53 protein-coding genes (2 of these 53 cut by a window edge) are annotated in these 57,671 nt (G+C 36.0%); 31 read left to right on the top strand and 22 right to left on the bottom strand.

The features are described from left to right. Both B0A80_RS12120 and B0A80_RS12125 read left to right on the top strand, forming a co-directional pair. Window positions 1-200: the 3' portion of a roadblock/LC7 domain-containing protein gene (locus B0A80_RS12120; RefSeq protein ID WP_017497679.1), read on the top strand. Its footprint begins 157 nt before the window's first position; the window shows 200 of its 357 coding nt (coding positions 158-357); its start codon lies beyond the left edge, outside the window; the stop codon is at window positions 198-200. A gap of 32 nt (window positions 201-232) precedes the next feature. Next, on the top strand, window positions 233-613 hold the full coding sequence (locus B0A80_RS12125; RefSeq protein WP_017497678.1) for a hypothetical protein: 381 nt from the start codon (window positions 233-235) through the stop codon (window positions 611-613). Window positions 614-870: 257 nt separating this feature from the next. Here the strand turns inward: B0A80_RS12125 and B0A80_RS12130 are convergent, their stop codons facing one another. From B0A80_RS12130 to gdhA, 5 genes are all read right to left on the bottom strand, one after another. After that, window positions 871-1,251 carry a TraR/DksA family transcriptional regulator gene (locus B0A80_RS12130; RefSeq protein ID WP_017497677.1) on the bottom strand — a complete coding sequence of 127 codons (381 nt, stop codon included), beginning with the start codon at window positions 1,249-1,251 and terminating at the stop codon, window positions 871-873. Window positions 1,252-1,257: 6 nt separating this feature from the next. Further along, on the bottom strand, window positions 1,258-4,659 hold the full coding sequence (gene ileS, locus B0A80_RS12135) for an isoleucine--tRNA ligase (RefSeq protein WP_089077438.1): 3,402 nt from the start codon (window positions 4,657-4,659) through the stop codon (window positions 1,258-1,260). 130 nt (window positions 4,660-4,789) lie between these two features. Beyond that, on the bottom strand, window positions 4,790-5,503 hold the full coding sequence (gene recO, locus B0A80_RS12140) for a DNA repair protein RecO (protein ID WP_089077439.1): 714 nt from the start codon (window positions 5,501-5,503) through the stop codon (window positions 4,790-4,792). A gap of 138 nt (window positions 5,504-5,641) precedes the next feature. Continuing rightward, entirely contained in the window at window positions 5,642-7,924 is a 2,283-nt protein-coding gene (gene porZ / locus B0A80_RS12145; RefSeq protein WP_089077440.1) for a type IX secretion system anionic LPS delivery protein PorZ, read from the bottom strand. 134 nt (window positions 7,925-8,058) lie between these two features. Further along, the gene (gdhA, locus tag B0A80_RS12150) at window positions 8,059-9,402 is read right to left on the bottom strand and encodes an NADP-specific glutamate dehydrogenase (protein ID WP_070906416.1); all 1,344 of its coding nucleotides are present in this window, start codon (window positions 9,400-9,402) and stop codon (window positions 8,059-8,061) included. Window positions 9,403-9,683: 281 nt separating this feature from the next. On the opposite strand from gdhA, the gene B0A80_RS12155 reads away from it, so the two are divergent. Beyond that, window positions 9,684-10,469 (top strand): THC0290_0291 family protein, encoded by a 786-nt coding sequence (locus B0A80_RS12155; protein ID WP_017497672.1) that lies wholly within the window; start codon window positions 9,684-9,686, stop codon window positions 10,467-10,469. Between the two features lie 76 nt (window positions 10,470-10,545). Here the strand turns inward: B0A80_RS12155 and B0A80_RS12160 are convergent, their stop codons facing one another. Continuing rightward, window positions 10,546-11,688 (bottom strand): cystathionine gamma-synthase, encoded by a 1,143-nt coding sequence (locus B0A80_RS12160; RefSeq protein WP_017497463.1) that lies wholly within the window; start codon window positions 11,686-11,688, stop codon window positions 10,546-10,548. A 105-nt stretch (window positions 11,689-11,793) separates the two neighbouring features. On the opposite strand from B0A80_RS12160, the gene B0A80_RS12165 reads away from it, so the two are divergent. Beyond that, a complete protein-coding gene (locus B0A80_RS12165; RefSeq protein WP_017497462.1) occupies window positions 11,794-12,537 on the top strand; it encodes a DUF3298 and DUF4163 domain-containing protein in 744 nt (247 codons plus the stop codon). A 65-nt stretch (window positions 12,538-12,602) separates the two neighbouring features. Here the strand turns inward: B0A80_RS12165 and B0A80_RS12170 are convergent, their stop codons facing one another. The 4 genes from B0A80_RS12170 to B0A80_RS12185 all read right to left on the bottom strand — a co-directional run bounded on the left by B0A80_RS12170 (window position 12,603) and on the right by B0A80_RS12185 (window position 15,998). Continuing rightward, window positions 12,603-13,754, bottom strand: coding sequence for an ATP-binding protein (locus B0A80_RS12170; RefSeq protein WP_017497461.1), 1,152 nt, complete (start codon window positions 13,752-13,754; stop codon window positions 12,603-12,605). 74 nt (window positions 13,755-13,828) lie between these two features. Further along, window positions 13,829-14,218, bottom strand: a complete 390-nt coding sequence (locus B0A80_RS12175; protein ID WP_089077441.1) for a four helix bundle protein — start codon at window positions 14,216-14,218, stop codon at window positions 13,829-13,831. Between the two features lie 35 nt (window positions 14,219-14,253). Beyond that, window positions 14,254-15,006, bottom strand: a complete 753-nt coding sequence (locus B0A80_RS12180; RefSeq protein ID WP_089077442.1) for an SDR family NAD(P)-dependent oxidoreductase — start codon at window positions 15,004-15,006, stop codon at window positions 14,254-14,256. 119 nt (window positions 15,007-15,125) lie between these two features. Next, window positions 15,126-15,998, bottom strand: coding sequence for an aldo/keto reductase (locus B0A80_RS12185; RefSeq protein WP_089077443.1), 873 nt, complete (start codon window positions 15,996-15,998; stop codon window positions 15,126-15,128). A gap of 212 nt (window positions 15,999-16,210) precedes the next feature. Between B0A80_RS12185 and B0A80_RS12190 the strand changes: the two genes are divergently transcribed. From B0A80_RS12190 to B0A80_RS12225, 8 genes are all read left to right on the top strand, one after another. After that, window positions 16,211-17,215 carry an AAA family ATPase gene (locus B0A80_RS12190; RefSeq protein WP_070906412.1) on the top strand — a complete coding sequence of 335 codons (1,005 nt, stop codon included), beginning with the start codon at window positions 16,211-16,213 and terminating at the stop codon, window positions 17,213-17,215. Between the two features lie 80 nt (window positions 17,216-17,295). After that, a complete protein-coding gene (locus tag B0A80_RS12195; protein ID WP_017497456.1) occupies window positions 17,296-18,159 on the top strand; it encodes a DUF58 domain-containing protein in 864 nt (287 codons plus the stop codon). A gap of 130 nt (window positions 18,160-18,289) precedes the next feature. Continuing rightward, on the top strand, window positions 18,290-19,924 hold the full coding sequence (locus B0A80_RS12200; RefSeq protein ID WP_070906411.1) for a hypothetical protein: 1,635 nt from the start codon (window positions 18,290-18,292) through the stop codon (window positions 19,922-19,924). Further along, complete coding sequence (locus B0A80_RS12205; protein WP_017497454.1) at window positions 19,924-20,925, top strand: vWA domain-containing protein; 1,002 nt, start codon at window positions 19,924-19,926, stop codon at window positions 20,923-20,925. Before B0A80_RS12200 ends, B0A80_RS12205 begins: the two co-directional genes overlap by 1 nt. A 138-nt stretch (window positions 20,926-21,063) precedes the next feature. Continuing rightward, window positions 21,064-22,098, top strand: a complete 1,035-nt coding sequence (locus tag B0A80_RS12210) for a VWA domain-containing protein (protein WP_017497453.1) — start codon at window positions 21,064-21,066, stop codon at window positions 22,096-22,098. Window positions 22,099-22,140: 42 nt separating this feature from the next. Then, complete coding sequence (locus tag B0A80_RS12215; RefSeq protein ID WP_089077473.1) at window positions 22,141-22,914, top strand: tetratricopeptide repeat protein; 774 nt, start codon at window positions 22,141-22,143, stop codon at window positions 22,912-22,914. Window positions 22,915-23,035: 121 nt separating this feature from the next. Further along, window positions 23,036-24,790: a BatD family protein gene (locus B0A80_RS12220; protein WP_089077444.1), complete on the top strand. Its 1,755-nt coding sequence runs from the start codon at window positions 23,036-23,038 to the stop codon at window positions 24,788-24,790. 57 nt (window positions 24,791-24,847) lie between these two features. Further along, a complete protein-coding gene (locus B0A80_RS12225; protein ID WP_089077445.1) occupies window positions 24,848-25,594 on the top strand; it encodes a tetratricopeptide repeat protein in 747 nt (248 codons plus the stop codon). 168 nt (window positions 25,595-25,762) lie between these two features. Here B0A80_RS12225 and B0A80_RS12230 read toward each other — a convergent pair whose 3' ends face one another. Continuing rightward, entirely contained in the window at window positions 25,763-26,332 is a 570-nt protein-coding gene (locus tag B0A80_RS12230; RefSeq protein ID WP_070906408.1) for a 5-formyltetrahydrofolate cyclo-ligase, read from the bottom strand. Further along, window positions 26,319-27,299: a succinylglutamate desuccinylase/aspartoacylase family protein gene (locus B0A80_RS12235; protein WP_089077446.1), complete on the bottom strand. Its 981-nt coding sequence runs from the start codon at window positions 27,297-27,299 to the stop codon at window positions 26,319-26,321. The genes B0A80_RS12230 and B0A80_RS12235 overlap by 14 nt, the downstream gene beginning before the upstream one ends. Window positions 27,300-27,432: 133 nt before the next feature. On the opposite strand from B0A80_RS12235, the gene uvrC reads away from it, so the two are divergent. The 13 genes from uvrC to B0A80_RS12305 all read left to right on the top strand — a co-directional run bounded on the left by uvrC (window position 27,433) and on the right by B0A80_RS12305 (window position 44,710). Further along, complete coding sequence (gene uvrC, locus B0A80_RS12240; RefSeq protein WP_089077447.1) at window positions 27,433-29,229, top strand: excinuclease ABC subunit UvrC; 1,797 nt, start codon at window positions 27,433-27,435, stop codon at window positions 29,227-29,229. A gap of 8 nt (window positions 29,230-29,237) precedes the next feature. Then, window positions 29,238-31,595: a patatin-like phospholipase family protein gene (locus B0A80_RS12245; protein WP_089077448.1), complete on the top strand. Its 2,358-nt coding sequence runs from the start codon at window positions 29,238-29,240 to the stop codon at window positions 31,593-31,595. 318 nt (window positions 31,596-31,913) lie between these two features. Then, a complete protein-coding gene (locus tag B0A80_RS12250) occupies window positions 31,914-33,071 on the top strand; it encodes a homogentisate 1,2-dioxygenase (protein ID WP_089077449.1) in 1,158 nt (385 codons plus the stop codon). Between the two features lie 172 nt (window positions 33,072-33,243). After that, window positions 33,244-34,404 (top strand): 4-hydroxyphenylpyruvate dioxygenase, encoded by a 1,161-nt coding sequence (gene hppD / locus B0A80_RS12255; protein WP_017497444.1) that lies wholly within the window; start codon window positions 33,244-33,246, stop codon window positions 34,402-34,404. A 300-nt stretch (window positions 34,405-34,704) separates the two neighbouring features. Beyond that, the gene (locus B0A80_RS12265; RefSeq protein ID WP_017497442.1) at window positions 34,705-35,475 is read left to right on the top strand and encodes a DUF3108 domain-containing protein; all 771 of its coding nucleotides are present in this window, start codon (window positions 34,705-34,707) and stop codon (window positions 35,473-35,475) included. After that, window positions 35,475-36,416, top strand: a complete 942-nt coding sequence (locus B0A80_RS12270; protein WP_089077450.1) for a tryptophan 2,3-dioxygenase family protein — start codon at window positions 35,475-35,477, stop codon at window positions 36,414-36,416. The genes B0A80_RS12265 and B0A80_RS12270 overlap by 1 nt, the downstream gene beginning before the upstream one ends. A 22-nt stretch (window positions 36,417-36,438) precedes the next feature. Then, window positions 36,439-37,659 carry a M23 family metallopeptidase gene (locus B0A80_RS12275; protein WP_089077474.1) on the top strand — a complete coding sequence of 407 codons (1,221 nt, stop codon included), beginning with the start codon at window positions 36,439-36,441 and terminating at the stop codon, window positions 37,657-37,659. 33 nt (window positions 37,660-37,692) lie between these two features. Next, complete coding sequence (locus tag B0A80_RS12280; protein ID WP_089077451.1) at window positions 37,693-38,313, top strand: hypothetical protein; 621 nt, start codon at window positions 37,693-37,695, stop codon at window positions 38,311-38,313. Between the two features lie 45 nt (window positions 38,314-38,358). Beyond that, on the top strand, window positions 38,359-38,694 hold the full coding sequence (locus B0A80_RS12285) for a hypothetical protein (RefSeq protein WP_089077452.1): 336 nt from the start codon (window positions 38,359-38,361) through the stop codon (window positions 38,692-38,694). Between the two features lie 112 nt (window positions 38,695-38,806). Next, window positions 38,807-40,450, top strand: a complete 1,644-nt coding sequence (gene pgi / locus B0A80_RS12290; RefSeq protein ID WP_089077453.1) for a glucose-6-phosphate isomerase — start codon at window positions 38,807-38,809, stop codon at window positions 40,448-40,450. Window positions 40,451-40,771: 321 nt separating this feature from the next. Then, window positions 40,772-43,600 carry a TonB-dependent receptor gene (locus B0A80_RS12295; protein WP_165769251.1) on the top strand — a complete coding sequence of 943 codons (2,829 nt, stop codon included), beginning with the start codon at window positions 40,772-40,774 and terminating at the stop codon, window positions 43,598-43,600. Window positions 43,601-43,705: 105 nt separating this feature from the next. Beyond that, the gene (locus B0A80_RS12300; protein ID WP_070906400.1) at window positions 43,706-44,128 is read left to right on the top strand and encodes a hypothetical protein; all 423 of its coding nucleotides are present in this window, start codon (window positions 43,706-43,708) and stop codon (window positions 44,126-44,128) included. A 90-nt stretch (window positions 44,129-44,218) separates the two neighbouring features. Then, window positions 44,219-44,710 (top strand): septal ring lytic transglycosylase RlpA family protein, encoded by a 492-nt coding sequence (locus tag B0A80_RS12305; RefSeq protein WP_017497434.1) that lies wholly within the window; start codon window positions 44,219-44,221, stop codon window positions 44,708-44,710. A 79-nt stretch (window positions 44,711-44,789) separates the two neighbouring features. Here B0A80_RS12305 and B0A80_RS12310 read toward each other — a convergent pair whose 3' ends face one another. Further along, the gene (locus B0A80_RS12310; RefSeq protein ID WP_089077455.1) at window positions 44,790-45,245 is read right to left on the bottom strand and encodes a DinB family protein; all 456 of its coding nucleotides are present in this window, start codon (window positions 45,243-45,245) and stop codon (window positions 44,790-44,792) included. A 77-nt stretch (window positions 45,246-45,322) separates the two neighbouring features. Here B0A80_RS12310 and B0A80_RS12315 point away from each other — a divergent pair, with 77 nt between their 5' ends. The 4 genes from B0A80_RS12315 to nadD all read left to right on the top strand — a co-directional run bounded on the left by B0A80_RS12315 (window position 45,323) and on the right by nadD (window position 48,097). After that, complete coding sequence (locus B0A80_RS12315) at window positions 45,323-45,676, top strand: arsenate reductase family protein (protein ID WP_089077456.1); 354 nt, start codon at window positions 45,323-45,325, stop codon at window positions 45,674-45,676. A gap of 205 nt (window positions 45,677-45,881) precedes the next feature. Further along, on the top strand, window positions 45,882-46,742 hold the full coding sequence (locus B0A80_RS12320) for a YicC/YloC family endoribonuclease (protein ID WP_035746767.1): 861 nt from the start codon (window positions 45,882-45,884) through the stop codon (window positions 46,740-46,742). Between the two features lie 91 nt (window positions 46,743-46,833). Beyond that, on the top strand, window positions 46,834-47,406 hold the full coding sequence (gene gmk, locus B0A80_RS12325; RefSeq protein WP_017497430.1) for a guanylate kinase: 573 nt from the start codon (window positions 46,834-46,836) through the stop codon (window positions 47,404-47,406). 109 nt (window positions 47,407-47,515) lie between these two features. Further along, a complete protein-coding gene (gene nadD, locus B0A80_RS12330; RefSeq protein ID WP_070906398.1) occupies window positions 47,516-48,097 on the top strand; it encodes a nicotinate (nicotinamide) nucleotide adenylyltransferase in 582 nt (193 codons plus the stop codon). Window positions 48,098-48,254: 157 nt separating this feature from the next. On the opposite strand, the gene B0A80_RS12335 is transcribed toward nadD, so the two are convergent. The 9 genes from B0A80_RS12335 to B0A80_RS12375 form a co-directional block, all read right to left on the bottom strand. Beyond that, window positions 48,255-49,724, bottom strand: a complete 1,470-nt coding sequence (locus B0A80_RS12335) for a nicotinate phosphoribosyltransferase (RefSeq protein ID WP_089077457.1) — start codon at window positions 49,722-49,724, stop codon at window positions 48,255-48,257. A 24-nt stretch (window positions 49,725-49,748) separates the two neighbouring features. Beyond that, window positions 49,749-50,480: a metallophosphoesterase family protein gene (locus tag B0A80_RS12340; protein ID WP_089077458.1), complete on the bottom strand. Its 732-nt coding sequence runs from the start codon at window positions 50,478-50,480 to the stop codon at window positions 49,749-49,751. A 3-nt stretch (window positions 50,481-50,483) separates the two neighbouring features. Beyond that, window positions 50,484-51,323: an ADP-ribosylglycohydrolase family protein gene (locus tag B0A80_RS12345; protein WP_089077459.1), complete on the bottom strand. Its 840-nt coding sequence runs from the start codon at window positions 51,321-51,323 to the stop codon at window positions 50,484-50,486. Window positions 51,324-51,369: 46 nt separating this feature from the next. After that, window positions 51,370-51,924, bottom strand: a complete 555-nt coding sequence (locus B0A80_RS12350; RefSeq protein ID WP_089077460.1) for an RNA 2'-phosphotransferase — start codon at window positions 51,922-51,924, stop codon at window positions 51,370-51,372. Window positions 51,925-51,931: 7 nt separating this feature from the next. Continuing rightward, entirely contained in the window at window positions 51,932-52,459 is a 528-nt protein-coding gene (locus B0A80_RS12355; protein ID WP_089077461.1) for an NADAR family protein, read from the bottom strand. A gap of 95 nt (window positions 52,460-52,554) precedes the next feature. After that, the gene (gene prs / locus B0A80_RS12360) at window positions 52,555-53,388 is read right to left on the bottom strand and encodes a ribose-phosphate diphosphokinase (RefSeq protein WP_089077462.1); all 834 of its coding nucleotides are present in this window, start codon (window positions 53,386-53,388) and stop codon (window positions 52,555-52,557) included. Window positions 53,389-53,462: 74 nt separating this feature from the next. Continuing rightward, window positions 53,463-54,155 carry an NUDIX hydrolase gene (locus B0A80_RS12365; RefSeq protein WP_089077463.1) on the bottom strand — a complete coding sequence of 231 codons (693 nt, stop codon included), beginning with the start codon at window positions 54,153-54,155 and terminating at the stop codon, window positions 53,463-53,465. Window positions 54,156-54,269: 114 nt separating this feature from the next. Then, window positions 54,270-54,626: a PKD domain-containing protein gene (locus B0A80_RS12370; RefSeq protein ID WP_089077464.1), complete on the bottom strand. Its 357-nt coding sequence runs from the start codon at window positions 54,624-54,626 to the stop codon at window positions 54,270-54,272. Between the two features lie 67 nt (window positions 54,627-54,693). Beyond that, a complete protein-coding gene (locus tag B0A80_RS12375; RefSeq protein WP_089077465.1) occupies window positions 54,694-55,599 on the bottom strand; it encodes a LysR family transcriptional regulator in 906 nt (301 codons plus the stop codon). A gap of 85 nt (window positions 55,600-55,684) precedes the next feature. On the opposite strand from B0A80_RS12375, the gene B0A80_RS12380 reads away from it, so the two are divergent. After that, a complete protein-coding gene (locus B0A80_RS12380; RefSeq protein WP_208861486.1) occupies window positions 55,685-56,446 on the top strand; it encodes a type 1 glutamine amidotransferase domain-containing protein in 762 nt (253 codons plus the stop codon). Between the two features lie 394 nt (window positions 56,447-56,840). Beyond that, window positions 56,841-57,671, top strand: the 5' portion of a protein-coding gene (locus B0A80_RS12385; protein WP_089077466.1) for an iron-containing alcohol dehydrogenase. Its footprint extends 327 nt past the window's final position; the window shows 831 of its 1,158 coding nt (coding positions 1-831); it begins with the start codon at window positions 56,841-56,843; the stop codon falls past the right edge of the window.

Genomic DNA, 57,671 nt, shown 5'->3' on the forward strand with positions numbered 1-57,671 from the left:
ACAAATTATTATTAGATCTTGAAAAAGGTTCCTTAAAACAACTCTTTTTAAAAACCGCCGAAGGAGTTATTATCGGAAACAAAATAAGCGGCACAAATTTCATTATTACATTTTCAAAAGACGGAAGCAATCTGGGTTTATTATTACGATCGACCGAGGAAACTGCTGCTGAGTTAAGCAAAAATTCACTGTTAAAATAACATATTTCTATTAACACCAAACCCCGAAAACTATGAGTAATGACTTTTTAAACGTTTTTTTGAATGAAATGAAAACTAACGTAAACGGCTTTATTGCAGTAGCTGTAACAGAAATCGAATCAGGATTAAGCTTTGGAAACCTGACAACAGACCCGGCATTTGATCCTGAACTTGCAGCAGCGTACAACCTGGAAGTGGTTAAAGCAAAATTAAGCGCAGTAAAAGCTTTAAATTTAAACCAGGAGATCGAAGACATTTTGATTACACTTTCGAATCAAATTCACATCATCGATATTTCTCCCAACAAAAAATTCATGATCTATCTTGCCGCTGACTCTACTAAAGCAAATTTAGGAATGACAAGAGCTGTTTTAAGAAAACACAAATTAGAACTGGAAAAAAATCTGGCTTAATTACAGGCCTTCTTTTTTAATTAGAACTGCCTTCCAAACTGGCAGTTCTAATTATTTTTACTTGTTTTAATCCCAAAAACTATCGCCTAAAAAATTCCTACAAAAAGCAAGCACTATTTTTTCACTACATTTAGTCCTTTTGTAATTGAATTCTTTATTTAGTATTCCGTTACTCCTTAAACAAAACCATTTAAACATTAAACAAAAAAACGCCCCTGGTAAGGAGCGTCTATTTTATGGAGTATTAAAATTGAAAATTATCTCTGCAAGTTTTTAGCTTCGATACTCATTGTAGCATGAGGAACGATTTTAAGCCTTTCTTTGCTGATTAATTTACCTGTTACTTTACAAATACCATAGGTTTTATTTTCAACACGGAACAATGCGTTTTTTAGATCGCGTATAAACTTTTCCTGTCTGATCGCCAACTGTGAGTTTGCTTCTTTAGACATTGTTTCGCTTCCTTCTTCAAATGCTTTAAAAGTTGGAGAAGTATCATCTGTTCCGTTATTCAAATCGTTCATATAAGCACTCTTTATTAAATCCAGATCAGCTTGTGCTTTTTGTATTTTGCTTTGAATTATTTCTTTGAACTCTGCTAAATCAGCATCAGAGTATCTTGTAATTTCATCTATCATCTTATATTATTTTGAAATTAATATCATTGTTTTAATGTCATCAAATTCAATTTCTGTGCCGTTTTCCAAAGCGTCAACAAAAACCAAATCATCAGTCAATGTCTCAGACTTAATATAGTCTTCATTTTTTAGAATTGCCTCTTCTAAAAGGCCACTTCTTTTTATTTGAACTTTAATTTTATCGGTAACCTCAAATCCTGAATCTTTACGAATATTTTGAACTCTGTTTACCAATTCTCTCGCGATTCCTTCGTTTTTCAATTCTTCTGAAATTGTGATATCAAGTGCAACCGTAATTCCATTTGAATTTGCAACCAGCCAGCCTTCAATATCCTGAGATGTTATTTCGACATCTTCTAAGGATAAAGTTACGGTATTTCCTGCAATTACAATATCCAATGCTCCCTGCTTGTCCAATTGATTGATTTGATCTGCCGAAAAAGACTGTATCTCTTTGGAAATCAACCCCATATCCTTGCCGAAACGTGGCCCAAGAGCTTTAAAATTAGGTTTAATCTGTTTCACCAAAATACCTGAATCGTCGTCTAAAAGCACAATTTCTTTAACGTTAACTTCTGCTTTTACAAGTTCAGAAATCGCTTCAATTTCGGCCCTCTGATTCTCGTCAAGTACCGGAATCATTACCTTTTGCAAAGGTTGACGTACTTTAATCATTTCCTTTTTACGGAGTGACAAAACCAAAGATGATATAGTTTGCGCCTTCTGCATTTTGCTTTCTAACGTTTTATTAACAAAGTTTTCGACAAATTTCGGGAACTCTGCCAAGTGAACACTGGCAAATTGCTCTGTTTGCGTCGAACCTGTTAAATCGCGGTATAATTTATCCATGAAAAAAGGAGCGATCGGAGCACTTAACTTACTTATCGTTAATAAACAAGTGTAAAGCGTTTGATAGGCTGCAATTTTATCATGAGCGTATTCTCCTTTCCAGAAACGACGACGACACAAACGAACGTACCAGTTACTTAAGTTTTCCTGAACGAAGTCAGAAATAGCCCTTGCTGCTTTCGTAGGCTCATAATCTTCATAACATTCGTCAACAAATTTTATCAAAGTATGTAATTCCGACATGATCCACTGATCGATTTCCGGTCTTTCGTTTAACGGAATTTCAGCTTCTGCATATTTAAACCCATCAATATTGGCATATAACGAGAAGAATGAATATGTATTATACAGGGTTCCGAAGAACTTTCGGCGAACCTCAGCAATTCCTTCAATATCAAACTTTAAGTTATCCCATGGATTTGCGTTAGAGATCATGTACCAACGTGTGGCATCAGGACCGTACTCCTTAATTGTTTCAAAAGGATCTGTTGCATTTCCTAAACGTTTCGACATTTTTTGTCCGTTTTTATCCAAAACTAAACCATTCGAAACGACATTTTTGTACGCAATTTTATCGAAAACCAAAGTCCCGATTGCATGCAGTGTATAAAACCATCCACGAGTCTGATCAACACCCTCTGCGATGAAATTCGCAGGAAAATCTTTATTCTCATCGATTTTATCTTTATTCTCAAAAGGGTAATGCCATTGTGCATAAGGCATCGCTCCCGAATCAAACCAAACATCAATCAAATCGCTTTCACGTTTCATTGGCTGGCCTGAAGCTGAAACCAAAGTGATTCCGTCAACTACATTTTTATGCAGGTCAACTAAATCATAATTTGATTCAGACATATTTCCGATTTCGAAACCTTTGAATGGGTTTTCTTTTTGAAAACCTGCTTCGATAGATTTTTCGATCGCATTATACAATTCTTCAACAGAACCAATAAGAACTTCTTCTTTCTTGTCTTCTGTTCTCCAAATTGGCAACGGAATCCCCCAATATCTAGAACGAGATAAGTTCCAGTCGTTAGCATTTTTCAGCCAGTTTCCAAAACGTCCTTCACCAGTAGACTTAGGCTTCCAATTGATAGTTTCGTTCAGGTCGAACATTCTATCTTTGACATCGGTTACTTTAATAAACCATGAGTCTAGCGGATAATATAATAGCGGCTCATCAGTTCTCCAACTGTGTGGATAACTATGTACGTATTTTTCAACCTTAAAGGCTTTATTTTCTTCTTTTAATCGAATAGCAATTTCAACATCTACAGAACGCTCTGGCGCCTGACCTGCATCATAATATTCATTTTTCACATATTTTCCTGCCAAATCACCTACATGAGCAGTAAATTTCCCTTGTAAATCTACTAAAGGAACTGCTGTTCCATTTTCGTCTAAAACCAACATTGGCGGCACTTCCGGTTTTGCTTCTTTTGCTACTTTAGCATCATCAGCTCCAAAAGTAGGTGCCGTATGCACTACTCCTGTTCCATCTTCTGTGGTAACAAAATCTCCTGTGATTACTCTGAACGCATTTTCAGGATTCTGATAAGGCAACACGTATGGCAATAATTGCTCATAACGAATTTCTGCTAAATCAGCTCCTTTTGCTTCCGCTACAATTTTATACGGAAGCTGTTTGTCGCCGTTTTTCACTTTATCAAAATCAGCATCGTCTTCACTGGCAAAAAATCCTTTTCCGAATTGTTTTCCTACCAGGTTTTTTGCTAAAATCACATTGATTGGCTCAAAAGTATACTGATTGAACGTTTTTACTAAAACATAATCGATTTTTGGTCCAACTGTCAAAGCGGTATTCGATGGTAATGTCCATGGAGTAGTCGTCCAGGCCAGAATGTGAATATCTCCAAAACCTTTCAAAAATGCAGGTAATGTTTCCGGTAACGTTTTAAATTGTGCTACGATTGTAGTATCCGTAACATCACGATACGCTCCGGGCTGATTTACTTCGTGAGAAGACAATCCTGTTCCTGCTTTAGGTGAGTAAGGCTGAATTGTGTATCCTTTATACAACAAACCTTTGTCGTAGATTTGCTTCAAAAGCCACCAAACCGATTCCATATATTTTGGCTTATAGGTCACATACGGATCTTCCATATCTACCCAATATCCCATTTTTTCGGTCAAATCATTCCATACATCGGTATAACGCATTACGGTTTTTTTACACGCTTCGTTATATTCTTCAATAGAAATAGTTTTACCAATATCTTCTTTTGTAATTCCAAGTTCTTTTTCGGTACCTAATTCTACAGGCAATCCGTGAGTATCCCAACCGGCTTTTCTTTTTACCTGAAAACCTTTTTGAGTTTTGTAACGACAGAAAATATCTTTAATTGCGCGAGCCATCACGTGGTGAATTCCCGGCAATCCGTTTGCTGAAGGCGGACCTTCAAAAAACACATAAGGCTCAGCACCTTCACGGGTACTTACACTCTTTTCAAATATATTTTCTTTCTTCCAAAAATCAAGTACTTCTGACGCTACTGTTGGCAAGTCAAGTCCTTTGTATTCAGTAAATTTTGTGCTCATTTTATACTTTTCTTAAACGAGGTGCGAAAGTAAGGAATTTTGAGGAATATAGATAAAAGATGTTTAAAAAAAGCGTCCGGATAGAAAATTTCTAATAGATCTCGTAAAAAAGATTGCCGATTTTAAAAAATTAAGAAAAAATCTCCTTTAAAACCTCTAAAGATTTTGGTTTTTTAAATCCTTCCAAATGAAAACTGTAGTAATCAATAAGGATTTTCAGTAAAATTTGCCTTTCCGCTACATGAAAAACCTTCTGATCGTTTTCGAATTTAAGATCTATCAGTTTCTTAAAAAGATTTGTTTCATGTTCCGTCAAAGTATTCGCCCCATGAAACAAAGTAAAAACGCCGTCAATCATTTCAAAATAAGAAAATTCGACTTCTGAAACATCAGGATAAAAACCAAAATACTTTGTAGCTTCCAAAAGCAGAATCAAATGAAAATTCGAAATTTCATCATGGTGGTCGAGCCAACTCAGTGCTGTCTCTAAAAACACAAAAAAGGCTTCATTTTTTTCTTCTTCCTGAATGGAATAATGAAGCATTTCAGACAAAAACATAACCATCGTACTTTTTACAAGATCGGTATGAATACTTTGAAAAGGCACTGCTGTTTTAATCTCTTTAAAAGTTTCTAAAGTCCCTTTATTCTTATGCATCGCCTCAATTTCCAGAACGGACAATGGCTGAAAATAAGCAATTTTCTGACTTGCTTTCCGACTCAAAAAGGCATCACGTACAAAATAAGATTTCAATCCGTGTGAAAGTGTAAAGCACTTTACGATCAGACTTTTCTCCTGAAATTTTAACGATGAGATTACTATTGCTTTGGTTTTGACTAGCAAGATTAGATTTTTAGATTATTAGACTTCTTAGATGTTAGATTTCTTAGATTATTGGATTTTTAGACTATTGGACTGCTTAGATGTTAATTCTTTCTAATGATCCAACAATCTAAAAATCCAATTATCTCAATTAGCAAATTACCTAATTATCATTATCTTTTTTACTTTAGTTTCACTTCCGTCTTCGGCTGAAATAAAAACCATATAAACGCCGGAAGCAACTTTATACTTTCCGAAAGCAGTCGTGTCCCATTCGATTGTTCCGCCTGATGAAGTAGTTTCGTAAACTAAATTACCTTCGATGTCTGTAATTTTTATATTGGCTTTATCAATAAGTCCGGCAACTTTTACTGTTCCGGCATAGTTAGGGCGCACGGGATTTGGATAAACGTAAACATTATTCAAATCTTCGTTTGCTCCTGTTGCAATTCCTTTAAACGAAATCATTCCTTTGTTGGTCGCAATAAAGACTTCACCGGTAGCACTATTAATTTTGACATCGTTTATTACATTACTTGGCAAAGGCGAATTGTTTATTGTAAAATGATATTTTGTTTCCTGACCGTTTGACGATACCATGAAAATCCCGGAATCAATTGTACCAATCCATTTATTATTTGCTCCGTCTACTGCAATCGATGTGATAAACTGTTCATAAAGCAGCTCCTGAGCCAAATTGTCTTCCATAATTATAATTGGATTCGCTTTTAGCTGGCTTTCGGTCTGGAAACCTCCAACATTGGATAAAACTCTCAGTCCTTTTGTGGTACCAATCCAAAGTTGATTTTTTGTATCAAGCGCCACAGCTCTCACATCTTCGATTGGTAAATTCCCTAAATCAGCACCGGAAGTAATCTTTTTAAAAGTATTGTTACTTTCGTTAAAAGCAATTACTCCGTCATTACTCGTTGCGATCCATTTGGTATTGTTTCTATCGACCACTATCCCGGCATAATTGGTTGTTTCAGCATCTTTAAGAATTGCACTTGTCGCATAACTTTGCCATTTTCCATCGGTTTTCAAAACTTTTAATCCGTTCTTAATCCTACTGTTAGTGACCCACAAATTTCCCGTTTTATCAAACACAGTTCCGTTAATACGAACATCAATATAGTTGGGACCTGCGAACGAAATCGATTCTAATCCGCTATTTTTTTCATTGTACAATAAGACCGGGATATCGTTTTCTATTTTCAATAACCCGGAGAAGAAGGAACTTACAAAAACCTGTTTTTCATTACTGGGGTTCGTAATTACCCTTGTCATTGACTTCGCTCCAAAAACCCCTGAGTAAGGAATGTTTAGCCAGCCCGAAGTACTATACTTACTCACTCCATAACTGTCTAGCTCATACGGATTGTAAAAAGTATCATAATCCCCATACACTGCCCAAAGCGCATTAGGACTTACATCTAAAGAAAAAATATTATTTCGAACCGGTCCTGATGGTGTATTCTCCTGAAAAGCGGAAGTTCCTGAAAGTGTCGATGAAAACAATCCCTTTTCTTTTGTCCCTATATATATTTGATCTCCAACAACACTAGAACAGGTAAAATTCAGCGTATTATCCAAGACCTGTGTATTGGTAATCTGACGCATCAATACCATTTGATTGTTATACACATAAACAACATCCGGCGTCGTGATTATTAGATTATGATTTACAGTACGCATATCGACTGAAGGTTTTGGAAGCTGTAAAAACCCAACAAATGAATTGGAGTTGTATCGGTGTATGAATCCTGCCGAACTTATCGCAATCAGCTCTGAATCCAACGATTCAATACTGCTCCAGTCACCGCCGTTTACCAGACTCCATTGGTTAAAATCAATAAGATTAGCATTTGTACTGTTGGCTTTTTTAATTCCGTTTGAAGTCGCAGCATAAAAGAATCCATTAAAATAAGCCGTTTGTCTTACTCTAACTTCGGCACCATTATCTCCAATAAAATAAGTATCTCCAAATTTCAGACTAGTTAAATTGAACTGTACAATTCCGAAATCGCACGAAACATAAACCACTCCCTTATATTCCATAAAATGGTTAATTCTTTTCAGGTTGGACGGTAATTGTTTATTTATGATATCAATGACCTTTAATATACTGCCATCGGTTTCATTTACCACAATCATTAGTCCGTTTTCGTATCCAATTATGGTTTTCTTAAATTCTTCACTATGGTATGAAGCAGAAATGGTCTGCCCGGAAAGTCCATCGACCGTTGTAGTCATTTTAACTGTGTTCAGAGCTGTATTTTTAGAGAAAAGAGCATTCTCTGAAGCTACAAAAACAGTTGTTGAAGATTGCGAAATATCTTTTATCTCGTTAAACGAAAAATACCCCTGCCAGGACAATTTATTCTGAGAGAAACAAAATTGTACTACCAACAAAAGTAAAACATACAAAAACTTTCTTTTCATTATTTGATAAATTCAGATAGACAAATATACTACAAACGAAAGTATTTGATTTTTGTTCTCCTGCAAATAAAAAATGCCTCCGATTTGTCTTTAAAAAAGACAAATGGAGGCACTAAAAAACTATAACTAAAAAATTATACTACACCCTGAGCAAGCATAGCATCGGCAACTTTAACAAATCCTGCAATGTTAGCTCCTTTTACGTAGTCAACATAACCTGATTTATCCGAACCGTATTTTACACATGAAGCATGAATTGCTAACATGATTCCTTTTAATCTTTCGTCAACTTCTTCAGAAGACCAGCTTAAACGCAATGAGTTTTGCGACATTTCAAGACCTGAAGTTGCAACACCACCAGCATTAGAAGCTTTTCCCGGAGCGAATAAAATTTTAGCATCAAGGAAAACAGTAACTGCCTCTGGTGTAGATGGCATATTTGCTCCTTCTGCAACAGCAATACAACCGTTAGCCACTAAAACCTTAGCTTCATCACCATTCAATTCGTTTTGAGTTGCACATGGTAATGCTACATCACATTTAACTTCCCATGGACGTTTTCCTTCTACATATTTTGCATTTGGATATTTCGCCACATACTCACTAATTCTTCCTCTAAGCTCATTTTTCAGCTCCATTACGAAAGCTAATTTTTCAGCATCGATTCCGTCTGCATCATAAATATATCCTGCAGAATCTGACAATGTAACTACTTTTGCTCCTAATTGAGTTGCTTTTTCAGTTGCGTACTGTGCTACGTTTCCAGAACCTGAAACAGCAACAATTTTCCCTTCAAAGTCATCTCCTTTAGTTGCCAACATACTTTGAGCAAAATAAACTGCTCCGTAACCTGTAGCCTCAGGACGAATTAATGATCCTCCGAAAGAAATTCCTTTCCCGGTTAAAACTCCGGTGAATTCATTTCTTAATCTTTTGTATTGACCAAACATATATCCTACTTCTCTACCACCTACTCCGATATCTCCGGCAGGAACGTCAGTATCAGCTCCGATATGTTTTGAAAGTTCCGTCATAAAACTTTGACAGAATTTCATGATTTCATTATCTGATTTTCCTTTTGGATCAAAATCAGATCCTCCTTTACCACCACCCATTGGCAATGTTGTTAAACTATTTTTGAAAGTCTGCTCGAAAGCCAAAAACTTCAAAATACTTAAGTTAACAGAAGGATGAAAACGCAAACCACCTTTGTAAGGTCCGATTGCTGAGTTCATCTGGATACGATATCCTTTATTAACCTGGATTTCTCCTTTGTCATTTAACCAGTTCACTCTAAACAAGATAACACGTTCAGGCTCTACCATACGCTCTAAAAGCATTTTGTTCTGGTATTTTTTATTTTCTTCAATAAAAGGAATTACCGTTTCGGCAACTTCTAAAACTGCTTGTAAAAACTCTGATTCATTCGGGTTTTTTTGACTAACCGAATCCATAAAAGCGGTAATACTTTGTGACATGATTATTAGATTATTAACATTTAAGAAAACGTTTTCGTTATTTACGACAAAGGTAATCGAAAATGACATTTATTGAATATTTTTTTACGATTCTCTTAAACTTTTATTCATTATCCACTAAATCAAGAAAAAAGATATTTTAGGTTTTGCTTTTTAAAGTAAATTACTACCGATATATCTAATATTTTAATATTTTTAATAAATATTCATCAATACAGCTCTTTATACTTCTTAGTTCCTCCTCTTTTTATATATTTGCCGGGATTTGAAAGCCCAAACCTATGCTCAAACCTATAATACTCACGTTATTTGCCTTTCTGGGCATCTCAACAGTATCAACCGCACAATCAAGACTGGCTCACGAAGTTGGTTTAATATTCGGCCCTGTAACTTTTCAGTCTGATTTTGGAGAAAGAAACGACCTGGACACTAATCTTGGAAATACAGGATTTGGAGTTGGATTGGTTCACTTTATCAATTTTTCCACCAACAGTAACAGAGAACGATTCTTTTCGGAACATTTCAAAGTGAGAACAGAACTTTCATTCAATAGTACCAAACTGAATCATTTTGGAAAATGGATCGAGAAAAAACCTGAAACACTAGGTGTTAGACAACTCAAAGCCATGCAAGGAAAATCGACTGTAATAAGTCTTGGATCCCAACTGGAGTTTTCTCCCCTGAAAATACATTATTATGAAAATTCTGTAGGTGCTTTCAGTCCTTATGTCAGTTTAGGTTTCTTGGTAAGTTATTATACTACAGAAGTTAGTTCGAGTCTTGGCAAGTTGGGAAGTCCCGAAGCTACATTTCCTAAGTACCAGACTCCTTCAGATGGTCGACAATATGGCTTTTCGAGTGAAAATGGTATTGTTTTATCGGGTACTGCCGGAATAGGTGTTCATTATAAATTAAATGAAATGAGCGATTTAATGCTTGAAGGTCGTTTTCAGGCTTTTAGCTCCGACTGGGTAGACGGTCTAAATCCGAATAAGAAAATTTACAAAGAAAACAAATCAAACGACGCTCAGATTTGGTTTAATATAGGATATATTCAATACTTATAATTTTATAAATCCCAAATAAAAAATCCCAAATTCCAAAATAATACAAATTGGAATTTGGGATTTTTTTATGCTTTTTTTATGCTAAAGCCTGCTCTAAGTCGGCAATTAAGTCTTCGGCATCTTCAATACCAACGCTCAATCGAACTAAGTCATCGGTAATACCCACTTCAGCTCTTTTATCTGCCGGGATCGATGCGTGTGTCATCAAAGCCGGATGATTGGCCAAAGATTCCACTCCACCTAAAGACTCCGCCAAAGTAAAAACTTTCAGCTTCTCTAAAAAAGCAATTGAGTCTTCTTTTTTCCCTGATTTAAAAGTAAAAGATACCATTCCTCCAAAAGCTTTCATTTGCTTTTTGGCAATTTCATGAAAAGGATGGCTTTCTAAGCCCGGATAATAAACCGTATCGATCTTAGGGTGCTTACTTAAATATTGAACCACTTTTTCTCCGTTTTCACAATGTCTCTGTACTCTTAACGAAAGTGTTTTGATGCCTCTTAAAACCAGGAAGCTGTCCATTGGCCCTAATGTCGCTCCGGTCGCAAATTGCTGAAAATGCAGCTGATCTCCTAAAGCTTCATCTTTGACAATTAAAGCACCCGCAATTACATCTGAGTGTCCTCCTAAATATTTTGTTGCAGAGTGCATTACGATATCAGCACCCAAATCAAGAGGTTTTTGCAAGTAAGGAGTAGCAAATGTATTATCGACAGCAAATAAAATATTGTTGGCTTTCGTAATTTTGGCTACTTCCTGAATGTCTGCTAATTTCATTAACGGATTAGTTGGCGTCTCCACCCAGATCAATTTCGTATTTTCATTGATTAATGATTTCAGTTTTTCGATATCTGTCATATCCACAAAGTGAAACTTAATTCCTGAATCTTTATATATTCTGGAGAACATTCTGTAAGTTCCTCCATACAAATCATCCATTGCGATAATCTCATCACCGGCTTTAAACGATCTCAAAATACAATCTGTTGCTGCTAAGCCTGATGAAAAAGCCAATCCACGAGTACCATTTTCAATACTAGCCAAAGCATTTTCTAAAGCTGTACGTGTTGGATTTGAAGCACGACTATACTCATAATCCGCCAAAGGCTTACCCGGACTGGTTTGTATAAAAGTTGAAGTTTGATACACCGGAGGCATAACCGCTCCTGTAGCCGGATCATGATGCTGACCCCCATGTATTACTTTAGTATTGAATTTCATATGTTTATAAATTTTAAATCCTTAATTCTGCTACAAATTTACCGTTTAATTTATTTTAATCCTGACACAACTTCTTACCTTTGTATATAATTAACATTTTTTGACATGAAACATTATCCTTTTATACTCTTTTTGCTTTTAACGTTTGTAAGCTGCAGCAAAGAACTTTCATTTGAAAATGAGTCATTTGAAAAAGAATCTACAATCCCCTGCGAAAAGGACTGCCCGAAAATAACGATCGACGTTCCTATTGCAAAAAATATTCCTGTTGTTGCCGACAGTATTAATAAAAAAGTTTTCTCCGTGATAAAAGAGATCGTCTATTTTGAAGAAGATCCCAAAAAAGCTAACGACTACAAATCTTTGGCAGCCTCTTTTATAGCTTCTTATGAAGAAATGCACAAAAAATTCCCAACAGAAACTTTCGGATGGGAAGCAACCGTAAAAGGGAATGTCGAATTTGAATCTGATGAGATTATCAATATCAAAATTGATCACTATACTTTTACCGGAGGTGCACACGGTTATCAAGGATATCGCTCCTTACTGTTTCATTCCAAAACCGGAAAAACAATTTTCATCGATCAGATCTTTAAAAACGAAAAAGAATTTATGGCTTATGCCGAAAAGGAATTCCGCAAAAAATATAAAATCCCTGAAAAATCAAATATCAATGCAACTGGTCTAATGTTTGAAAATGATAAATTCCACCTGCCACAGAACATTTTTTATACGAAAGAAGGATTGCTCTTATATTACAACTCTTACGAAGCCGCTTCTTATGCCGACGGGCCTAAAGAGCTATTGTTTCCGTACGATGAAGTCAGCAAGTATTTAAAGTACCAATAATTTTAATCCAAAGCCGCATAACCTAAAAAACCTTAGAATCTCAGAATATTAGCAACTTAGAACCTCTATTTAGCCCCTTCCTGAACATCGTATTTCATCTTACGCAAAACTCGAAGCGCCTCTTTAAAGGACAGGTAAATATTACCAAAAGGTTTTAAAAGCAGTTTGGCATCAATCAATTTTTGTTTGGCATCCTCAAAACCATTCAGATGACAGATCATAAAAGTAGAAGGCAGATTTTCCAGATCTTTTAATTCACGCTCTGACAAAGCGATCCCTTTCTGAAGTTTTTGGAGTAGCGCGATATTTGAATTGTAAATATGATACAACATTTTCCGATTGAATTCCGGGGGCTGAAAAAGCATTTCATTTTCAATTTTATAATAACCGTTGTCAAAAAAATGAATGGTTTGCTTCTCCAACGGATAATAACTGGTCTTGTCATTTAACCCCAACGGAACATATTCTGTTATGGTAAAACTATCTTCATCATAAACAATCGTAACCACATCCTGAGCAGAATAAAAAAGCTTAATCTGTTCGTTTATCAACTCAATATCAACGCGGGATAAGAATGTTTTATCTCTGGATTTTTTAGGAACTCCTGCCCAGCAGATCACAAATAATTCTTTAAAAACATGGTACTTAGGCGACATGTCTTTGTGTCTGAAATTCATAAAATCAATTACCCCGTCAAGTGTGTACTGAATACTGTTTCTTGAGCTGTTTTCGATCCCGATGACCGTTTCTGTATTTTGATAGTTCTTTTCGACCTCGCCTTCAACAGGAACAGAATTACTTCCGCGCCGCATAAAAACACTATTGGCAAGAATGGTATGAATTCCTTTTTTAAAATAAGAGATTTTACTTTTGGGTTTAATCGTCACCAATCCGATTACTTTATCTTTTGGAAGATTGGGAAACGGTACATTCTCGTATTGAATTTTAGGCGGATTTTCTAAAAAGGCATTCACGAGATTCTGAATTCGGCTATCATCAAAAAAATCATCCCCAACGATTTCGTTGTCGTGATCTTCCACCCCCACCACGATATAAGAATTATTGGTCGGGTTTGAATTGGATAAGGCACAGATATGTTTCAGGAATTTCCCTTTTCCTTCCCGCGAATGCAGATTCAGTTGCCTTTTCTTATCATAAAAACTACTCTCGTCGTTATGAGCGAGCAGGTTTTTTATCAAAAGGCGTTTGTTGATCATGTGAATATTGATTATTTTCTATTTCTATTATTTATTATTCAGATTGCTCACTATTCATTATTTCAATCTATTAATCAATCGTATTTTGAACCTTTCTTTTCTGAAACCTTTAAGTAATTAATGAATTTAGAAATTTGATCAATTATAATTTGTGCATTAGCATTTAACTCTAAAAATGTAATCTCATTAATATACTTTCTATCAAAACATCTTTGCAATTGAGCTTTTGTTTCACAACATGATCCTCTGGAGTAGCTTAAAAAAGTAATAAACTCTTTATTACCCCCTCGACCAAAACCTTCCGCAATATTATCCATCACTGAACCTGAAGACCCATTAATCTGTTCTCTCAACTTAAAATCCTGACCTAAAGCTGTTGTCAAAATTAAATTCCAAACTTGATTACTTTGTTCCCTTGCCAATTTATAAATCACCATTTCTTCAAAAGAACTGTAATTTGCCATATTTTAAATAATAAAAAATAGAAATAAATAATAATTTAATCTCTCTTAACAATTGTCGACGAGGCTTGTGCCGTACTCATGACCACTAAATCAGCAATATTAACGTGATACGGTCTTGAAACTACAAAATGAATAATATCTGCAATATCTTCTGCTTGCAGCGGATCGAAACCTTTGTATACATTTAAAGCTCTCTCAGTATCTCCTTTAAAACGTACTTCACTAAATTCGGTTGCCACCATACCGGGATGAATTCCTCCAACTCTAATTCCGAAAGGATTTAAGTCGATTCGCATTCCGGCTGTAATCGCATCAACGGCATGTTTACTTCCGCAATACACATTTCCGTTCGGATATACTTCTTTTGCGGCTGTTGAACCAATGTTTATAATATGACCTGATTTTTTGGCTGTCATTTTCGGAATCACCGCTTTTGAAACGTATAAAAGTCCTTTTACATTGATGTCAATCATAGCATCCCAATCGTCTAAATCACCGGTCTGAATCGGGTCTAAACCATGAGCATTTCCGGCATTATTAATCAAAATATCAATATCTGAAAAGGATGCAGGAAGAGAAGCAATTTTTTCAAGAACATCTTTTTTGTCCCGAACATCAAATGCTAAAGAATGTACTGCTGTAAACTCAGAAAGTTCTTTTTCAAGTTCGTTTAAGCGATCCATACGTCTTCCGCAAAGGATCACTTTAAAATTGTTTTTGGCCAGTATTTGTGCGGTTGCTTTTCCAATTCCGCTTGTGGCTCCAGTAATTAAAACTGTTTTTTTCATTGTATATTTTTATTTTTTTGCCACAGATTAATCAATCATCTCTAATCCGTTAATCTGTGGCAAAATATTTTTAGCATTTTCCCTGAATACTCAAATCTGAATACGGAACACTTAAAAACTTAAGCAACATCGTCGCCCATGCTTTCTGTCCAGATCGCAAACCAGTCTTCTTTATCCATTTCCAATTCTACTGCTTTCATCAACGACTGAATTCTGGCAATATTAACAGTTCCCGCAATCGGAATTACCTTAGCAGGATGTTTTAAAATCCAAGCCAGTAAAAGGGTATCCGAACCAAATCCGTATTTCTTCACTAAATCCGAAAAAAGCTTTTTCAAACGACGTGTTTTTTTAGTGTCTTCTCTAAAAACCGTTCCAAGCGGATTCCATGACAAAGGACGAATCCCGTGAGTTTGCATATAATCGAAACTTCCGTCAACCATCGGTTCGAAATTCGTTGCCGAAAATTGCACCTGATTATAGCTCACTTCGGTTTTCTGACGAATCAATTCGGTTTGAGAACTTGTAAAATTCGAAAGTCCGAAATCAATAATTTTCCCTTCTGATTTTAACTTTTCAACGGCTTCCGCAATTTCATCAGTCTGCATCAACGGACTAGGTCTGTGCAGTAAAAAAACGTCCACATAATCTGTCTTTAGTTTCTTTAGTGATTCTTCAACAGACCACACAATATATTCTTTAGAGTAGTCGTAATGTTTGATTGTATTTTTACGGCTTTCGGCAATCATCTGAATACCGCATTTGGTGATTAATTGTAATTTTTCACGTGAAATTTTACTGGCCTGAAATGCTTTTCCAAAATCCGCTTCAGTAGTATAAGCTCCGTAAATATCTGCGTGATCAAAAGTAGTAATTTTGTTTTCGATACAGATCTGTATCATGTTTTCCATTTCTTTAAGCGTTAGGTTTTTATCCCATACACCCCAATTCATAGTGCCCGAAATAATAGGCGATAATGCTGTTTTACTCATGATTTTATTGCGTTATTTTTGGTAATAAATATGCTTTTCTGAAGCATAATCACCAAAGTTCTTAAAAATATAAAAATAGATTCCCAATTCGTCCTTAAAATTAGGTCTTTGGTCGAAGTTTTAACCATTTTTTAACATCTTACTTCTCAAAAAATATTCAATTTGCACTCTCAAAAGTTAGGCATAAAAATCAAGGTTTTAAAAATATTTATATGGAAGAAAATACAACGACTTTAGACATTAGAGCGATAAATGACAAAATTGAAAGAGAAAGTGCTTTTATAGACCTTCTTACAATGGAAATGAACAAAGTTATTGTGGGCCAAAAACATATGGTCGAGCGTTTACTAATCGGACTTTTAGGACAAGGGCACATTTTGCTTGAAGGTGTTCCGGGATTAGCCAAAACTTTAGCGATAAATACATTGTCGCAAGCGGTTCAGGGATCGTTCAGCCGTATTCAGTTTACTCCTGACTTATTGCCTGCCGATGTTATTGGAACAATGATTTACAACATCAAAGCCAACGAATTTTCCATTAAAAAAGGGCCAATTTTCGCTAATTTCGTTCTTGCCGATGAGATCAACCGTGCTCCCGCAAAAGTACAATCGGCACTTTTAGAGGCGATGCAGGAAAAGCAGGTTACCATTGGCGATACCACTTTCAAATTAGATCGTCCGTTTTTAGTTCTTGCTACCCAAAACCCTGTCGAGCAGGAAGGAACTTACCAGCTTCCTGAAGCGCAGGTCGATCGTTTTATGCTTAAAACTGTAATTGATTATCCAAAAATTGACGAAGAGCGTTTCGTAATTCGTCAAAACTTAAAAGGAAGTTACGAAAAAGTAAATCCTGTAGTTTCTGTAGAGCAAATCTTGCGTGCACAAGAAGCTGTTCGTGAAGTTTACATGGACGAAAAAATAGAAAAATACATCTTAGATATCATCTTTGCTACCCGTTATCCGGAAAAATACAAGCTTGCCGACTTAAAACCTCTTATCAGCTTTGGAGCATCACCACGTGGAAGTATCAATTTAGCTAACGCAGCAAAATGTTATGCTTTCATCAAACGTCGTGGTTATGTAATTCCTGAAGATGTTCGTGCAGTAGTACACGATGTTCTGCGTCACAGAGTTGGTATCACTTATGAGGCTGAAGCCGAAAACATTACTTCTGTAGACATTATCAACAAAATCGTAAACGAGATTGAGGTACCTTAAAAATTTGTTTCAAGTTTCAGGTTTCAGGTTGTTGCAAGACTAACTTGAAACTTTAAAACTTTAAACTTTAAACAAATAAAATGGATACAAAAGAGCTTTTAAAAAAAGTACGGAAAATAGAAATCAAAACCAAAAGACTGAGTAATCATATCTTTTCGGGAGAATATCACTCTTCCTTTAAAGGGCGAGGAATGACTTTTAGTGAAGTACGTCAATACCAATATGGCGATGATATTCGTAACATCGATTGGAATGTAACGGCGCGCTACAACGAAGCTCACGTAAAAGTTTTTGAAGAAGAGCGTGAGCTAACCATGGTTTTAATGGTAGACATCTCGGGCTCTGAAGGTTTTGGCTCAAAAAGTCAGTTTAAAAAAGACATCGTCACCGAAATTGCGGCAACGATGGCTTTTTCGGCTACACAAAATAATGATAAAATTGGTTTAATATTATTCTCTGACAATGTAGAGTTGTATATTCCCCCAAAAAAAGGACGTTCTCATGTACTCCGAATCATTCGTGAGTTAATTGAATTTGAACCAAAGAGTCACAAAACCGATATTTCGCAAGCTTTGAAATTCCTGTCCGGAACACAAAAAAAGAAAGCGATCGTCTTTATGATTTCCGATTTCATGGCCGAAAATTATGAGCAGACTTTAAAAATTGCTTCTAAAAAACATGATATCACCGGTGTTCGTGTGTATGATATCCGTGAGGAAAAAATTCCGAATTTAGGAATGGTAAGTATGCTGGATGCCGAAACAGGGAAAATTCAATTGGTAAATACCGGCTCAAAAACAGTACGACTGAATTACGAAAAACACTATCAGGACAGAGTGAATTATTTCAAGGATATTTTTAGTAAATCCGGAGCTGGTGTCGTAAATACAAGAGTCGACGAAAATTACGTGACCAAATTATTAGGTTATTTCAAATCAAGATAATTTAGATTGTCAGACTGTTAGATTACACGAATTATAGAATCTTTAGATAAAAAAATCCGTTTAAATCTGTGTCATCCGTGTTCCATTTTTAAGCATTCATTTTAGACCAAAATCTGAAATCAAAAACCAAATGAAATTAAAATTTTACATATTTTTATTTTTACTTTCCTCAGCTGTTTTTGCGCAACAAAAACAAGTTGAGACAAGCATTGATACAACAAAAAATAAAATTGGTGCCGAGTTTAAACTAACTCTTAAAACAGTTGTAAGTTCAAAATCTAAGGTTGTTTTTCCCAAACTAAAAAACATTGGTCCTTTAGAGGTTATTCAATCCTATCCTATCGACACTGTTAAGAAAAATGACACTTACGAACTGATTAAAAAATACGGATTAACCCAATTTGATTCCGGAAAATATACTATTCCGTCTATTAAAATTTTAATTGACAAGAAGCCATACGCAACAGATTCTATTCGCGTTGAAGTGGCCAATGTAAAAGTCGATACGTTACAGCAAAAAATGTACGACATCAAGGACATTACAGCTGCTGACAATTCGATTGGTGACTGGTGGATTTATGTTTTGATTCTGATTCTAATTCTTGCCATCGGAGCGTTTGTTTATTGGTATGTTAAGAAACATCAAAAGAAAAAGATAGAAGAGGAAGTTTACAAAACTCCTATCGAAAAAGCGACTAGTTTATTGAACAATCTGGAGCAGAAAGAACTGGTACAAAAAGGAGAAATTAAAGAATACTATAGTGAATTGACGGATATTGCCCGAAACTACATCGAGGAGGCAATTCATATTCCGGCAATGGAAAGCACCACTTCTGAATTGATTCAGGCCATCAGAACTGCTTCTACCAAAAAGAAGATGACTTTAACACCGGAAACCGTTGAAAACCTAGAACGTGTTTTACGTCAGGCAGATTTAGTGAAATTTGCAAAATCCAAACCCTTAGAGTTTGAAATCACAGAAGACCGAAATAAAATTCAGAAAGTAATCCTGACACTTGATAATGCTATTCCAACCGAAGTACCGGCAGAAGAAGAGGATCAATTATTGAACGAAGCACAAAAACAAAAACAGATAAAACTTCAGTTGTTAAAGAAACGCAACAAACGTATTGCGATCTCAGTAGGATCTGTTTTATTTTTACTGATTGCCACCACTGCCTTCTTTATCGTTACAAAAGGTTTTAATTATGTAAAAGATAATGTAATCGGACATCCTTCAAAAGAATTATTAGAAGGGGAATGGGTAAAAAGTGAGTACGGAAACCCAGGCATCCTGATTGAAACTCCTAAGGTTTTAAAACGTATGGATACTCAAAAAGTCCTTCCGAAAGAAACTATGGCCCTAATCAAAGAAATGCAGCTTTTCGCCTACGGAAGTATGGTTGGAAACTTCTACGTAACCGTTTCTACCAGCAAGTTTAAGAATCCTGTAGAGCTTGACTTAGCCAAAGCATTAGAAGGTTCTTTAAAAGTTATTGAAGCTCAGGGCGGACAAAATATTATTGTGAAACAAGAAGATTTCCAAACCAATGAAGGTGTTCAGGGACTAAAAGGATACGGAACCATGACCGTTTTCAATCCGATTGACAAAACAAGTACAAAAGCATATTATGAACTTTTACTTTTTAAACAAGATCAGGGATTACAACAGATCTTGATTTTACACGAAGAAGGAGACACCTATGCCAATGATATTACAACCAGAATATTAAATTCTGTAGAACTTAGAAAAGCGAGTAACTAATGGATAAGATAACTTTTTTAAATCCGGAATTTTTTTGGTTGTTTCTGTTAATCCCAATTGCGATCGCTTGGTTTTTCTGGAAACGCAACCAGCAATCGGCGACTTTAAAAATGAGTTCAACTCAGGGTTTCAAAAACAGCGAATCGCTATTGACCAAATTAAAACCTTGTTTATATGTTTTCAGGATTATCGCTTTAAGCTCTTTAATTATTGCTTTAGCGAGACCAAGAACAGTAGACATCAGCAATCAGACCAAGACCACGAAAGGGATTGATATCGTAATGGCAATTGACGTTTCGGGAAGTATGCTGGCCAAAGATTTAAAGCCAAACCGTATGGAAGCTTTAAAAAGAGTCGCGGCAGATTTTGTTGGGGAAAGACCAAACGACAGAATCGGATTAGTTTTATATGCCTCAGAAGCTTATACCAAAACTCCAGTTACAAGTGATAAAGCCATTATCTTAGAAGCTATAAAAGGAATCAAATACGATACAGTGCTGCAAGACGGAACGGGAATTGGAATGGGATTGGCAACCGCTGTAAATCGTTTAAAAGACAGTAAAGCAAAAAGCCGTGTGATTATTTTGATGACTGATGGAGTAAACAATGCCGGTTTTATCGAGCCAGAAACTGCTTCTGACATTGCGAAACAATACGGAATAAAGGTCTACACGATCGGAATTGGTACCAACGGAATGGCTCCGTCGCCATACGCATACGCACCAAACGGAGGTTTCCTGTTTAAAATGCAAAAAGTAGAAATCGACGAGCAATTGATGAAAAGTATTGCCCGTAAAACAGACGGAACTTACTTCAGAGCTACCAGCAACGATCGATTAGCCGAAATATACAGTGCCATCAATAAACTCGAAACTACCGAAATACAGGAACTAAAATTCTACGATTACGACGAAAAGTACCGAGTATTTGTTTTACTTGCCGCCTTTTTGTTAGTATTGGAAGTAGGATTAAGAAATACAGTTTACAGAAGCTTCATTTAATTTTGAAAAAATTATAAAATTCCAATAATAAAATTCCAAATAACAAATTGGAATTTAGGAATTTAAAAAAGAATAGCTTTTAGCGCAACAACAAAAATTGGAATTTGGAATTTAGATTCTTGGAATTTTAGAAATTATATGGAATTAGACGAAAAAAAATATTTATACCTTTTATTCTTACTCCCGATTGTGGCGTGTATTTTTCTTTTCAATATGTATTGGAAAAAGAAAAAACAGCGTGAATTTGGTGATCTTGAAATGGTAAAAAGACTTAGCCCGGAACGCTCTGTTTTTAAACCTGTCCTAAAATTATCGGTATTGCTTTTGGCACTTGCCTGTTTAATTATCGGATTGGTAAATCCGAAGATTGGGACTAAAATGGAAACCGTAAAACGGGAAGGAATCGATATTGTTTTTGCCGTTGACGTTTCAAAAAGTATGCTTGCCGAAGATGTGGCACCAAGCCGTTTGGAGAAAAGTAAACAGCTGGTTTCTCAAATCATCAACAATTTAGGAAGTGACCGAATCGGGATCGTAGCCTATGCCGGAAGTGCCTTTCCGGTTTTACCGATTACTTCCGATTATAGTGTTGCCAAAATGTTCCTGCAAAGCATGACTCCTGATATGGTTTCTTCACAAGGAACTTCTTTGGATGAGGCCATCAGACTTTCTTCTACTTATTTTGACGAAAAAAGCAAAACCAGTAAATTACTGATTCTGATTTCTGACGGAGAAGACCACTCTGAAGGTGCTACCGCTGCTGCAGAAGAAGCCAATAAAATGGGGATGAAAATTATTACCATTGGTGTTGGAACTGAAAAAGGAGGCACCATTCCATTAAAAGAAAATGGCGTAGTCAGAGGTTATCAAAAAGACCAAAACGGGCAAACCGTTACCACAAAATTAAATCAGGAAGATTTAAAAAATATTGCAAAAGCGACCAAAGGTGGTTATGTTTACGGCGGAAATACCAAAGAAGTGCTGGAATACATCAAGAATGCCTTAAATAACATTCAGAAAACAGAATTCGAAGCAACTCAAATGGCCGATTTTCAATCGCAATTTCAGTGGTTCATCGGATTTGCTTTTCTGTTGTTGTTTTTAGACATTTTCCTTTTGGAAAGAAAAACAAACTGGATTAAAGAGTTGAATTTATTTAACGAAAAGAAATAATTGTTTCCCATAAAACCGGAAACAAAACATAAAAAAATTAGAATGAAAAATTTACTTCTTTATATTTTACTCACATTTTCTTTAGCAGTTTCTGCTCAGGAGAAAGACAAGACATTGCCTGAGGCTAATGAAGAATATAAGCAGAATAAATTTACGGACGCAGAAGCCAATTACAGAATTTCAGAATCAAAATTCCCAAAACGTACTGCTGCTCCTTATAATCTGGGAAACACTATATACAAACAAAATCAGGTTTCTGAGGCTAAGTTTGCTTACGCTAAAGCGATAAAAAATGCTAAAGCAAGACCTGATAAACACAAGGCATTTCATAATTTAGGGAATGTCTTTATGAAAGAGAAAAATTATACACAGGCCGTTGAAGCTTACAAAGAAGCTTTGCGTAACGACCCTGCCGATGATGAGACTCGTTACAATTATGCTTTGGCCAAACAGAAACTAAAAGAAAATCCTCCGAAAAACGACAAAAACAAAGACAAGGATAAAGATAAAAAGAACGACAAAAAAGACGATCAGAAAAAAGACGGCGACAACAAAGACAAAAAGGACGGAAAAGACGATCAGAAAAAAGACGACAAAGGCGATAAAGACAAAGATAAAAAAGACGGTAAAAATGACCCTAAGAAAGATGACAAATCAGACAACAAAGGGGAGCCAAAACCAATGCCTGGAGGTATATCTAAAGAAAGAGTTCAGAATTTGCTGGATGCCGTAAACAACGAAGAAAAGAAAATTCAGGACAAAGTCAACGCCCAAAAAGTAAAAGGTAACCCGAAAAAAACAGAAAAAGACTGGTAGGATTCTTAGGTTAACCGTTTATTCGTTTAACTGTTAATTCGGACAAACAGCAAAACTGTAGAAAAACGATTAAACAAATTACCAATTAAACGATTCAACATAAAAAAAGATTAAACAAGTAATGAAAAGATATTTAATTCTATTACTATTCACTTTTCAGGGGCTTATGGCTCAAGTTCAATTTGAAGCCAAAGTAAGCAAGAATACGCTTGGAGTAAACGAAAGGCTTCGTATTGACTTCATCATGAATGTTGATGGGGACAACTTTGACCAGCCTTCTTTTGATGGTTTTAAAGTTGTAGCCGGACCAAGCCAGCAAATAAGTCAGTCCTGGATTAATGGAAGAAGTTCTTTTCAAAAAATCTATTCCTATATCTTACAGCCGGACCACAAAGGGACGGTAACAATCAAACAAGCTGCCATTGAATACAATGGTCAGATCTACAAAACGGCACCTTTAAAAATTGTGGTAACCAATGCCGTTGCACAGGAAAGAGACCCTAATGACAGACCTCAAGGATCAAGTACAGGTGATGAAATGTTGCACCTTGTGGCCGAAATTTCAAAAACAAATCCGTATTTGAACGAACCGATAACTGTTGTTTACAAACTGTATTTCAACTATATCAATGTAACCGGGTTCAAAGAATTGGCTAAGCCTAAATACAACGACTTCTGGAATCAGAATATCGATATCAAACAACTTGCTGTTGAACAGGGAAGTTATCAAGGGCAAAGATGTTATTATGTAGTCTTGAAAAAGACCATTTTGTATCCTCAAAAATCAGGCAGACTTACCATTGAACCACTTTCACTGGATATAGGCGTACAATTGCCTACCAACCGTCGTGATATGTTTGGTCAGATGATTGTAAGCGACGACAACAAAGTGGTTTCGGCCGGAGCCAAAACAATCAATGTACGACCTTTACCGGAAGCTACCAAACCTGAAGGTTTTGGCGGCGCTGTAGGTAAATTTAATTTTACGGTTACCCCTTCTAAAACAACCTTGAAGAGCGGAGAAAGTCTTGACTTATTTGTGAGTGCAGCCGGAAACGGAAACATGAAATTGTTTACTTTGCCAAAACCTGTCGTTCCTAATGCTTTAGAAATGTACGATCCGGTTCACGATGAAAAAGTAACCACATCACTTTCGGGAATGTCCGGAAAAATAAGCGACAAGTACACCATTATTCCACAATACAAAGGAAAATACGCAATCAAACCCATGCAGTTTTCTTATTTTGATTTGAGCACAGGTTCGTACAAAACGATCACTTCACAGGAAATCATGATTGACGTTTTAGACGGCCCAATGCCATCGGCAGCGAATGCCCCTGCACATGCGGCTACAAATGCAATTGCAAAAACAGAACAGTTTAAGTACATCAAACCTAAAACAACTTTAGTTTCGATCGCTAAAAATGATTTTTACGGCTCTAATTTATATTACACCCTATTGTATCTGCCTTTCGTAATTCTGCCAATCATTATTCTGGCTAAGAAAAGAAAAGAAGCAATTGACGGTGACGTTACCGGAAACCGTATTAAAATGAACAATAAGCTGGCGAAAAAATATCTATCGGAAGCTAAAAAACAACTTAACAACAAAGAACCGTTTTATATTGCTCTGGAAAAAGCGATGCACAATTTCCTAAAAGCGAAACTGCATATCGAAACTTCAGAAATGAGTAAAGATAATATTAGCGACTTACTGCTGTCCAGAAATGCCAACCCGGAATCGGTTCAAAGTTTTATTAATCTGACTGAAAACTGTGAATTTGCGAGATATGCTCCGGCATCGAGTACATCAATCCAACAGGATTTTGACAAAGCTGTTCTGATCATTTCGGACTTAGAGAAACAAATCGTTTAAACTTAAAAAATCAAACCCTACAGATTTTTAAAACCTGTCGGGTTTAACTACAGTAAAATGAAAAACACAGTATATCTTTTTTTACTAATCACTCAGGTTTTCTTTGCTCAAAGCAGCTTTGAAAAAGGAAATGCGCTATATCAAAAAGGGCAATATCAGCAAGCGGTTGATGTTTATGAAAGTATTATCAAAGAAGACAAACAGCAATCGGCAGAATTGTATTTTAATTTAGGGAACAGTTACTACAAATTAAACAAAGTAGCTCCTTCGATATATAATTATGAAAAGGCACTGGTTTTAAAACCACATGATTCGGAGACCTTAAACAACTTAAAATTTGCCAAAAAGCTAACCATCGATGAAATTAAAGAAGTCCCAAAAGTAGGTTTTGCAAAACTGATTCAGAATTTTACCGGAATCTTCGATTACAACACCTGGGCAATAATTTCTATCGCAATCGCATTTGCTTTCTTGCTAACTTTTATCGGATATTATTTCTCACAGCTTACTCTGTCGAAAAGAATTTATTTTATTGGAATGTTTGTTCTTTTGATTGCTTTACTTTTAAGTGTTTCAGCGGGAATGTCTGAAAAAAATCATTTTAGCAACGACCGTCCTGCAATTGTTTTTGCCGAATTAAGTGAAGTTCGCAGCGAACCTCAAAAAGCAGGTTCCTCAATTATTTTACTGCACGAAGGAGCTAAAGTATATGTTTTGGAAACTGTTGGCGGCTGGAAAAAAATAGAATTAACTGATGGAACGGAAGGCTGGATTGATGCCTCGACCATTCGGGAAGTAAAATAAATCTTCAAAAAATCAAATAAAAAAATCCCAAATGCCAGTTTTAAAATGGTGTTTGGGATTTTTTGTATGGGTATCATTCACTTCGAAATTGCATCAATGCTATAAGCAAACTTAAATCTAAAACCATCAAGTCATTAAATTTGCTTATGCCAAATTCTTAATTTGCAATTAAAAAGCGTAGGTTTTTAAAGGCGTCACACAGTAATCCAATTTCACATCTGATTCAAAAACATCCCCGATCTGATTTTCAGCTTCAAAAAAAGAAAGGCCAATCTTAATCGTTTCGGGCTTGCATTCTGACAGGAACTTATCGTAAAACCCTTTTCCGTATCCTACCCGATTTCCGAAGACATCAAAAGCTAAAAGCGGTACAAAAACGACCTCTATAGTTTCAGAAGGAACTTGCAAACCATTTACCGGTTCAGGAATATTGTATTCATTCTTTCTGATTTTGGTATTATCGGTCAACAAAAAATGCGTCATACCGCGAGTCTCAAAATCACTTTTTGAAACTACTATTTCTTTATCTTTTCCGGAAAGCAAATGCAATACGTATTCTGTATTTACTTCTCGCTGTTCTTCAATCGGAAGAAAAACATGATAATAAGTTTTATCCCAAATAGACAATTGGATTAAATTATTGGCAATAGCCAGACTTTTCTCTTCGATATCATTTTCTGAAAGTTCTTTTCGAAGATTTTTATAGTGTAATCGTAATTCTTTTTTATTCGTCGGCATACTCGTCTCTGTTTTTAGACATGTGGTAAATCGCATCTCCTTCGTACACGATGGGTGAGTGATTGGCATTGATCACAAATCCGTCATGCGGTGCTTTTACTTTTTGTTCAAATTTACCAAACGGATCGGTAATAATGGCTAAGATAGTCCCTTTCGTTACAAAACGTCCAATCCTGTTATAATCGTGCAGCAGGCCCGAGCATTTCGCACGCAGCCAAACCGAATTTTTAATGTAGATGGAAGGATCTTCCGCGGTTTCGACAAGATGTTTAGGATCCAGCATATTCAAATAATTCAACAAACGCTTCACCCCCATTACCCCTTCGTTCGCCACTGTATCATTAATATCCAGAGATTTTCCGCCCTCAAAAAGCAGCATTTTTATATTAGCCTTTTCACAGGTAGTGCGGAATGAACCGCTAATATTTTTAGAATACAAGGTAAATGGAGCATTGAAGACATCGGCAAGTTCTTTCAATTCCGGGTTGTTCTCCGTAATCCTGATTTGCGGAACATTAAACCGGCTCGCTCCCCCGGCATGAAAATCAACTGCATAATCAATAATTGGTAAAATTTCTGCTACGATATGATAAGCGAAACGGCTTGCCAAAGATCCTTTTTTGCTTCCCGGGAAAACGCGGTTTAAGTCACGACCGTCCGGAAATTCTCTGGATTTATTGACAAAACCGTACATATTAATAATGGGAATGCAAATAATGGTTCCTTTAGCGGGGCGGTTGATTTTTTTGCTGATCAGCTGTCGGACTATTTCAACACCGTTAATCTCGTCGCCATGAATTCCTGCCGAAAATAAAACGACCGGACCTTCCGTTTTTGAACGGCGTACAATAACCGGAATATTCAATTTTGTAGTAGTATGCAGACGTGCAATTTCAACGTTTATTGTTTTACTTTCACCCGGCAAAACTGATTCGCCAAAAATAATCAGGGGTTTACTGTTTTTCATGTAGAATTATAAAATCTAAATATAGAAATTATTCTTTTGATTTCGTAAATTTGAAACTAAATCAATGTTAAGCTTTTTAATCCCACAAAAGGTTTTTTAAAAGTATAACAACTATCTTCAGAAACAAAACAGAATGCACAAACCATCATCCTTAGATCTTCAAATCCTAACCTTGCCGGACAATCCGGGTGTGTATCAGTATTATGACAAAGACGGGAAGATTTTATATGTTGGAAAAGCTAAGAACCTAAAAAAAAGAGTCTCCTCTTACTTCAATAAAATACATGATACTGCCAAAACCAACGTTTTGGTGAAAAAAATTGTCACCATAAAACACATCGTAGTTCCCACAGAAACCGATGCACTTTTATTGGAAAACAACCTGATTAAAACCCTGCAGCCCCGATACAATGTGCTGCTTCGCGACGACAAAAGTTATCCCTGGATCTGCATCAGGAAGGAACCTTTTTCGAGAATATTCCATACGCGAAAAATGATCAAAGACGGTTCTGAATATTTTGGCCCTTACACCAGTTTCAAAACAGTACATACTATTTTAGATCTAATCAAAGAATTGTACCCTTTGAGAACTTGTAACTTTGATTTAAGTCCATCCAACATTGATTCCGGAAAATTTAAAGTCTGTCTGGAATATCACATCGGTAACTGCAAAGGACCTTGTGAAGGACTTGAATCTCTGGAAGACTACCAAAGACAGGTGGATGCGATTCGTGAAATTCTAAAAGGGAATTTTAAAGAAAGTATGAAAGACTTCAAACGACTGATGACCCAGTATGCGAGAGACTTGCGTTTTGAAGAAGCCCAAAAAATAAAAGAGAAAATCGAAGTTCTGGAGAATTACCAGTCGCGATCCACCATTGTCAATCCGAAGATTACAAACATTGATGTTTTCTCGATTGTTTCAGATGAAACGGCAGCTTATGTTAACTTCCTTCAAATCTCACACGGATCGATTATCCGTTCGCATACTTTAGAAATGAAGAAAAAGCTGGAAGAGACGGATGAGGAATTATTAGAACTTGCCATTATAGAATTACGCGAACGCTTTCAGTTATTGTCTAAAGAAATCATCGTTCCTTTTGAAATTGATTTGGGTGAAAACATCAAAACTACCGTTCCTCAATTAGGAGATAAAAAACAAATATTAGAACTGTCTATTCGGAACGCGAAATTTTATCGAATCGAACAGCTCAAACAATTACAGATTGTAGACCCTGACCGGCATACCAACCGGATCATGGCACAAATGCAAAAGGACCTGCGATTGCCTGTTGAACCCCGTCACATTGAATGTTTTGACAACTCGAATATTCAGGGAACAAATCCGGTAGCCGCCTGTGTGGTTTTTAAAGACGGGAAACCAAGCAAAAAGGACTATCGCCATTTTAACGTTAAAACCGTTGAAGGTCCTGACGATTTTGCCTCGATGACCGAAATTGTGTACCGACGTTACAAAAGATTACTGGATGAAAACGAACCATTGCCACAATTAATCATCATTGACGGTGGAAAAGGGCAACTTTCTGCGGCATTAAAAAGTATCGACGCCCTCGAACTTCGCGGCAAAATTGCGATCATCGGGATTGCGAAACGTCTCGAGGAATTATTTTACCCCGGAGATTCAATTCCGTTGTACCTTGATAAAAAATCTGAAACTTTAAAAGTGATTCAGCAGCTGCGAAATGAGGCGCACCGATTTGGAATCACGTTTCACAGAGACAAACGAAGCAAAGCCGCACTTAACTCCTCAGTAGAAAGCATACCCGGCATTGGCGAAAAAACAATGCTTACGTTAATACAACATTTCAAAAGTGTTAAAAGATTGAAACTGGCTACCGAAAAAGAAATATCCGATGTAATAGGGGTATCAAAAGCCAAAAAAATTGTCGACTTTTACAAAACCAACTAGTTATCTTTATGCGCCCAGATCAACTGCCCCACAAAAATACCACATCGAAACCTTTTTTTTCTCCACTGAAAAAAGATGTTTCTAAAGTTGTTCTCTTCTTTCTAAAAGGAAAGTCTCTTTGTAGTTCGCAGTTGCCTGTTTCAGTCTGGAGTACAACACTATTACTTTTTACAGTGTTGCTTCTAAATCCGCAAAAAGCATTTTCACAGGAACAGAAAAAGGATAGTATTAAAAGGCCCAAAATAGGATTGGTTTTAAGTGGTGGAGGCGCAAAAGGATTCGCTCATATTGGAGTTTTAAAAGTTCTGGAAGAAGCCGGAATTAAAATCGACTTTATCGGTGGTACCAGTATGGGATCTATAATCGGCGGACTTTATGCTTCCGGTTACAATGCCTCTCAAATTGATTCCATTTTCAAGAAAACCAACTTTGATGAACTCATCAACGATTACATACCGCGATCGTCCAAAAACTTCTATGGCAAAAAAAATGATGAGTTATATGCCATTGCATTGCCTTTTAGCAACTTCAGAATCGGGATTCCGGAAGCCCTTTCAAAAGGGATGTACAATTACAATTTGTTAAGCGGTCTTACCCGAAATGTGCGTCATGTACGTGATTTCAATCAACTTCCAACTCCTTTTTTATGTATCGGAACTAATATTGAAACCGGAGAAGAAGTTTTACTGAACAAAGGAAACCTCGTTCAGGCTATGATGGCGAGTTCCGCATTCCCTTCCCTGTTTACCCCTGTCGAAATTGATGGAAATTTATTAGTAGACGGAGGCGTAGTCAACAACTATCCCATAAAAGAAGTTCGTAATCTGGGTGCTGACATTATTATTGGTGTCGATGTTCAGGACGATCTTATGAATCGTAAAAATCTGAAAAACGCAACCAAGATACTCGTACAAATTACCAATTTGCAGTCTATCGATAAGATGAAAAATAAAATCAAGGATACCGATGTTTATATCAAACCGGACATTCGGGATTATGGCGTAATTTCATTTGACAAAGGAGAAGAAATTATCCGAAAAGGAGAAGAAGCAGCTTTTGCGGTCTATGAAAGAATCAAATCTTTAACCGATGAAGCTCATTTTTATAAAAAACCCAAACTAAAAATCGCAAGTGACACGCTGCAAATCAAAGAGATAAACAGTGAAAATCTTGAGAATTACACAAAAGAATACATTCGTGGAAAGCTGCGTTTTAAACCCGGAAGCACTATAACCTACAGCGATCTTAAAACCGGAATCAATAACCTGAATGCTACCCAGAACTTCAGTACCATTTCCTACTGTCTGCAGCCGGATGACCAACAGGACAACCTTGATATAGTCTTAAAAGAAAATCCCACTCAGACTTTTTTAAAACTTGGTCTGCATTATGACGGACTATACAAAAGTGGAATTCTGCTAAATCTTACCCACAAAAAGACCTTTTTAAAAAATGATGTTACCTCACTTGATGTTATCCTGGGAGATAACTTCAGGTACGACTTCAACTATTATATAGAAAACGGTTTTAATATCAGTTTTGGATTCCAGTCACGTTTGAATCAATTTAATCGTAATGTCACCACAAGCATTAATACCTTAACGGCACAGAATCCAAATGTAAATCTTATTAATGTTGACTTCTTGGACATTACCAATCAGGCCTATTTTCAAACCATCTTTGTACAAAAATTTTTAATGGGGGGCGGCTTTGAGTACAAATACTTAAAAATAGACTCTCCAACACTTAACAATACAGTAAATACTATTGAAAAGAGCAGCTATCTTAGTCTTTTTGGTTATTTAAAATACGATTCGTTCGACAGCAAAAGCTTCCCTCGCTCCGGTTGGTACTTCTCTACCGATTTACAAACCTACTTAGCATCGTCTGACTATACACGACAATTTAAACCATTCTCGATTGCAAAAGCCGAAATTGCTTTTGTAAAAACGTTCTTCAGAAAGGCTACTTTCAAAATTGACGCCGACGCGGGGTTTAACATTGGCAGCGACAGCGTTCCGTTTTTCGACTTTATACTCGGAGGATATGGCTATAGCAAGATCAACAACTTCAATTATTTCTATGGATACGATTTTCTAAGTATAGCCGGAAACAGCTTTATAAAAACGGGAATTACTCTCGATTATGAAATTTTCAAAAAGAATCACGTAAATCTTTCTGCTAACTTTGCCAACTTGGGAGATGATATTTTTACGAAGGTCGACTGGATTTCAATGCCAAAATATACCGGATATGCTGTTGGTTATGGACTGGAAACTATCATTGGCCCAATCGAGATTAAACAATCCTGGTCTCCCGAAATGTCTAAAAGCTACACCTGGTTTAGTATTGGTTTTTTATTTTAGCAGTAAAGCAAAGAATAGTTCAACAAAATTGTACTATTTTTTTGCCCTTTAAAAATTATATCAAAAAAAAATTAAAAAAAATCATGTTTATAAATGATATAATTTATAATTTTACTCAGCAAAAATTACGACATTTGTTATAATGAAAACAAAATGGACAGGTTTATTAGAGTATCTTCAATTCCTCATCAAGAGAAATCCTGAGTGAAGCTATCGAATTGAGATAATTGGTCAATTTTAAGAAATTGAGCTGGTTATCTGTTCACACAATTCAAATTTTCAAATTATCTAATTTTAAAATTATCTAATAGAAAAGCCATGCCATTATATCACAAACTTGGAGACTTCCCTCAAAAGAGACACACACAATTCGAAAAACCTAACGGAGGTTTTTACTACGAACAATTATTCGGAACTGAAGGTTTTCACGGACACTCGTCATTATCTTATCATGTTCACAGACCCACTCAGGTAAAAGAAATTTTAAATTCCTATTCCGTTGAGCCAAAAATTGCCATCGGAAAAAATATAAAATCGTTACTTTTTAAAGGTTTTGAATTAAAACCTGAAAATGACTTTTTGGACAGCCGTAAAGCCATGATGGTTAATAAAGACTGTATCATTGGACTGGCAGCTCCTAAAGAATCACTTCGAAATTATTTCTACAAAAATGCCGATGCCGATGAAATGCTTTTCATCCACAAAGGAAAAGGAAAATTAAGAACCATGTTAGGTAACATTCCGTTTGAATATGGTGATTATCTGATTATTCCACGAGGCATTATTTACCAAATAGAATTCGAGACGGAAGAAAACCGACTTTTTTATGTCGAATCCTACTCTCCTTTTTACACCCCAAAACGTTATAAAAACCAATCAGGACAGCATTTAGAGCATTCCCCATTTTGCGAACGCGACTTTATTTTGCCAAACGAACTGGAAACACATGACGAAAAAGGCGATTTTTTAATTAAAATCAAAAAAGAGGGCATGATTCACGAAGTGGTTTATGCTACACATCCATTTGATGTAGTGGGTTGGGACGGTTACAATTTCCCATACGGATTCTCGATTCATAATTTTGAGCCTATAACGGGACGTGTTCATCAACCGCCTCCGGTACACCAAACATTCGAAACGGCTACTTTTGTCGTTTGTTCTTTCTGCCCAAGACTTTACGATTATCATCCGAAAGCAATTCCGGCACCTTACAATCACAGCAATATAGATTCTGATGAAGTTCTATATTATGTAGATGGTGACTTCATGAGCCGTAACAATATTGAGCAGGGTCATATCACTTTACACCCAAAAGGAATTCCACACGGTCCTGCGCCAGGCGCAATGGAACGCAGCATTGGTCACACAGAAACACAGGAATTAGCCGTTATGGTTGATACTTTCCGTCCACTTATGGTTACAGAAGAAGCCATGGGTCTTGACGACGGTCAGTACTACAAATCCTGGACGGAGTAATTCCACTTTCGATCTAACCGCAAAGTTCGCAAGGATTTTACGCGAAGATCGCTATAACAACTTCGCGAACTTTGCGAAATAACTTCGCGTGCTTTGCGGTAAAAAACAAATCTTAAAAACAACACTACGGTTCAATCAATTAAACGATTAACCGATCAAACAAATAAACATTATGTCAAAAGAAGTAAAATCAGTAGAATACGGATTAGAAAAAATCTTTGAAGGAGCACAGGATTTCCTTCCGTTATTAGGAACCGATTATGTAGAATTCTACGTCGGGAATGCAAAACAATCGGCACATTATTATAAGACAGCTTTCGGATATCAGTCATTAGCATACGCCGGACTGGAAACCGGAGTAAAGGACAAAGCTTCTTATGTTTTAAAACAGGACAAAATCAGAATTGTTCTGACAACACCTTTAACTCAGGATTCACCTATTCACGAACACCTTAAAAAACACGGTGATGGTGTAAAAGTAGCCGCTCTTTGGGTTGAAGATGCCAGAAGTGCCTACGAAGAAACAATGAAACGTGGTGCTCGTTCTTTTATGGAACCAACGGTTGAATCGGACGAATTTGGAGAAGTAATCCGTTCCGGAATCTACACTTACGGAGAAACGGTTCACATTTTCGTGGAAAGAAAAAACTACAACGGTATTTTCCTTCCGGGGTATCAGGAATGGAAGTCGGATTACAATCCGGAGCCAACCGGTTTAAAATACATCGACCACATGGTTGGAAATGTAGGCTGGAATGAAATGAATACCTGGGTAAAATTCTATGAAGATGTTATGGGATTTGTAAATTTCTTATCCTTTGATGACAAACAAATTACCACAGAATATTCAGCATTGATGAGTAAAGTAATGTCTAACGGAAACGGAAGAATCAAATTTCCTATTAACGAACCGGCAGAAGGGAAGAAAAAATCTCAAATCGAAGAATATTTAGATTTTTATGGTGGTCCCGGAATCCAGCACATTGCTATTGCTACAGATGACATCATCAAAACAGTATCACAATTGAGAGCACGAGGTGTTGAATTTTTATCTGCTCCTCCTCACACTTACTATCAGGCAATTCCTGAAAGATTAGGCGTGCATATGGATATGATGAAAGAAGACATTAACGAAATTGAAAAGCTGGCCATCATGGTCGATGCTGACGAGGACGGTTACTTGTTACAAATATTTACGAAGCCAGTTCAGGACCGACCAACACTATTCTTTGAAATTATACAAAGAATGGGTGCAAAAGGATTCGGTGCAGGAAACTTTAAAGCCCTTTTCGAGTCAATCGAGAGAGAGCAGGAATTGAGAGGAACGCTGTAAAAATGCATTTTTTTTACATTATGCAAAAAAATTCTCTGTAAAATGATGGTTTTTATGCAAATGTTATGTTAAACTCACTTTTTAACATTTATTTTTTGAACTTTGTATCTATCTTTGCACTCGCAAATCAGGAAGGGGTGGTTTCCTTCCGAATTGATATAAATTTCATAATTTATAGTTTTTTGGTTAGTTAATAGCATAAAAACTCCGTCATTCCTTGACGGAGTTTTTTTGTTTTGATACATTTGGAATAAAATTTGCATTTATATATCTTTAATAGTGAAATGTAAAAAATGTACTATGAAAAAAATAGTCCTGCTCATATTAGTTCTTACGACCCTAGGTTTCGACACTCAAAAAGAAGATGCTTTTGACACCGGAGAATACTTCAAATTCAGAATTCATTACGGAATCATAAACGCCGGCTACGCCACTCTCGAAATTAAAGACGCGACGATCAACAATAAAAAAGTTTTTCATGCCGTAGGTAAAGGATACACAACCGGAATGTCAAAATTCTTCTTTAAGGTGGAAGACCTTTATGAAAGTTATTTCGACAAACAAAACGGAGACCCTTATCGTTACGTTAGAAAAATAAACGAAGGAGGCTACACCAAAAATCAGGAAGGCTTTTTTGATCAGTCTGAGAAAAAAGTTTTAGTAAAAGATTACAAGCGCAAAACCGAAAAAACAATTGTAATTACCGACAATGTTCAGGATATTATCTCTTCTTTTTATTATTTGAGAAACCATCCAAACATAGACAAACTCAAATCAGGCGAGGCCATCACCATTGATATGTTTTTTGATGATGAAATCACAAAATTTAAGTTAAAATATGTAGGCCGACAGGATATTACAACTAAATTTGGTACCGTTTCTTCAATGGTTTTTAAACCACTGGTACAAACCGGGAGAGTTTTCAAAGAAAAAGAAAGCGTAACCCTTTGGATTACAGACGACGAGAACAAAGTTCCGATACGCATAAAAGCAGATTTGGCTGTTGGATCACTTAAAGCCGACCTTGACGAATATAAAGGATTAAAAAATCCATTTAAAGCAAAAAAATAATGAACCCTACTGATCATTCAGAATCAATTTTAAAAGAAATTGACCTTAAATTCCAAGCTATAAATCAAAAAACCGATGTACAATTAGAAGGATTGCTTTGGTCAAAACCTATCACCTACTGGGACTACATACAAACGGATGCCCTGTTAAGTTTGCAAACCCAACGCACTACGCTTCCTGACGAGATGGTTTTCATCATGTACCATCAGGTAAACGAATTGATCTTTAAAATGATATTGTGGGAAATTGACCAAATTGCCAACACGCAAGATATTCAGGTTGTCTTTTTCAGTGAAAGATTATCAAGAATAACGAGATACTTTGACATGCTGACGAATTCGTTTAGCATCATGGAAAACGGAATGGAAGTAGATCAATACATGAAATTCCGAAATACATTGACTCCCGCAAGCGGCTTTCAAAGTGCACAATACCGATTAATCGAATTTGCATCGACAGATGTGATCAATTTAACCGATCGCCGATACAAATCAAACTTTGACGAAAATACTCCGCTAGAAACCAGTTTCGAACATTTATATTGGCAGGCTGCCGGAAAAGATTATCAAACCGGAGAAAAATCATATTTACTTCAGGAATTTGAAAACAAGTATAAGGATCAGTTCCTAAAACAAATGTCAACTTTTAAATCAAAAAATATCTGGCAGAAATTTACTCAGTTACCTTTAGAGGACCAACAAAATCAGGAGTTAATTGATGCGATGCGTCATTACGACAAAACGGTAAACATCACCTGGGTAATGCAGCATTTAAATACTGCAAGAAAATACATACTGGAAAGCGGAAAAGGAAACGGAGAAGCCACCGGAGGAAGTGATTGGCAAAAATATATGCACCCAAAATACCAAAGACGCATCTTTTTTCCTAAATTGTGGACCGAAGAAGAATTGTCCAATTGGGGAAATGAAACAGCTAATTAATTTCCTAAAAAAATTTAAAAGTTTGAAAAAAGCATTCGTAATTATAATCGTTTTATTCTCAATATTTTCATGCAATAAAACTGCCGAAAAAGTTGAAACTAAAATCACTAAGCCAAAAACTAAAAAAGTAGAATTTGGTTTTAATTACGCCGATTTCAATGTTATTCACGATACTATTAAGAAAGGAGATTCATTTGGATCTATTCTTCAAAGTCAGAATATTGGAGACAAAAAAGTCTATGATGTTGTAGAACAAATAAAGGATTCTTTTAATGTAAGAACCATTCGTTACAACAAACCTTATACTATACTTCGTTCAAAAAACAAAACAAACAAGTTACAGGTTTTTATTTATCAGCCGGATCCACTGACTTATTATGTTATAGATTTAAGAGACAGCATTGCAAAGGCCAGCAAAAAAATAAAACCGGTCACTTTAAAACGTAAAATCATCGGAGGAGTTTTAAAAAGTTCTCTTTCCGAAACTTTAGGTAATGAAAGCGTAGAAGCCGCTCTTGCCAGCAGAATTACCAAAGTTTTTTCATGGTCGATTGACTTCTTTAAACTAAAAAAAGGAGATCGTTATGGATTAATTTTCACAGAACGTTTTATTAACGGCAAAACTTACGACGGAGTTGAAGATCTTGAAGCCGCCTTCTTTGAATATAAAGGCAAAATTATTTATGCTTTCCCATTTGAAAAAGACACTACTTCAGGAAAAATAGAATATTATGACGATCAGGGAAAAACGCTGAAAAACTTTTTCTTAAAAACTCCGATTAAATTCAGCCGTATCACTTCGCGATTTACCGCAAATCGCTTTCATCCGGTACAACACACCTGGAAAGCCCACAAAGGAACGGATTATGCCGCTCCAACCGGAACACCAATTTCGTCAACTGCCTCGGGAATTGTAGAAGCAACAGGATACACGGCAGGAAACGGAAACTTTGTAAAAGTAAAACACAACGGAACCTACTCTACTCAATATTTACACATGTCCCGAATTTTAGTTCGACGTGGTCAGCGCGTGACACAAGGACAAACCATTGGGTTAGTGGGCAGCACCGGTCTTGCAACAGGACCTCATGTTTGTTACCGCTTCTGGAAAAATGGCGTACAGGTAGATGCTTTGAGACTTAATTTACCAACAGGAGAATCTTTAACCGGAAATTACAAGACCCGTTTCTTCCAGCAAATAGAACCTTTGAAAAGAGAACTGGACAGCATTGGGAATCTATAAAAATCTGTTTTTATCCTTAATATAGAAACAACCATGAAAAACAAACGCATTAAAGACCTTCTTGATGAAACTTTTTCAGATTTAAAATTATTCTACAGAGACACCACCTTAGATGACAGTTTACTTACTGCTTATCAAATGGGACAAATATTAAAAGAAAAAGATTTCACAGACATGTCCTTTATTGGTGGCGGTCTTTCCGGAAACTGTAGATTTTTAATTGCAAGTGCCGGAGCAAGAGATTTATCCAAATTCAATCCGGATTCGGCAAAAAACGGACATGCTCTTCTGGACGACAATTCCTTCTTTAAAGTATTGGACATTTGTAAAATCGACAACAAAACCCAGATTTTCCTCCTCAACATTCCCGGAAACTCACTTCCGCTTTTTAAAAATTCGACTTCAAATCTCGAAGAAGAAATTATAGAAAAAGCAAGACAAAAATTCACCGCTAAAATCAACGCTCCCCTAATTCCGGAATTACAAACCGAACTCTGGAGAGAAAAAACAAAAGCTCCTATTGGCATCAGTCTTTCCGGTGAATTACACTTTGACGATTCAACTATCAAAAAAGAGGAAGTTCAAAGAATAGAAATCAATAAAATCAAAAAGCGAATCGAAATCAATAAAAAGCCCTGGTGGAAAATTTGGTAAAACTTCCACTTAAAAACAAGTATCTATCAAATCCTACATCGACGTATGAAACGATTCTTATTACTGCTTTCTTGTACAATAGCTGCGGGATGTTCGAATCCACATACTTTTCTTTTAAACGATAAGAAACAAAACCAATATTTTGTATCGGAATCTATCCAACAGGCATTCGAAAAAGACATCATTAAAAAATCACCTTTAATTGTGATAAACGGAGTTCCGTTTCGATACGATAAAAATCAAGACACTATAATTTTGCCCCTTGAAAAAACTGACATTATTAGTGTAGACTTTTTAAATGAAAACAGCAGCCGTATCATTTACAACGAAAAAGAAAACGATGGTGCTATCATAATTACAGCAAGAATTCGGAACAAATAAACAGATATATCGTTTTCGTAACTATTTGTTATATAATTGTGAAGCTTAAAGCTATTAGAACTAATTTCAGTATTTTTGTTTTTTTATAACCACATTCTCAATTAAACAAAAAATGGCTTTAAACACTACAAACCCAACCGGGACTGAAGCGTGGAAAAATCTGCAAAACCACTATAATGCGACTCATAAAACTACTATACAAGAGCTTTTTCAACAGGACAATGCCCGTGTTGAAAAATTCAATTTACAATGGAATGACTTTTTAATTGACTATTCTAAAAACAACATTAGTCAGGAAACCGTTTCTCTTTTACTGGAATTAGCCAATTCAATTGGATTAAAAGAAGCCATCTCTCAATATTTTGAAGGAGCAATCATTAACCAGACTGAAAACAGAGCGGTTTTGCATACTGCATTGCGCGCACCGGAATCTGCAGTTATTAAAGTAGAAGGCGAAAATGTAATTCCGGAAGTTTATGAGGTAAAAAACAAAATCAAACAATTTAGTCACGAAGTAATTTCGGGAGAAAGAAAAGGTTTCACCGGAAAAGCTTTTACTGACGTAGTAAATATAGGTATTGGAGGTTCTGATCTTGGACCGGTTATGGCGGTTGAAGCTTTACAGTATTACAAAAATCACTTAAACTTACACTTTGTTTCTAATGTAGACGGAGACCATGTAAACGAAGTGATTAAAAAATTGAACCCGGAAACCACTTTATTCCTTATTGTATCCAAAACTTTTACTACTCAGGAAACCTTATCTAATTCTGAAACTATAAAAGAATGGTTTTTGAAATCGGCTTCCCAGGAAGATATTGCCAAACATTTTGTCGCGGTTTCAACCAATATTCAAAAAGTGACTGAATTTGGAATTAATCCTGACAATGTTTTCCCAATGTGGGATTGGGTTGGAGGAAGATTTTCACTTTGGAGCGCTGTTGGCTTAAGCATTTCGTTAGCGATTGGTTTTGACAATTACAACGAACTGTTAAAAGGAGCTAATGAAATGGACGAACACTTCAAGACAACAGCATTCGACAAAAACATTCCTGTAATTCTGGCATTGTTAAGTATTTGGTATAATAATTTCTTTGGCGCTGAAAGCGAAGCATTAATTCCATACACTCAATATCTTCAGAAATTAGCTCCCTACCTGCAACAGGCTACTATGGAAAGCAACGGAAAAAGTGTTGGTCGTGACGGAAAACCGGTTAACTACCAAACCGGAACAATCATCTGGGGAGAACCGGGAACCAATTCTCAACATGCCTTTTTCCAATTGATTCACCAGGGAACAAAATTGATCCCGACAGATTTTATTGGATTCGTTCAACCTCTATACGGTAATGAAGATCATCACGACAAACTAATGTCCAACTTTTTTGCTCAGACTGAAGCCTTAATGAACGGAAAAACCGCTGCACAGGTTCAGACTGAATTTGACAAACAAGGATTATCGACAGAGAAAGCATCCTACTTATTGCCTTTTAAAGTTTTCACCGGAAACAAACCAACAAACACGATCTTAATTCAAAAACTAACTCCAAAAAGCCTGGGGTCACTGATTGCATTGTACGAACACAAAATTTTTGTTCAGGGTATTATCTGGAATATTTTCAGTTATGATCAATGGGGAGTAGAACTAGGAAAGCAATTAGCGAATTCTATTTTGGATGAAATTAACACCAAAACGGTAAAAAATCATGATAGCTCGACTTCTTTCTTATTAAATCACTTTTTGAAAAATAAGTAAAACTCGAAAAAGATCCATACACAACATACTGAAACGCCTTGATTTAATGAAAATTAAGGCGTTTTTTCGTACACAAGCATCACATAAGCAGCTTAAAAAGCGATCTCCTGCAAGTTTAGCGCTACAAGACAATTAAAATAATTACGATTTTAACAAAATTCACACCAAAAAATTCAAAAAAACCTCATTTTATCTAACAAAAAAAAGAAAAATCATTTTAATGCGCAACACATTATACAAATCTTTCTTTTCTTAACAGTTTGATAACATTATCTGATTTTATTGTTATAATTTTGCCAAAAACAATAAACTAATTAACAAATGAAGACAATGAAAAATTGGTTACTTACTGGACTATTGTTCATGATAGTTTCAACCGCATTTTCTCAAGGAAAAATTTCCGGTATGATTACCGACGGAGTGGGTTCACTTCCGGGAGCAAACGTTGTGATCAAAGGATCTACAGTTGCTACTTCTACAGATTTTGACGGTAAATTTACTCTTAATGCAACAACAAGTACAGGAGAAATCGTTATTTCTTTTTTAGGTTACGAGAATTTAACTCTTAGATTTTCAGTTAGAAATGGTGAAACTACTAATTTAGGAACAATCGTTTTGACTTCTAATTCTAATGAATTAAGCGAAATTGTTGTAAAAAGCACAATCGTTGACATCGCAAAAGACAGAAAAACTCCTGTAGCGGTTTCAACAATTAAAGCTGCTGAAATCCAGGAAAAACTTGGAACTCAGGAATTTCCAGAGATCTTAAGAAACACGCCTTCTGTATATGCTACTAAAGCTGGTGGTGGTTTTGGAGATTCAAGAATCAACATTCGTGGTTTTAACCAAAACAACATCGCTGTAATGATCAATGGTATGCCGGTTAACGACATGGAAAATGGTTCTGTTTACTGGAGTAACTGGTCTGGTTTATCTGAGGTAGCTTCAGCTATTCAGGTTCAAAGAGGTTTAGGAGCTTCAAAATTGGTAACTCCTTCTGTTGGAGGAACAATCAACATTGTAACTAAAGCTTCTGACAGAAAAGAAGGAGGATCTTTTTCTTCTGGATTTGGTAATGGAAGAAACTTTAAAATTCAAGGTTCATACAGCACTGGAAAACTAGATAATGGTCTTTCTGCTTCTATTTTATTGTCTCAAACAATGGGAGACGGATATGTGAACGGAACTCAATTTGAAGGTTCTAACTACTATGTTGCTTTAGGATACGGTAGCAAAAGTGGAAAACATGACTTTCAAATTACAGTAACAGGAGCTCCACAATGGCACAACCAAAGATCTACTGTACCAACAATTGCTACTTACCAAAAATATGGTATCAATGGAGATCCAAACATCAGATACAATGCTGATACAGGATATTTGAATGGTGAAGAATATAACATCAGAAAAAACTACTACCACAAACCGGTAGCTTCTTTTAACTGGGATTACAAAATCAACGAAACTACAAAACTTTCAACTGTACTTTACGCGTCTATGGGACGTGGAGCTGGTGCAGGAGCAACAGGTGGTGTTGGTGGAAACACTTACAACAGTGCAGTATTCTTAACAGCTGATGGTTTAGTTGATTACAACAAAATCCAAGCTTGGAACAATGGTACTGGACAAGTTTTCTTTAACGGAGCAAACAGAACAAGAACTCAAATTGGTGGTGTTTACCAAAACAGTTCTTCAACTGGTAGAACTGGAGCAGGAACTACTGCATCTCCATATGTTTACAATACTACATCAGGTATTTCACAAACTTCATCAATCAACTCTCATGACTGGTTTGGAGCTGTTATTAACTTGAACAAAAAATTATCAAATACACTTACTTTAGATTTCGGTCTTGATGGAAGAACTTACACAGGATACCACTTTACTGTTGTTAACGACAGATTAGGCGGAGGTGAATTTTTTGACAACAATATTGCAAGCTTAAAACCAACTGGAAGACGTATTGCAACCACAGCATCTACAAATGTTCAATGGAATGTTTTTGACAAAAGAAATTATGACAAGATCTCATTCAACAGTACTGGAAAAGTAAAATGGTATGGAGTATTTACACAATTAGAGTACTCTAAAGATAACTTAACAGCTTTCGTTCAGGGAGCAGTTTCTCAACAAGGATTCAAAAGAGAAGATGACTTTGTTTACCTTCCAACTGACCCATTAACTTCTACTCCTTACAAAAACATCCTAGGAGGAAACGTAAAAGGTGGTGCTAACTACAACTTAAGCGAAAAAAGTAATGTTTACGTAAACGCTGGTTACTATTCAAGACAACCATTCTTTAACTCTGTTTATCCAAACAACAGATCAACAGTAAACCCTAACCTTACTAATGAGAAAATCATTGGATTTGAGGCTGGATATGGTTTCCGCTCTAGATTTTTCAACGCTACAGTAAACGTTTACAACACAACTTGGAACGACAGATACTTAAAAGGTAATGCATTACCAACTGACCCAAATACTTACACTGAATACTTAGGTCTAAACGAGGTACACTCAGGAGTTGAAGTAGAAGCAAGTTCTAACATTACTGACAGATTAAAAGTAACAGGAATGGTATCTTACGGAATCTGGGAATACAAAGGAAATGCTACTGTAAACGCTTACAATCAAGCAGACAACAGCCCTGTTGCAGGATACGTTGCTACACCAGTTTACATGGACAAAGTAAAAGTAGGTGATGCTGCTCAAATGACAGCTTCTTTAGGTGCTGCTTATGAAGTTTTAACAAGAGTAACTCTTGATGCTAACTACAATTTCAATGATAAATTGTACGCTGGATTAAGCCCAATCAACTTTGCAGATCCAAACAACAAAGGAGCATTACAATTGCCTTCTTATGGTTTACTAGATGCTGGTTTCTCATACAAAATGTTAACTGGAAAAAACAAAGACAAATCAGTTAACTTCAGATTAAATGTAAACAACGTACTTGATAAAACTTATATCGCTGAATCAAGAACAAATACTTTCGCTGATGACAACCTTCCTGTAGCTACTGGTCAACCAGCTGGTTCAAAAGGAACTTACGCATCTAACGGAATGCTTTACAATGGAGTAGCAAACGTTAACCAGGTATTCTTCGGTTTCGGAAGAACATGGAACTTCTCTCTACGTTACGATTTCTAATATTTAGAATCTAAATAAATACCTAAAGCGGCATTGACTTTTAGTCTGATGCCGCTTTTTTTATACCCTTTTTTGCTATATTTGTTTTATCAAAAAATCTAATTTATGTACCATTTTTTACAAAAGTTCCATTCAGGATGGGCTTATTTAGCGCTCTTGCTTTTATTAATTGCTACTGTAAATGCCATTATTGGACTTACATCTAAAAAAGAATTTACAGGCAAAGACCGCAAGATTGCATTATTTGCCTTGATTGGAACTCATACACAATTATTAGTTGGTTTAATCCTTTATTTTGTATCACCTTTAGGGAAAGCTGCCTTTGGCCAAATGTCTAATGCAGCGCTTAGACTTACTTCATTAGAACACCCTCTAATCAACATTATTGCTATCATTTTGATCACCATCGGATGGTCTAAACATAAAAAATTAGTTAATAGCGAAGCGAAGTTTAAAACTTTCGCTATATTTTACGGATTAGGATTATTGCTTATTTTAAGCAGAATCCCATGGAACCTGTGGTTCTAAGAAAAAACCAATTAAAGCCCTAAAAATAGGGCTTTTTTTATCTCGGCATATTATTTGTACAAACTCCCCAAGTCTGAAAAAAAATAAAACATGAGAAATAAAAAACATATTTTACTCACTGCACTTACTATAACTTTTTTAAGTTGTTTTACCTATGTTATAAGCCAAACAAAGCCTGCAACTGAACCTAAAATTACTCAGGATACTGTCAAAACTGCCAGACCTAATTTAATTGCAATACCAACTGATTCTGTTTTTACGGATAAGGGCTTGAAATTAAAACCTTATAAAAAAAATGCACATGCCTCTTATTATGCTGACCGTTTTAATGGTAAAAAAACAGCCAACGGAAGTCGATTCAGCAACAGCGCTTACACTGCCGCACACAAAAAACTTCCTTTCGGAACGAGAATAAAAGTCACCAATGAAGCAAACGGGAAATTCGTAATTGTAAAAGTTACCGATCGCGGCCCATTTGTTCGAACAAGAGATCTTGATTTATCCAAAAGAGCCTTTATGGAAATCACAAAAAGTAAAGGAAGCGGTGCTATGAAAGTTACAATCGAAACTATAGTCGAATAACATCCTTTTAAAATACAAAACCCGACAGTTTTTTAGAAACTGTCGGGTTTTTTCGTAAATTAAGTTGTCTTAAAAAGATCTAAACAAACTTTCGAATACTCATCACTACTCCGGTATGAACGCCTTCATGGTAATTATTAAAATCCAAAGCTCCGTTTATATTCTTCAGAGTATACCCTAAACTAGTGGTGTATTCATTATAATTCACAAAAATACCTGCTGCAAAATCATTTTCAACCTGCTTTAAAGTAGTCGAAAGCAGTTCACGTATTTCATCAACTTCTGCTTGTGAAACGTCTCCTTCCGGCTTAGTATCTTTTCGGTATTTAGCAATAAAATCTTCAGAAATGGTAACCGGCAATCCTGATAATTTATAAACCAAAGCCTGCTGTGAAGCAACGCAATGTGCGATATTCCAAACGATATTGTTATTGAATCCTTGCGGAATTTTGTTTAATTGTTCTAATGAATGACTGTCTAAAACTTTCAAAAGAATCTCTCTAATGGTCTTTTGTACTTCAAAAACTGGGTTCATATTTTTATTTTTTTTCTAAAATTAGGCAATTTTAAGTTTCAAATGGATTTTCTTTGTAGTCTCTTAAATTTAAACTTATGAACAAAATATATTACTTAGCATCCTGCGATACTTGCCGAAAAATTATTAAAGCATTACCGGAAGGCAATAATCTGGTTTTTCACGACATTAAACAAAACCCGATTACAGCAACTGAATTAGAAGAAATGTATCAACTTTCGGGAAGTTACGAAGCTTTGTTCAGCAAAAAAGCACAACTGTATAAATCGATGGATTTAAAGAACAAATCTTTAACGGAAGCCGATTTTAAAAAATACATCTTAGAACACTATACTTTTTTAAGCCGTCCTGTTTTTATTATTGACGGTAAAATCTACATTGGCAACAGTCAGCAGAATATTTTACAGGTAATGAAAGCCTTAGGACAATAATTTAACTAAAAGCTGTAAAGATTCCCGGTTTGCGTTAGGGATAGAAGTGGAAATCCTTTTTTTGAGTTTTTTCTGCTCAAAAAAAGATTGAAACGAATAGCCCGACCGAAGGGAACGCCCAAAACCTTTTAAAAATAAGGCAATAGAAACTAGAAAACCTCACTCTAAAGTTTTTTAGTATCTTTGCGCCTTTATACTCAATTATATGATACAATCTATGACAGGGTTTGGCAAAGCTTCTTTGCAATTGCCTACAAAAAAAATTACCGTTGAAGTAAAATCCTTAAACAGTAAAGGTTTAGATTTAAATGTTAGAATGCCATCGGTATACCGCGAAATGGAACTAGGTTTAAGAACTCAAATCTCTACTAAACTGGAAAGAGGAAAAATTGATTTCGGAATTTACGTTGAAAGTACTTCTGAACAAACCTCAACTAAGGTAAATGTTCCTGTTGTAAAAAACTACATCGCCCAACTAAAAGAAGTTTACCCGGATGCGGATGAAACGGAACTGATGAAAATGGCCGTTCGAATGCCGGATACCCTAAAAACCGAGCGCGAAGAAATTGATGAAAATGATTGGGAACAAATTCAGTTGATCATCGAAGAGGCTCTGGAAAACATTCTGACTTTCAGAAAAGACGAAGGAGAATCTCTTGAAAAAGAATTCAATCTCAGAATATCGAATATCCGTCAATACATGAACGACGCTCTGGCACTTGATCCGGAACGTATTAAAGCGATTAAAGACCGTTTACAAACTGCTATTTCAGAATTGAAAGTGAATGTGGATGAGAATCGTTTCGAACAGGAATTGATTTACTATCTTGAGAAACTTGATATTACTGAGGAAAAAGTTCGTTTAACCAATCATTTGGATTATTTCCTTGAAACTATAAAAGGCTCTGAAGCTAACGGTAGAAAACTTGGATTCATCACTCAGGAAATGGGTCGTGAAATCAATACCATGGGTTCAAAATCGAATCACGCGCAAATGCAGAAACTGGTTGTGATGATGAAGGATGAATTGGAAAAGATCAAAGAACAGGTTTTAAATGTACTTTAAAAACTGTACGCTTTAAGCATTAGGCTATAAGCAAAAAAACATAGAGTAAGTGAGCTTAAAGCGTACCGCCTAAAGCCTAAAGCATAAATTAATGAATAAAGGAAAATTAATTGTTTTTTCAGCACCATCAGGATCAGGAAAAACAACTATAGTAAAGCATTTATTAGGGAAAGAAGATTTAAATTTAGAATTTTCAATCTCAGCAGCTTCCCGCGACCCACGCGGAGAGGAAGAACACGGAAAGGATTATTATTTTATTTCGCTGGAGCAATTCAAGAAACACATCAAGGCTGAGGAATTCCTGGAATGGGAAGAAGTGTATCGTGACAACTTTTACGGCACTTTAAAATCGGAGATTGAAAGAATCTGGGCTTTAGGAAAAAATGTGATTTTTGATATTGATGTTGCAGGCGGACTGCGTATCAAGCACAAATTTCCGGAGCAAACTTTGGCTGTGTTTGTGAAACCTCCAAGTGTTGATGAACTAAAACGTCGACTAAAACAACGTTCTACAGAAAGTGATGACAAAATAAACATGCGAATTGCAAAGGCTTCGGTTGAACTGGCAACTGCACCGCAATTTGATACGATTATCAAAAATTACGATTTAGATACCGCTAAAGAAGAAGCATATCAGTTGGTAAAAGATTTTGTGAACAAATAGCTATTACACTAAGATTCGCAAAGAAGAACTCAGAGATTCACCAAAATTTTATAAATTACTTCGTGAATCTCTGCGAGAACTCTGCGAATCTTTGTGAAACAAAACATTTATGAAAATAGGCCTTTATTTCGGAACGTATAATCCCATTCATGTTGGTCATTTAATCATTGCCAACCACATGGCTGAGTTTGCCGATTTAGATCAGATATGGATGGTCGTTACACCACACAATCCGCTTAAAAAGAAATCTACCTTGTTAGACGATCACCAACGTTTGCAAATGGTGTATTTGGCCACTGAAGATTATCCGAAAATAAGACCTTCAGACATCGAATTCAAATTACCACAGCCTAGTTATACGGTCAATACACTGGTTCATTTGCATGAAAAGTATCCAACTCATGACTTCTCTTTAATCATGGGCGAAGACAACCTGAAAACACTTCACAAATGGAAAAACTACGAAGTGCTTTTAGCAGATTACGATATTTATGTTTATCCTCGAATATCTGAAGAAGAGGAAAACATCGAATTAAAATCACATCCAAAAGTGCATATTATTGATGCTCCAATTGTAGAAATCTCTTCTACTTTTATCCGAAACAGTATCAAAGAAGGCAAAAACATACAGCCTCTTTTACCACCAAAAGTTTGGGAATATATTGATCACAATAATTTTTACAAGAAGTAAAAAAAACACAATATTGTCATTCCGAGGAACGAGGAATCACACAAGTAATTCGACAAAGCTTGACGATTTTGATTGTAGAGTTTCTGGTGTGATTCCTCGTTCCTCGGAATGACAAGCACAAAAAAAAGCCTGAAATCAAATTCAGGCTTTCTTGTTTTTATGCTTCAACGTTTACCGCGCTTTTCACTCTTGTTCGAATCTCACTTAGCGACTGTTCTGTTAAAAGTTTCCCGTCTCTGAAAACTTCTTTCAATTCGCCTTGCTTTTCTTCTTCCCAGGAAACATTATCCGTTAGATGATATACTCCATCAATTAAATCAATTTTCATTAATCCTTTGGCTGATTTTTTAGTTCCGTCATCTGTAATTGGATCTTTAAAGATAGCTCTCCCTTCTCCCTTAACTTCTCCATAAGTTGCTTTCATTGCAAAACCAAAAGTATCTCTGGTATTGTATTGATAGGTAAACGAACCGATTCCCAAAACAACGTTTGTAGAAGCAAATCCTTTTTCTTTTAATCTTTCGCAAATTTGGGTCGCCCTTGCTACCGTAATACTATCACCGTAAATGGCGCCAATCTGCGGAATAAGCTCCTTATATCCTTTTGCATTAACCGTGCCTCCAAAAACATCCCAAAGCAGCTCAATTACCCCTTTTTTCTCTTCTTCTGTTTTTCCGTTTGGATTACCACAAATAATATCTACCGGATCACCACTATCAGGTCGGATGACAACTTTACCATCTCTGGCAATTATTTCTTCTTTCAATCGTGGTAAATAGTCGGTAAGAACTTTCCATAAATCCCAGGTATCCGAAACGATAGACACGATTCCTTTTGGATACACTTCCGTAACCAGTCTTTTAAACGTTTCACACTCTCCTTCGGTTGTTCCCATACACATTACAGAGTGCTCCGTTGCCGCAACTGAACCTGCAATTAATTCGGCATCAGAATCAGCCTTGTAATATTCTTCAAAAAAGTCAATTACCGGAATGGTATCAGAACCCGTAAAACTCAATAAATGTCCAGCCGCAGAAGTAATTGCTGCCTCGATTCCACCCATTCCTCTCATGGAGAAATCATGCGCCTGCCAATCTACAAATTCAGGAACTGATGATGTTTCGTCGGCAAATTTATCCAATACTTTTCGATATTCTTTTGCAATAGTAGCAGAGTTACAAGGCAACCAGACTACTGCAGACAATAAGGTTTCGAAATAATTAGTTAGCCAGAAAAACTCCGGAAGCGTATTGTACATTGTAAACATGGGTACTCTTAATGGCACACTAACACCTTCGGGCAACGCTTTAAAAACCATCGGAATATATCCTAAATCATGTAAATCTTCAATATGTTTGGTTCCAACCTGATTTTCACCTAAATAATTATTGATTCTGCGAGCGTATTTTTTAACGACTTCTTCTTTTGGCTTTTTAAAGAAATCGGCCTCAAAATCATGAATGATATATTTTTTGATGAAATATTGCAATCCGAAGAACACCACCTCCTCTAGCCCTTCAATTCTTGATTTTCTTGGCGTCCAGTTGGAATATACTAATGTTGTTCCGTCTGGGTATTGTCTTCTGTGGTCAACTTTGTAACCGTCGGTTAATAATAATGGGTTCATAAAATTTCTTAGTTATTTTTTCAATTATTTATTTCTTCCTTTTTCATTTGGATAAAGCTCTTGTACTATATCACTTTGCCAAAATACTTTTGTTTCCAGATCAAGACCTGTTAATCTGCCATAAAAGCCAGCCCCGGTATCGACATTCCACACATTGCATCCTTGCATTGGAATCTCTACATTATAATGAAGGGTTGGTGTGTGACCAATATAAATCTCATTATAAAGTAACAATCTTTTCGGATAGGAAAGCGAATTTTTTTTAATTCTCTTATCCATTGTCAAAGCCATTTCCCACAACGTTCTATCCCACGAATAATTGCTTTGGTAATGTTCTTTTTCCGGACCGTGCATCGACGAAAAACCGGCATGAATGAATAAATTGTTGTTTTCGTCTACAAAGTAATCTTTCATGCTATTGAAAAAATGGCGATGTTTTTCTTTTTCCGAACATTCAATATCGACATAACTCTCTATAGTCGATTTCCCTCCATGCAAAAACCAAATATCGTTTATAACATCATTCTCTAGCCACTCCTGACACCAGACATCATGATTTCCTTTGATAAAAATACACTGTTGTTTTTGGGACAAATCAATCAGAAAATCAATTAATTGTTTTGATTCACTCCAGCCGTCTACATAGTCTCCCAAAAAAATAAACCGATCCCTTTCTGAGCAGTCAATTCTCTCTAATAACTGAATTAATGCTTTTAATCCGCCATGAATATCCCCAAAAACAAAGGTTCTTTTCATGATTTAATTAAACTTATTATCGAGAGCTGCATCTAATTTTATTAGAAAATCTTTTCCAAATGTATCATTCTCTAAACCTTCATACAAAAAAGCAGGCAGGGTTTTATCGCAGTTTTCTTTGTTACTTAAAATCGCCATACACAAGGCAGCAACTGTATCGGTATCTCCGCCATAATCGATACTTGTTTTTAAGCAATCTTTCATGGAAGTCGCTTCGGAAACGATTTTAATAACCGCTTGTGTAGTTGGGTATGCATGCATATCGATTGGCGAAGTAATTTTATAGGTTTCATTCTCCTTCAGCGTTTCATTTAAAAATGACACTAAACTCGATCCGTCACCCAAATTGTATTTAAAATAGTGAACAGCCAAGGCAATACGCTTCGCACAACTGATCCCTTCAACAGTATAATGAGAAGTTCTTGCCTGAATTTCGCAGAAACTCATCAATTGCTCTATATCTTTTAAATAACCAATACTATAGGCTCGCATAGCAGAACCGTTTCCGTTACTTCCGTTGTTGATTATTTTAATGAAATCAGATCCATTTTTACTCGCGTCCAAGGCATTGTAAACTCTGTCGGAATAACCTCTTCTTTTATCTCGGTGAAATACTTCAACAAACTTATCTGCTACTTTGATTTCGTTCCAATTATCCTCTTCTAATAACAATTCCGAGATGGCAATTGCCATTTGCGTATCGTCTGTATAGCGTTTGTAAATTTCAGTATAAAGTCCGTGTTTGTGATACTGGGTTAAATGGTTATTTTGAGAAATAAAATCTAAATCCCGAAATTCAAAACCTGCACCATATGCATCACCTATTGCTGCTTCTAGTATCATAATTTGTTGTGTTTTATAATTTTAAAATGATGCTTACTCCTCCTCCTTATGATTTAAACTCTATGTACTTTGCAGGAACCTCAGCGGTCAGCCAAACATTATTTTCGGACAGATAAAATTTAAAACCATCTCTGTACATGGCACCACTTCTTACTGTCAGAATCTGCGGAGCTCCCCGCCTGCTTCCCACCTTTATTGCCGTTTCTTTGTCTTTGGAAAGGTGTACGTGCTGACGGCTCATTTTTTGTAAGCCTTCAAGTTTTATACTCTCCATAAACTTTCCAACAGTTCCGTGGTATAAAAACTCTGAAGGTTCGGCCTCCTTCAGGTTGAGCTCAACTGAAATTGAATGTCCCTGACTTGCTCTGATCTTTGTTTTGTCTTCATTAAAAGCAAAACGTTTTTTATCGTTGTTTTCTACCACATAACCCAAAAGTTCGGCCGTCATCTGATTTTGGCTTCCATTTTTATTACATTTTATAATCAATTCTTCAACATCTGCCCAACCGTTTTCGTCTAACTTAAGACCGATGGTTTCGGGTGAATGTCTGAGCACCAGACTTAGAAATTTGCTGACGCTTTTTGCTGTTTTTTCATTCATAACTCAACTATTTCAATTCATCTCTAACTTCCATCAAAGCAAAACCTAATAAGTTAAGCCCTTTCCACTTTTCAGGATTCAGAACATCTTTATGATCACCTGCCATTCCAATTCCCCAAATTGCATCTACTGGACTGGCTTCTACTATAACTCTATCCTTTGTATTTAGCAAAAAAGCTTTTAGTTCTTGATTTTGACTGAATTTATGATAATTGCCTTCTTTCACAATGTCAAATCTAGCAGCTAACCAAATTGCATCATTGTAATTTTTAACCTGACGTCCTAATTTTTTAGCTTCAGCAGGAGAATTAGCTTTAATGATTTTATCTAAAACTTCATTATCGTTAAACAATTCGGCTTTTTTTGCCATCATCCAGTGTTCGGCAGTTTTATACGTCACGCCATTTACTTTAAAAGAACTTAACCACCACTGACTAAAGCAGGTTTTAGTAATCGTTCCGTCTTTACTGGGCTGATGTCCCCAGAAAAATAAAAACTTACTTTCCGGAGCTATGGTATTTATATTGTATTTCATGTTTTTTGTTATTGAAACAAAGAAGCGGGTTCTCTGTTATTTTGTTTCAAGTTTCAGGTTCCCTATATAACTTGAAATCTGAAACTTGAAACTTTTTAAACTAATTGATCCAATCCAATCACCTGAACGCTTTCGCCTTCGAAATCTTTTACTGAATTGGTGGTAAAAATAGCGTCGAAGCAATTTAAAACTTCGAAGCCTTTATTGAAAATTCCGTGGCTTACTGCTAAGTATAATTTTCCGGCATTTTTCTTTTTCAATTCTTCAGCTAATCCGACGAAAGTTCCTCCGCCATCGCAAATATCATCTACAATTAAACAGTCCATTCCGTTTAGATCGTCTTCATAAACTTTAAAACCAGACAATCTTCCGGTTCTTACATCTCGGCTTTTGCTGCATTCTACCACTTCAATTCCGCCAAGAAATTCAGAAACTTTGTAAATTTTCTTTAATGCGCCGCCGTCCGGAGAAATTAATTTTACGTTTTCACCAATTTCTTTCAAAACCGCTGCAATAAAAGTATGATTCGGAATTACTTCGCAATTGTTTACTAATGCAGGTGTAACTTCAGAATGTGCATCAAAAACAAATACTTTATTCAACTGAAGCGTATTAATGATATCGGCATATACTTTTACAGATAAAGATTCGCCTTTAATCATCACACGATCTTGTCTGGCTGCCGGGAAATACGGAATAAACAAGTCGATTACTTTCACGTCCATTCTGCGCAAAGCATCAACTGTAATGCACAACAGACCTAAATCGTTGAATGAATTTAAACGGTGTGTGATTGTTACTTTTTTGGTATTGTCAAAATCAGGACTGATTTTAATGTGAGGTTCTCCTCCTGAAAATGTGAAACTTTGAAATTTGATTTCTTCCTTATTAAGAATTGGAGTGAATTTTGGGTCTAAATTAAGTATCATAGTTTTTTAGTTTGCGTTAATTATACGCAAATATAAGTCAATATATTTATTAAACAATTTATTTTGTGTAAAATTTACGCAAACTTTATTTCGAAGTGAAAACCACTATCAATTAACTCTTTGTATTTCAAATCATTAAACTTAAAAAGTTTAGCCGGTCGACCGCTTTTTATAGGTGAAAAATGATCTGTTTGATCCAAAAAACCATAACTAAGTATCTTCTTTCTAAAATTTCTTCGATCTATTTCCTTCTCTAATATCGTACAATAAAGATTCTCGAGGTCAGAAAACAAAAATTCCTGAGGAAGTAAATCGAAACCTACCGGTTCGTAAGTCAGTTTTGCTTTTAATCTTGCTAATGCAGTTTTTACAATTAAATTATGATCGAATGCCAGATCGGGAATCTCATCTATTTTGAACCATTGTACACGTTCAGCATCAGTATCCGCTTTAATTTCCAGACTTGAAGCGTCTACTAAAGCATAATAGGCAACGGAAATCACACGATTTCTGGAATCTCTATGGATATCATCTCCAAAAGTATACAGCTGCTCCATAAAAGTAAGCTGAACATTGGTTTCTTCGTGCAGTTCTCTGATAACGGCATCACTCAAAGATTCGTCCTCTTTTACTAAACCACCCGGCAAAGCCCAATACTTATCGGCAGACCCAAACTTTTGCTCTATTAAAAGCACATATAAACTGTTGTTCTTATATCCAAACACAATGGCATCAACCGCAATTCGAATATTTTGAAAATTTTCCATATTTTAAAACTCCTATCTCACAAATATAACGAATGAGAGTCAATTTCATAATCTATCACATCAGCAATAAATTATAAAATTGACTCTCATCAATATTCTATTTCCTTCGGCCTTCTAGTTTATTGTTACTGTTCTTTTTGGGATAGAAGTACATTCTGAACCATTTATCCCAACAGTAACCTCCGCACTAACTTCATAAGTTCCTGCTGCCGGATAGGTATGCGTAATATCTTTACCGGTTCCGGTGGTCCCATCTCCAAATGTCCACTTTACACCAATTAGAGTTCCGGATCCACTATATCCAACGGAATAGTTCATTAGTTTAGGATTAGTAGCATCAGTTGAATTATGTAGTTTTACAAAAATTGCTTCTGTAAGGCAATCTGCGATCTCATCTTCTTCACGTTTAGTACAGGAATTAACTGTATACAACACAAGCGCAACCATTATAATAGATACTAACTTTTTCATTTTTAAAAATATTAAGAATTTATCTCCCAAAATTATTCTTTAAAAATACAGAAAACAATGATTTCTGTCATAATCGGTTACCAAAAAACAATTTTAACTCTTTAGAGATAATTTCAAAAAACGAATTCAAATTGTTGTTTTTAGCGGTCAATACATAGACATACTCTTCCGGCACATGAAAACTGTTCCACAATAACTGCAATTTATTCTCTTTAATATATTTTCGTGCATTGCAGTTCCAGGTTATCGCTACCCCTTCATTGTCCGCTAACATCCTTAACATTTCAGATTCAGACGGAATAATATAGTTTGGAACCATAGAGGGCCTTTTTTTATTAAAAGCGTGTAGCCAAAATAGTTTTATATGTGGAATTCTGGCATCGTGACTGTACCATTTTTGTTCATTGAGCCATTGCTCTACTTCGGTATAATTATCTGATTTTAGTTTCTGACTAAATTCTGTACCATCCAAACGTACTGGTGCCACCATGATGAGCTTAATTTTCCCCACAATTTCGTAGACCGTATCAAAGGTGTCAAATCTTTTTGTGGTAATTGCAAAGTCAAGCTTTTTAGCATCGACTAACTCAAAAAGAACATCGTTTTCTGCAAAAGTAAAATCGATCAAATCGAACTTAGCAATCAACAGGTTTCCAATACAATTAAAAAGATTTTTGGAGATCCCAACAGAAATTAACCGATTAGCATCCTCTGCTTTTGCCCGAAAGCTGCTTTCTACATTTTCAAGCCGATCCAGCGCATCTATAATTAAATTATTCAGTAACTTAGCGTATTCCGTTGGTTCTACGCCTTTTGACTTTCGATTGAACAATTTATTTCCAACATGTGCTTCCAGCATAGAGATTTGCTGGCTCACCGCAGGCTGACTCATAAATAACTCTTTTGCAGCGATAGAAAAATTACCGTTTTTATATACAGCCTTAAAGGTTCTGTACCACTCCAGATTCACCATGACATAAATATATTTATAACAAACATAGTTTATTTTATTTTTACTGATATCACTTTAGTCGTAAATTTGATCAAAATTTAAACTTATGAAAAAGATAACCTTACTTACGATTATAGCCTTTAGTGCTTTTAGTACTTCAGCTATAGCGCAAAAAGCAACAAAAAAAAGCACTAAAAAAGTACTATTTGTTGTGACCAGCAATGATAAACTGGGAAATACCGGAGAGAAAACCGGATTTTGGTCAGAAGAATTTGCTGCACCTTATTATGAGCTATTAGATCAGGGCGTCGAGATTACAATTGCTTCTCCATTGGGAGGCCAGCCTCCAATTGATCCTAAAAGTGCCGATCCGGCATCAGCCACTGAAGACACGAAACGTTTTGACGCTGATAAAACTTTGCAAGAGAAGTTAAAACATACCCATAAACTTTCAACTATCAACCAAAAAGATTACGACGCTGTGTTTTACCCTGGAGGTCATGGTCCGCTTTGGGATTTGGTAGAGGATAAAAGTTCCATTGCTTTAATCGAATCCTTCTATACTCATAAAAAACCTGTAGCTTTTGTTTGTCACGCTCCGGCAGTTTTAAAAAACGTAAAAGTTAAAGGTGAATTTTTAGTAAAAGACAAAAAAGTAACCGGTTTCACAAATGCCGAAGAAGAAGCGGTGGGGTTAACTAAAGTAGTGCCGTTCTTATTAGAAGATGCTTTGACAAAAAATGGCGCTACCTTTTCAAAAGCAGCCAACTGGCAACCGTATGCTGTAGAAGATGGCCTTTTAATTACGGGGCAAAACCCGGCTTCATCTAAATTAGTGGCTGGTAAATTATTACAGAAATTGAATTAATAAAGACACTGAGATACTAAGGTTCTGAGGTTCTAAGCAACAGGACTTAGAAACTAATAAAACAATTACTATAATGAAAGATGCTGAGATATTGAGATTTTAAGAATCTAAAAAAAACTTAGCACCTTAGCACCTCAGCATCTTAGAAACTTAAAAAATTACCGGACAAAACCCGGCTTCATCTAAATTAGTAGTCGGAAAATTATTACAGCAATTGAAGAAATAAAGGTACTTAGGTGCTAAGACACTAAGATTCTGAGATTCTAAGCAACAGAACTTAGAAACATTAAAATAAAACAATTACCCTAATAAAAGATGCTGAGGCATTGAGATTTTAAGAATCTAAAAAAACTTAGAACCTTAGCTCCTCAGCATCTTAGAAACTCTAAAAAAAATGCTAAACTTTGAATTATACAATCCGACGAATTTAATTTTCGGAAAAGGACAAATTGAAAAACTTTCGACTTTAATTCCTAAAGATGCCAAAATCTTACTGGCTTATGGCGGCGGAAGTATTTTTAAAAACGGAATTCACGAACAGGTGATTCAAAACTTAAAAGGTTTTGATATTGTAGAATTTGGCGGAATCGAACCCAATCCGCATTTTGAAACATTGATGAAAGCGGTTGCTGTTATTAAGGCTGAAAAAATTGACTTCATCTTAGCCGTCGGTGGTGGTTCTGTAATTGATGGTGTGAAATTCATTTCAGCGGCCATAAATTTCGACGGAAATCCGATTGACATTTTGCAAAAACGATTACTTATTAAAGAAAACGCTATGCCTTTTGGAACTGTTTTGACTTTACCTGCAACGGGAAGTGAAATGAATTCGGGAGCGGTTGTCACTATCGAGTCAACTCAGGAAAAGCTCGCTTTCGGCGGAAGTGCTCTTTTCCCTAAATTTTCAATTTGTGATCCAACCGTAATTGCATCTTTACCAAAAAGACAATTACAAAATGGAGTCGTAGATGCTTATACACACGTGATGGAGCAATACCTGACTTATCCGCACGAAGGTTATTTACAAGACCGTATTGCCGAAGGAATTTTACAGACGTTAATTGAAGTTGGTCCTAAAGTGGTTGAAAATCCTACCGATTATGCTTTGGCTTCTAATTTTATGTGGAGCTGTACCATGGCTTTAAACGGCCTCATTCAAAAAGGAGTTCCTTCGGACTGGGCTACACATATGATTGGTCATGAATTAACTGCTTTATACGGAATT

The organism is Flavobacterium tructae, assembly GCF_002217475.1.
In the GTDB taxonomy this organism is placed as follows: Bacteria; Bacteroidota; Bacteroidia; order Flavobacteriales; family Flavobacteriaceae; genus Flavobacterium; species Flavobacterium tructae.

Coding starts and splice junctions, on each gene's coding strand:
- uvrC (WP_089077447.1), top strand. CDS start 27,433: ATGCACAAACCATCATCCTTAGATCTTCAAATCCTAACCTTGCCGGAC.
- B0A80_RS12305 (WP_017497434.1), top strand. CDS start 44,219: ATGAGAAATAAAAAACATATTTTACTCACTGCACTTACTATAACTTTT.
- pgi (WP_089077453.1), top strand. CDS start 38,807: ATGGCTTTAAACACTACAAACCCAACCGGGACTGAAGCGTGGAAAAAT.
- B0A80_RS12160 (WP_017497463.1), bottom strand. CDS start 11,688: ATGAAATTCAATACTAAAGTAATACATGGGGGTCAGCATCATGATCCG.
- B0A80_RS12375 (WP_089077465.1), bottom strand. CDS start 55,599: ATGGTGAATCTGGAGTGGTACAGAACCTTTAAGGCTGTATATAAAAAC.
- B0A80_RS12355 (WP_089077461.1), bottom strand. CDS start 52,459: ATGAAATACAATATAAATACCATAGCTCCGGAAAGTAAGTTTTTATTT.
- B0A80_RS12320 (WP_035746767.1), top strand. CDS start 45,882: ATGATACAATCTATGACAGGGTTTGGCAAAGCTTCTTTGCAATTGCCT.
- B0A80_RS12345 (WP_089077459.1), bottom strand. CDS start 51,323: ATGATACTAGAAGCAGCAATAGGTGATGCATATGGTGCAGGTTTTGAA.
- B0A80_RS12130 (WP_017497677.1), bottom strand. CDS start 1,251: ATGATAGATGAAATTACAAGATACTCTGATGCTGATTTAGCAGAGTTC.
- B0A80_RS12265 (WP_017497442.1), top strand. CDS start 34,705: ATGAAAAAAATAGTCCTGCTCATATTAGTTCTTACGACCCTAGGTTTC.
- B0A80_RS12220 (WP_089077444.1), top strand. CDS start 23,036: ATGAAAAGATATTTAATTCTATTACTATTCACTTTTCAGGGGCTTATG.
- B0A80_RS12310 (WP_089077455.1), bottom strand. CDS start 45,245: ATGAACCCAGTTTTTGAAGTACAAAAGACCATTAGAGAGATTCTTTTG.
- B0A80_RS12245 (WP_089077448.1), top strand. CDS start 29,238: ATGCGCCCAGATCAACTGCCCCACAAAAATACCACATCGAAACCTTTT.
- B0A80_RS12335 (WP_089077457.1), bottom strand. CDS start 49,724: ATGAACCCATTATTATTAACCGACGGTTACAAAGTTGACCACAGAAGA.
- gmk (WP_017497430.1), top strand. CDS start 46,834: ATGAATAAAGGAAAATTAATTGTTTTTTCAGCACCATCAGGATCAGGA.
- nadD (WP_070906398.1), top strand. CDS start 47,516: ATGAAAATAGGCCTTTATTTCGGAACGTATAATCCCATTCATGTTGGT.
- B0A80_RS12215 (WP_089077473.1), top strand. CDS start 22,141: ATGAAAAATTTACTTCTTTATATTTTACTCACATTTTCTTTAGCAGTT.
- B0A80_RS12180 (WP_089077442.1), bottom strand. CDS start 15,006: ATGAAAAAAACAGTTTTAATTACTGGAGCCACAAGCGGAATTGGAAAA.
- B0A80_RS12200 (WP_070906411.1), top strand. CDS start 18,290: ATGAAATTAAAATTTTACATATTTTTATTTTTACTTTCCTCAGCTGTT.
- gdhA (WP_070906416.1), bottom strand. CDS start 9,402: ATGTCACAAAGTATTACCGCTTTTATGGATTCGGTTAGTCAAAAAAAC.
- porZ (WP_089077440.1), bottom strand. CDS start 7,924: ATGAAAAGAAAGTTTTTGTATGTTTTACTTTTGTTGGTAGTACAATTT.
- B0A80_RS12230 (WP_070906408.1), bottom strand. CDS start 26,332: ATGCCGACGAATAAAAAAGAATTACGATTACACTATAAAAATCTTCGA.
- B0A80_RS12350 (WP_089077460.1), bottom strand. CDS start 51,924: ATGAATGAAAAAACAGCAAAAAGCGTCAGCAAATTTCTAAGTCTGGTG.
- B0A80_RS12175 (WP_089077441.1), bottom strand. CDS start 14,218: ATGGCAAATTACAGTTCTTTTGAAGAAATGGTGATTTATAAATTGGCA.
- B0A80_RS12380 (WP_208861486.1), top strand. CDS start 55,685: ATGAAAAAGATAACCTTACTTACGATTATAGCCTTTAGTGCTTTTAGT.
- B0A80_RS12165 (WP_017497462.1), top strand. CDS start 11,794: ATGAAACATTATCCTTTTATACTCTTTTTGCTTTTAACGTTTGTAAGC.
- B0A80_RS12365 (WP_089077463.1), bottom strand. CDS start 54,155: ATGGAAAATTTTCAAAATATTCGAATTGCGGTTGATGCCATTGTGTTT.
- prs (WP_089077462.1), bottom strand. CDS start 53,388: ATGATACTTAATTTAGACCCAAAATTCACTCCAATTCTTAATAAGGAA.
- B0A80_RS12210 (WP_017497453.1), top strand. CDS start 21,064: ATGGAATTAGACGAAAAAAAATATTTATACCTTTTATTCTTACTCCCG.
- B0A80_RS12315 (WP_089077456.1), top strand. CDS start 45,323: ATGAACAAAATATATTACTTAGCATCCTGCGATACTTGCCGAAAAATT.
- B0A80_RS12295 (WP_165769251.1), top strand. CDS start 40,772: ATGAAGACAATGAAAAATTGGTTACTTACTGGACTATTGTTCATGATA.
- hppD (WP_017497444.1), top strand. CDS start 33,244: ATGTCAAAAGAAGTAAAATCAGTAGAATACGGATTAGAAAAAATCTTT.
- B0A80_RS12125 (WP_017497678.1), top strand. CDS start 233: ATGAGTAATGACTTTTTAAACGTTTTTTTGAATGAAATGAAAACTAAC.
- B0A80_RS12235 (WP_089077446.1), bottom strand. CDS start 27,299: ATGAAAAACAGTAAACCCCTGATTATTTTTGGCGAATCAGTTTTGCCG.
- B0A80_RS12170 (WP_017497461.1), bottom strand. CDS start 13,754: ATGATCAACAAACGCCTTTTGATAAAAAACCTGCTCGCTCATAACGAC.
- B0A80_RS12340 (WP_089077458.1), bottom strand. CDS start 50,480: ATGAAAAGAACCTTTGTTTTTGGGGATATTCATGGCGGATTAAAAGCA.
- B0A80_RS12300 (WP_070906400.1), top strand. CDS start 43,706: ATGTACCATTTTTTACAAAAGTTCCATTCAGGATGGGCTTATTTAGCG.
- B0A80_RS12280 (WP_089077451.1), top strand. CDS start 37,693: ATGAAAAACAAACGCATTAAAGACCTTCTTGATGAAACTTTTTCAGAT.
- B0A80_RS12270 (WP_089077450.1), top strand. CDS start 35,475: ATGAACCCTACTGATCATTCAGAATCAATTTTAAAAGAAATTGACCTT.
- B0A80_RS12250 (WP_089077449.1), top strand. CDS start 31,914: ATGCCATTATATCACAAACTTGGAGACTTCCCTCAAAAGAGACACACA.
- ileS (WP_089077438.1), bottom strand. CDS start 4,659: ATGAGCACAAAATTTACTGAATACAAAGGACTTGACTTGCCAACAGTA.
- B0A80_RS12205 (WP_017497454.1), top strand. CDS start 19,924: ATGGATAAGATAACTTTTTTAAATCCGGAATTTTTTTGGTTGTTTCTG.
- B0A80_RS12370 (WP_089077464.1), bottom strand. CDS start 54,626: ATGAAAAAGTTAGTATCTATTATAATGGTTGCGCTTGTGTTGTATACA.
- B0A80_RS12195 (WP_017497456.1), top strand. CDS start 17,296: ATGGATACAAAAGAGCTTTTAAAAAAAGTACGGAAAATAGAAATCAAA.
- B0A80_RS12155 (WP_017497672.1), top strand. CDS start 9,684: ATGCTCAAACCTATAATACTCACGTTATTTGCCTTTCTGGGCATCTCA.
- B0A80_RS12225 (WP_089077445.1), top strand. CDS start 24,848: ATGAAAAACACAGTATATCTTTTTTTACTAATCACTCAGGTTTTCTTT.
- B0A80_RS12190 (WP_070906412.1), top strand. CDS start 16,211: ATGGAAGAAAATACAACGACTTTAGACATTAGAGCGATAAATGACAAA.
- B0A80_RS12285 (WP_089077452.1), top strand. CDS start 38,359: ATGAAACGATTCTTATTACTGCTTTCTTGTACAATAGCTGCGGGATGT.
- B0A80_RS12185 (WP_089077443.1), bottom strand. CDS start 15,998: ATGAGTAAAACAGCATTATCGCCTATTATTTCGGGCACTATGAATTGG.